The following is a 44,163-nucleotide window of genomic DNA, read 5'->3' on the forward strand; positions in this document are numbered from 1 at the left end:
GGGGATGAATCCCGACGACTATGGAGCCCACAGCCTGCGCCATGGCTTTGCGACGTCAGCGGCCCAGCATCACGTCGAAGAACGGCAGATCATGCGTCAGACCCGCCATAAGTCACAGGCCATCGTGCGCCGCTACATCGACGAAGCTGACCGCCTCATCGACAGCCCGGTCCTAAAGATTACCGAAGATTCTCACTGATCCACGATTTGCCCGGATAAGGCTGTCCGTACCTGGTCGGCATGGCCCGGCGCCACGGGCAAGCGCAGAACTTGGCCGGGATGGATGTCGCTGGTCCCGGACAGGTCATTGTCTTCCAGAATTTCGTCGACGACCTGGCGTACGTCGGTATCTTCATCAGCTACGGCAGAAGCCAGCTGCCAGACTGTCTGCCCCGGTTCGACAGCAACGGAAACATATTCTTGGGAAGGCTGATAACTCCAGCCAATCTGAGTACACATAAAGAGGGCCAGTATGGCCAGTGCGAAGTATTTCATGGCAATCACTCCTGACTTGAAAACGAACGTTCTTAGAACGAACTTTCTCAGAACAATCGTTCGTTGATGGTTTTATTATATCGTCGAACGGTTGTTCTTGTCAAGCTGTTTTGAACAAACGTTTGATTTTTTTTATAAATTCCGGTATAATGAGAGTAGCTTATACTGGCATTGCTATAACTATCCAAGACTGGAGTGACTATATATGATTAACAATGAAAAAATGCTGACGACCCGTCAGAAACAAATCCTGGAATATATCCGCACGTGTGTCCATAAATTCGGCTATCCCCCATCAGTACGGGAAATCTGCAAAGAAGTCGGCCTGAGCTCGACGTCGACGGTCCACGGCTATCTCCACCGCCTGGAAGATTTAGGCTATATCCGCCGCGACCCGGCCAAGAACCGGACCATCGAGCTCCTCGATGAAGGCTCGTGGCGATCCAAGAAAATCGTTCCCCTTCCCCTAGTCGGCCAGGTCCGGGCCGGTGCCCCCATCTTTGCCGAAGAATGTGTCGAAGATGTCTATCCCTTTCCGGCTGACTTCATCGGCAATGACGACTGCTTCATGCTCGTCGTCCAGGGGGACAGCATGAAGAACGCCGGCATTCTCGAAGGCGACCAACTCATCGTCCGCCGCCAGGAAACGGCAGAAAACGGGGAAATCGTCGTCGCCCTCATCGGCGATGAAGCGACGGTCAAGCGCTATTTTCACGAAGCAGACACGATCCGCCTGCAGCCGGAAAATGACGAATACGAACCGATTTATACCCGCGATTGCCAAATTCTCGGTAAAGTCATCGGCTTATATCGCCGTTATTAATTAGACAGGAGGTTCTTCTCATGGCTGATTTTCTATCGACGCTCCCTGATGACCTGCCCTTATTCGCCGGCATCAGTCCGGAAAAGCGGACAGCCATGCTCACTTGTCTGGGAGCGCGTGTCCGCATCGTCCGCAAAGGAGAATTCCTCGTCCTGGCCCAGGATGAGGTGCGCTATATCGGCATCGTCCTCAACGGAGAAGTCCATATGCTTCACGAAGACCGCTGGGGCGACAAGGCCGTCCTGGCCGTCATCCGCAATGGCGGTCTTTTTGGCGAGACCTTTGTCTGCGGCACGGTCCTGCAATCCATCGTGACCTTCCAGGCCGTAAAGAACACGAAGTTCCTGGTCCTCCCCTTCCATAAAGTCCTGCATATCTGTACCAATGCCTGTCCGTTCCATCACCGGCTCATTGAGAATATGCTGCACCTCATGGCGGACAAGAACGCCCAGCTCCTGGAAAAATTAGAAGTCATCGCCAAGAAGACACTGCGCAAAAAATTATTGACCTATTTTTCCTTCCAGTCCGAACAGGCCGGCAGCCCAACCTTCACCATTCCCATGACCCGGACCCAGCTGGCTGACTACCTCTGTGCCGACCGGACGGCCGTTGCCCGGGAAATCGCCCGCATGAAGGAAGACGGGCTCATCGAGATAGACCAGCAGCGGGTGACGCTGTATTGAAAAAAGAGGCTGTCGCATTAAGACAGCCTCTTTTTACGTTGATCGTAGGTCGTTCATCGTTTGTCGTATGGGATTAAAAATATCAATCCATCGCGATGAACGATGAACTACGAACGAAAAACTTTTAAGTTGAAGGGGCCTAGCATGAAAGCAAAAGCCTTCGTACGACAGCGCCTTTTTGAGTGGTTAGCAGTTAGTGGCTAGGGGTTAGCAGATGGCTTTAAATTTAAAGGTTTTCTCTGCAAACTACAAACTATGAAGAAAGAGCAACCTCTCAGTCAGCTTCGCTGACAGCTCTCCTATAAGGAGAGCCACGAGCACGAGCCACTAGCCACGAACCACTAATCACTAGCTACGAACCACGAGCCACGAGCCACTAGCCACTAATCACCAGCCACTAGCCACTAGCCACTAGCCACTAGCCACGAACCACTAGCCACGAACCACTAGCCACTAATCAGCCACTAATCACCAATCTTCTTCGCAGCGATGCCGTAGGGAATGGACAAGAAGAGGACGGCACCGACGATGTTGCCTAAGGTGACCATGAACAGGTTGTAGAGATAACCGCCGACGCTGACGGCCGTACCGGCGGGATTCAGCAGGCCCAGCGTCAGGACAGTCATGTTCGCTACGCTGTGTTCAAAGCCACAGGTAAAGAAAGCATAGAGGCACCAGAAGACCATAATCAGCTTTCCGCTGTCCGATTTGCAGCGAAAGCCGCACCAGACAGCCAGGCAGACCAGGACGTTACAAAGGATGCCTTTCAGGAAGAGAACCAACGGCGGCAGGCTCATCTTCATGGCAGCGGCATTGGCCAGCGCCTGACCGACACCGCCGGCCGTGCCGGCAGCGCCGTAAAAAATCAGGGACAAGACGATGGCGCCAAACCAGTTGCCCAGATAGCAGACGACCCACAGGCGGACGACGTCGGTGAGGGTGACCGTTTTCGACCGCCAGCCGTTGTAGAGGACAAAGGCGTTGCCCGTGAACAGTTCTGCCCCGGCGATGATGACCAGGCTCAGGGCGATGCCAAAGGACAGGCCCATGGCAATCTTGTTCATGGGAATGGCCCCGAGGGTACCGCTGACCGTGAAGGACAGGAGGATGCCAAACCCGATATAAGCCCCGGCCAAGGCCGATAACAGGAAATAGCCTAGCGGATTCTTCTTCAGCAAGCTGACTTTCGCAGCCGCACCGGCAGCGGTCGCCGCGTATTCGTCGTTGTACATAAGCTCCTCCTTATTTCAGCGGCAACGGTTTCTGGAATACATCCAAGTCCGCCGGATTGACGTCTTTCCCGACATAGAACGGTTCCGATTTCAGGCCGACATAGCGGATACCGGACCAGTTGAGGGGACGATAGATTTCTGCCTTCTTCGGAAGATGTACGTCTTGGAGGATGAATTTGATGAATTCTTCCGGGCCCGTACGGTCTACCATGTAACCGATATGTTCCTTGCCGGCCGGCGCCGTCGGATCAATATATTTCTTGGCAAAGGCATAGACGTTGGTGATAATCTTTACGACGCTGTCTTCATCGGCCCACTTAATGAAATCGACGCCCATACGCGGGTTCTTTTTGCCTGTACGGCCCAAGAGGGTAATGCGGAAATACTGTTCCTTGCTGCGCGTCCAGGCGCGGTTCGGGCAGGCCCAGACACAGACACCGCAGCCGATGCATTTTTCGACGTTGCGGACAGGACGGAAATTCTTCATCTGCAAGGCTTCGACCGAAAGCTGTTTGCACTTGCGGACGCACATGCCGCAGCTGACGCAGCGGCTGGGGTCGAACTGCGGTTCTGTCATCCCCATGACACCGAAGTCATGCATGCGGACTTTGTCGCAGTCGTTGGGGCAGCCTGTAAGGGCTACTTTAACGTGCAGGTCATTCGGGAAAATGGCCTTTTCGATGCGTTTGGCCAAGGCCGTCGTATCGTAGTTGCCAAAAGGACAGACGCGGTTGCCGACACAGGCCATGACATTTCGGGTACCCGATGCTTCAAAACCAGCGCCTCTTTCGCTCTGATTGATATCGAGTTCATCGATAATCGGCTGCAGTGCCTGCTTTACTTCTTCTACTTTTTCAAAGGGAATCCCCATGATTTCAAAGCCCTGGCGGATGGTCAGATGGATTTCGCCATTGCCGTACGTTTCGGCAATATGCTGGACCTGGCCCAACACCTTGGCATTCAGGGAGCCACCGGGGACACGTACACGGGCGGAAGCCATATTACGATGTTTCGTTACCCGGAAAGCGTATTTCTTTAACTTGCCGCAATTCATATCCATAATGTATCAGCCTCCTAATCAATCAATGTACGAAGTTCGGTGTATTTGAATACCGGCCCATCCTGGCAGACGTAGACCTTGCCAATGCGGCAGTGACCACATTTGCCGAGACCGCAGCACATCTTGCGCGATTCAGAGAGCCAGATTTTTTCTTCATCGAAACCGATCTTGATCAATTCCTGGATGGAGAACTTGATCATCATCGGCGGACCGACGACGACAGCGATGGCATTGTCGAAGTCCTTGAGGGGCAGTTCGGGAATATACTGCGTAACCAAGCCGACATGGCCGTCATAATTTCCATCTTCCGGGGCTTTGTCGACGGTACAGATGAAGTTCATGCCGTCAGCAATCCAGCGTTTGAGGTCTGCCTTGAAGAGGATATCGGCCGGAGATTTGAAGCCGGAAATGACGGTCAGGCTCTTACATTCGTCCATGTGGTCAGCGAAGTAGTCGATGACGCCGTGGACCGGGGACAAGCCGGAACCGCCGGTGACCAGGACGATTTCCTTGCCTTTGAACATATTGACGTCGAAGCCGTTGCCATAGGGCCCACGCATGAAGAAGTGGCCGCCGACGTAGTTTTCAAAGATTTCATCGGTCAGGCTGCCGACTTTACGGATAGTGAAATCCAGGGAATGGTCGGTAATGCCGCTGACGGAAATGGGCGCTTCGCCGTATTTGGGAATGGAGATTTCAAAGAACTGGCCCGGTTTGACCGGATGTTCTTTACCGCGGTCATAAGACATCCGGAAGGTATATTCCACGTCAGCATGTTTAATGACTTCTAAGATTTCCGAACGGAACGGTAAGTATTCGTTATTCATTCTCAGTGACCTCCTTCATGCCTTCCGGCAGTTTGACATTGATGCAATGGCTGAGCGAAATGTATTCCGGGCAGATGGCATCACAGCGGCCGCAGCCTACGCACATCTGGAAACCGGAGCGCTGCTTGAATTCCAGCGTCTTGTGGAGCACTTTGAAGCGCATCCGTTCGCCAGCCTTCTTGCGGAAGCAAAGGCCACCGGCTACCAGGGTATAGTCGTCGAACATACAGGATGTCTGTACGCGGCGGCGTTCACCGGCTTTATGGTCTTCCGTAAAGAACACATCCTGCATGGACCAGCAGGTGCAGGTCGGACAGGCCAGGGTGCAGCGGCCGCATTTGATGCAACGCTTATCATATTCATCCCATACGTGGGATTTGGCGATGGCCGAAGAGAGGTTTTCCGGAATGTGTACCTGGAGCTTGTTTTCGGTCACGTGGTCCGGTACGACGTCGGCTTCCGGAGCTTTGGCTTCGGTGACCGCTTTCCCCAGGACGTCATCTTTGACATCGAGGAAATACTGGCCGTCTTGGTAATTCAAGGCGACATCGTAGTTATCGCTGGTATTCGTGCCCATGGAAACGCAGAAGCAGTTTTCAAATTCCTGGCTGCAGCCCATGAGGACGAACTTGACGCGGTCCCGGACGCGTTTGTAATAGTAATCTTCCGGACCATTCTGGAGATACATGTAGTCAAAGCGTTTGATGGCATGTAAATCGCAGCTGCGCAGTAAAATAATGGCACCCTTTTCCGGAGCTTCAGCTTCGGTGACGGTATTTTCATTAAAATAGAACAACGTCTGACAAACGGGCAATAAAACATCTTTTGCCGAATAGTCCGACCGTTTGTCCCACACGATTTCTTCCGGCTTGGTGATTTTGCCATAGCGTACGATATCCTGCATCGAAGACCGGCCGGTACCGGCAAATAGTTTCGGAGCGTAAATATCATACGTATCCGACCATTTGGCAAAGACCGTGCCCAATGCATCTGCATTTAATTGATAGCCCATGCTGTTACCCTCTTTCCAAAAATATAAATGAGAAATATGATTGATAAACAAATACTTTTTTTCACATAGACTGTGGCGACTCATTAAGCCGCCCCGTTAGCTTTATGATAACAAGCGGGAAAGAAAAAAACCGTTGCCGTGGCAACAGTTTTTTCTAAACTTTTCTAAATATTATGCTTTTTACTCATTAAAAATTATGGTAGTATCTCATTTTGCGATACGTTTCATAGATACTATAGGGCAGTTTGTTTTTCAAAGAAAACGACCATGCCGGCTTAATCGGCCTGGACCACGCCTTTATTTTGCATACAGAAAAAGGGCCTGCGCAAGATGACGTGGCACAAGCCCTTTGTAACTGGTATGTGTTACTTATTCAAAGTCGTTATGGAATTTAATGCGGCGATACGTTTCAAAAGTCAGCCACTTGTCGAAGAGTTCCGCATCCGGGTTATCTCCGGCCTTGGCGTAGTCTGCCTTGAAGGCGGCAAATTCCTGCGGCGAATGGACGTTGATGGCAAAGCCGCGGCCATTGACCAGTGGCTGTTCCGTATAGGCATAGCCATCGAGAGCCAGGATGTTGGCAACTTTGGAATCGCGAATTTCGACGGCTATCTGATCGCGGAGGATGAGGATGTCGAAGTTTTCCGGATAGGCGTACGTTTCACCCTGCGTCGGGATGGTATCGCCGATGTGGTACTGGTGGAACGCCGGTTTGGCCTTGGTAATATTGAGGCTCTGCATGCCGTAGAAGAAATCTTCAAAGATATCGCCACGGCCTTTTAAAGAACCGTTGACAAAGGTATGGTCGGCATTGGTATCGTTGACGTCGATGACGACACCGCAGGCCGATGTCATATTGGTGACACGGTCGATGAGGATCAATTCGCCCAGGCTCTTGTGATGGCTGAAGGTATCAACGACGATTGGTTCCTGCAGGAAGAGGGTGCAGACGGCGATTTCATTTTTGGTGAGGCTCGAAGCCCGCCGTTTTTCACCGGTATTGACGTCGATGGTGTAGTCGATATCGGTGAGGACGCCGACGATTTCTTTCGTCCCCAGTTTGACGACATATTCTTTGCCGACGGCCAGGTCCTGGTCATCCATCCAGAGCATGGTCGCCGTAATGCGCTGGCTCAAAGCGACATCCGTTCCCTTGGTGAAGACACAGCCGCGGGATACGTCGACTTCACGGTCGAGCTGGACGTTGACCGGCTGCCCTTTGACGGCAGAATCGACGGTATCGAAGCCGACGAGGATGGATTTGACCTTGGCTTCTTCCTTGCTCGGCAATGTCGTAATGGTATCGCCGACGGCTAAAGCACCGCTTTCGATCTGGCCCTGGAAGCCGCGGAACGTATGGTTCGGGCGGCAGACGCGCTGGATGGGCAGGTAGAAGCCTTCTTCTTCGTCTTCTTCGACGTTGACCGTTTCCAGGTAATCCAGGATGGTCGGGCCCTGGTACCAGGGCATGTTATCCGACGCCTTGGTGACGTTGTCCCCTTCCGTTGCCGAGACGGGGATGAGGACGACGTTGGCCAGTTCTAATTCGTCGCGGAGCTTGGCAATCTGCCCTTTGATTTCTTCAAACCGTTCCTGGCTGTAGCCGGCCAGGTCCATCTTGTTGATGGCGAAGATGAAGTAGCGGATCCCCATGAGGGCACAGATGCGGGCATGACGGCGGGTCTGGACCAGGACGCCCTTGGTAGCATCGATGAGGATGATGGCCAAATCGGCAAAGGAAGCGCCGACAGCCATATTGCGCGTATATTCTTCATGGCCCGGTGTATCGGCTACAATGAAGCTGCGGTTATCCGTACTGAAATAGCGGTAGGCGACGTCGATGGTAATCCCCTGTTCCCGTTCTGCCATGAGGCCGTCCAGGAGCAGCGAGTAATCGATGGCCCCGCCGCGGCTGCCGACTTTACTTTCCAGTTCCAAAGCCTTCTTCTGGTCGGCATAGAGCAATTTAGCGTCATACAGCAAGTGGCCGATCAAAGTCGACTTGCCGTCGTCGACGCTGCCACAGGTAATAAATTTTAACAAGCCGTTTCCGTTTCTATCCATTTTAGAAATACCCCTCTCTCTTTCTGCGTTCCATGCTGCCAGCTGCTTCATTATCGATGACGCGGCTCGTCCGTTCCGACGATACGGCGCTCAGTGTTTCGTCAATGATGGCATCCAGCGTATCGGCATCCGATTCGATGCCCCCTGTCAGCGGATAGCAGCCCAAAGTACGGAAGCGGATCTTCTTGTGCATGATTTCTTCTCCCGGCTTGAGGCGCATGCGGTCATCGTCAACCATGATGATGTTGCCGTCACGATAGACGCAGGGCCGTTCCTTGGCGAAATACAAGGATACGATGTCGATGTTTTCCCGTTTGATGTACTGCCAGATATCTTTTTCTGTCCAGTTGGAAATCGGGAATACGCGCATACTTTCCCCTTTATGGATGTGCGTATTGTAGAGCTTCCACATTTCCGGGCGCTGGTTCTTCGGATCCCAGGCCTGGGCTTCGTTGCGGAAGGAAAAGATACGTTCCTTGGCACGGGATTTTTCTTCATCCCGGCGGCCGCCGCCAAAGGCAGCCGTAAAGCCGTATTTGTGCAGGGCCTGCTTAAGGGCCTGAGTCTTCATGATGTCCGTATAGGCTGCACCGTAATCGAAGGGATTGACCCCTTGTTTGACCCCTTCCTGATTGATGTATTCAATGAGCTGCAAGCCGTACTTCTTCATGGTTTCATCGCGGAACCGGATCATTTCCTTGAACTTCCACGTCGTATTGACATGAAGGAACGGGAACGGCGGCTTTTCCGGATAAAAGGCCTTTAAAGCCAGGTGAAGCATGACAGAACTGTCCTTGCCGATGGAATAGAGCATGACCGGCTTTTCACATTCCGCAGCCACTTCGCGGATAATGTAAATCGCTTCGGCCTCTAACTTGTCGAGATGCGATAATGCACACATAATATGAAATCCCCCTATTGATAAAATACAGTTTTCAGTTTACAGCAACGGGTGTGTGTTTACTACAAACGCTATGCTACAAACTGCCAACTAATTAATATGAATTGGCTTGTTTGCGGTCGACGGTGATGGTCTTTTCCTGCCCGTCGGCCATATGGATATGCCAATGCAGGTAATGACCTTCGGTCGTGACATTCATCGTACTGCCGCGGCCGCCCATGTCGGCGCCGAGGTAGAAGTCGATAGCCTGGACGGGACATGCCTTGACGCAGGATACACAGCCCCAGCAGTCCTTGGGATAATGCATCCAGGCCTTGCCCTGGTCATTGCGGTCGATGAGGCTGCCTGGGCAGACGTCGATGCACTGGCCGCAGCCGATACAGCGTTCCTGATTAATGCGTATGCTCATAGGTTTCCCCTCCTGATACTAAATTGCGGTAAATCATGTGAATCTGGCCATCGCTACCCAAGCGGGAATTGACGTATTTCAGCCAATCATCGCTCTGATCCGGATAATCCAGGTTTTCGGCAAAGGAATGCCACCGCGTTTCCTTGCGGGCCCGCAGATGGGCGATGAGCACCTTGCAGACCGTCAGCCGTTCGCGCAGTTCGTAGACGAAGAGCAGTTCATGATAGTCGCTGGCACCTACGTGGGCCGCCAGTTCGATGAGCTGGTCGATTTTTTCATCGGCCAGGGCGAGCTGCTTTTCGTTGTACTGGTAATGGCTGCCGATGCCGCCGGCATAGGTATCCATGACTTTCTGCATGGCTTCTTCCAGCTGTTCTACCGTGAAGAAGCTGTCCGTTTCGCCGAGGGCCGCGTTGTATTCGGCGACTTTTTCCGCAAGGATAGCCTTTTCTTCGGCGGCATCGAGGCCGGTCGTATCGGTCAGGCCCTGGCGGACCATATCCTTGGCAGCGATTTCCCCTTCGACCAGCGCCCCGGTGACGTATTTCTGCGGGCAGCCGCCGGCGACGTCGCCAGCCGCGTAGAGATGATGGATGGTCGTCTGACGGTTCGTGTCGACCCAGTAGCCGCTGGCCGTATGACCGCCGACGACGTACGGTTCCGTCCCCTCGATTTCGACGTTCTGCTGGCTCGGCAGCTTCCCGGATTCAATCCATTTCAACGTCTGGCTCGGCGCCATGTTGAGGTACGCCTTGAGGAGCGATTCATCCTGGGCTGGCGTAATCCCTTCTGTGCCGAGATAACAGGGCCCGTTGCCATCCAGCGTTTCCCGGACTGTACCGTACAGGCGCTGGGAGGTGGTCAGGCCGTATTTCTGCTCGTACACTTCGCCGCGGGCATTAATCTGCTTGGCTCCGACACCCTGGGCGATGGTCCCGGTCGGCGCGATGGTATCCTTGCAGCGCAGGGCAATGAAACGCATTTCGAACGTCGTCATCTCGGCCCCGGCCCGGATGCCCATGGCGTAGCCGGCACCGGTATTGAAGGGACAGTACCACATCTTGTGCCGGGAAAAGCCCGGATTGTTGGGCCGGTAGAGGCCGGCCGCGCCGCCCGTGGCACAGAGGACGGCTTTGGCCCGGATTTCATAAGCCGTACCCGTGCGCATATCGAAGCCCAGGGCCCCGGCAATGGTGTTATCGCGGACGATGTAGTCGGTGATGTTCAAATGGTTGATGACCTGTACATCTTCGAGCTTCTTGACGGCATCGGCCAGGATGGTCTTGATGTTCTCGCCGTTGATCTTGATGTTGCGCGTGCCGCGGGCGACGTATTCGCCCTTTTCGTCCTTCAAGATGACCAGTCCCAGGTCTTCCAGCTTCTTCGTGACTTTGTTGAGGCCTTCAGACATCGTAAGGAGCAGGTCTTCCCGGACGATGCCGGCAGCATCCTTCTTGGCGTAATCGACGTAAAACTGCGGCGTATGGCCTTTGGTGATGTACGCATTCAGGGCATTGACGCCGGCTGCCAGACAGCCGCTGCGGCGGATATCGGCCTTTTCGGCGATGACGATGGACGCATCAGACAGGCTGCGGAGCGTCAGGGCGGCATAACAGCCTGCGGTCCCGCCGCCGATGATGAGGACATCCGTATGGATGATCTTCTCGCTGGTAATCTGCATAGCATAACTCCTTCGTTAAATGTAGAAAACGTCGGCCGACGTCATGGCACTGTTTTCTTTCAAATAGGTCTTGTCGCCGTCGAGGACGTACAAGCGGTAAATGAGGACCTGGACGGTCTCGCCGACAGACAGGGGCGGATCGTCGAAGGAATATTCCCCGTGGATCAAAAGGCCCTTGATGCGGACCGTCACATCGAGGTGGCTGCCGCGGAAGACGACGGCTTCGACCGTCCCCTGTTCGGCGGCACTGATGTACTGTTTCAAAGTCCCTTGTTTATAAATCTTGAGGAACTCAGGCCGGACGATGGCTTGTTTTCCGGCTCCGATCTGCAGGAATCCCGTGAGGACGTTGCAGTTGTCGATGACAACCGGAGTTCCGATAAATTGAGCCACAAAGGGCGTCCGGGGCTGGCGGTAAATATCCAGCGGCGTCCCGACCTGTTCGATATGGCCGTGGTTGGTGATGATGATTTCATCGGCCACTTCGACGGCTTCATCCTGGTCATGAGTGACAAAGATGCTGGTAATGCCGACGCGGTGGATCGTATCCTTGAGCCAGTTGCGCAGTTCCTGCCGGACCTTGGCGTCAATGGCGGCAAACGGTTCATCCAGGAGCAGGACCTGGGGATTCGGCGCCAGGGCCCGGGCAAAGGCGACACGCTGACGCTGGCCGCCGGAAAGCTGGTTAGGATAACGCTTTTCCATTCCCGACAAGCCGACGAGGTCGATCATCTCCAGGACGCGCTGCCGGATTTCCGCTTTCGGCCGCTTCTGGATTTCCAGCCCGAAAGCGACGTTATCGTAAACCGTCATATAGCGGAACAAGGCGTAGTTCTGAAAGACGAAGCCGATGCCCCGCTTGGCTGCGGGAATATCATTGACCCGGCGGCCGTCGATGAAGATGTCGCCGCTGTTGGGGTTCTCCAGCCCTGCCAGCATACGCAGGATCGTCGTCTTGCCGCTGCCGCTGGGCCCGAGGAGGGCGACGAGCTTGCCCTTGTCGATGCCAAAGGAGACATCGCGCGATGCGTGGAAGGAGCCGTAATTCTTTTCGATGTGTTTCATTTCGACATACATGCGCTTCACCTCCTTTATGACGTCTTATCGGCCTTGGCTTCGAGGAAAGTCCGGAGCAGCAGGACGATGATGGCTAACAGGACTAACAGCGACGATACGGCAAAGGCCGCCGTGATGGAATCGGCCGACCCGGACTGATAGAGGGCGTCGATTTCCAGGGGCAGCGTAAAGGTTTCGCCGCGCAGCTTGGACAGGGCACTGACCGCCCCGAATTCTCCGAGGGCCCGCGCCGTACAGAGGACGATGCCATAGAGCAGGGCCCATTTGATCTGCGGCAGGGTGATGCGGAAGAAAATCGTCCAGCCGCTGGCCCCCATGAGGGCTGCCGCTTCCTCTTCATCGCGGCCGTTGGTACTGAGGACGGGGATGATTTCCCGGAAGACAAAGGGAAAGGTGACGAAAATCGTCGCCAAGATGACGCCAGGAACGGCAAAGACAATCTGGATATCCGTTCCCCAATAATCGTTGAGGACTTCGATCCACTGGCCGATCCAGCCCATGCGGCCGAAGGTCATGATGAAGGCCAGGCCGGCGATGACCGGTGAGATGGAAAAGGGGATATCAATGAGCGTCGTCAGGAAATGCTTGCCGCGGAAATCGAATTTCGAAATAGCCCAGGCCGCGCCGAGGCCGAAAATCGTATTGACGAAGACGGCGATGACCGTCGCGATCAAAGTCAGGCGCAAAGCCGACAGGACGTAGGGCGTCGTCAGGGCCCGGATGTAGAAATCCCAGCCTTCGGCCAGCGAATTGGTGATGACCGAAATGAGGGGCACAATGAGCATGATGACGACGAAGAGGACGCTGATAGTCAGCAGCACGACTTCGGTCTTACTGTGTTTCATAACGTCTCCCCTCCTCTACTGGACGCGCCGGGCCTGATGGACCTGGATCATATTAATCGAAAACAAAGTAACAAAAGCGATGACCAGCATAGCCAGGGCAATGGCCGTCGCGCTGGCGTAATCGACGTAATTGAGCTTCTGCATGATGACGTACGATACGACCTGCGTATGATGCTTGGCGCTGTTGCCGGAAATATAAATGACACTGCCGTATTCGCCGAGGCCTCTGGCAAAAGCCAGTCCAAAGCCGGTCAGGAGGGCCGGCCGCAGTTCCGGGAAAATGATGCGCCGGAAAATGGTGAACGTCGACGCGCCGAGCATACTGCCCGCTTCTTCATACGTCGGGTCGAGCTTTTCCAGGACCGGCTGGATCGAGCGGACGACGAAGGGAATGCCGACGAAGATCATGGCGATGGTCAGGCCGATTTTGGTATAGGCGATCTGGATGCCATAGCTGGCAAAGAAGCTGCCAAAGAAGCCCGTATCGGAATAGAGCTTGGATAAGGTAATGCCGGCGACGGCCGTCGGCAGGGCAAAGGGCAGTTCGATGACGCCGTTCAGGAGCCGTTTGCCCGTGAACTCATAGCGGACCAGGACCCAGGCCAGGATGAAACCGAAAACGCAGTTCACCAGCGCTGCCAGGATGGAACAGGAAATACTGGTGATGAACGCATTGCGGATGCCGCTGTTGGTGATAAGCTTGGCGTAGTCATTCGCCGTCAGCTGCAGGGAATGGGCCAGGACCGAAGCCAGCGGGATGAGAATGAGCAGGGACAACATGGTAATCGTCATGCCCATGGACAGGCCAAAGCCGGGAATAATCTGATTGCGCCCGCCGGAACGGGCAAAAAAATGTTTCATCCGGCTCCCCTCCTATTCGTTACCGTTGACGTCGGCCATGATCTTATCGAACAAGGCATCGTCATTGAAAAATTTGACATAAGCTGCATCCCAGCCGCCGAAGTCGCTGATCTTGGTCAGCTTGACCTTGAGATCGAAACGGTCGGCATAACGCTGAAGGATGTCCGGATTCGACGGCCGGAAACCGTTCTTGGCAGCCAGCTCCTGGGCTTCATCGGAATAAAGGTAGGCCAGGTATTCATGGGCGGCTGCTTCATGGCCCTTGCGCCGTGCCAGGCGGTCGACGACGGCCACGCTGGGCTGGGCCTGGATACTGATACTGGGAACGACGAGGTCGAACTTATCGGGATATTCCTGCATCGAATAAAGCGCTTCGTTTTCCCAGGCGATAAGGACGTCACCTTGTCCGTTTTCGACGAAGGTCGTCGTCGAGCCGCGGGCCCCGGAATCCATGACGGTGACGTTGCGGTACAAGTCGGTCAGGAAAGCACGGGTCTTGATTTCATTTCCCCCGAAATGGTCAAGCCCCCAGCTCCAGGCCGCCAGGAAGTTCCAGCAGGCACCGCCGCTGCTCTTGGGATCCGGCGTAATGACGCTCACGCCGGGTTTCACCAAATCATCCCAGTCGCGTATCCCTTTCGGGTTCCCCTTGCGGACCAGGAAGACGATGGTCGACGTGTACGGTGCCGAATCATTGGCAAAATCGCTCTGCCAGCCTTCATGGATGAGGCCGGCCTTTTCGATGAGCGAAATATCATGGGCCAGGGCCAGAGTCACGACATCGGCCTGGCTGCCCTCAATGACCGACCGGGCCTGACTGCCCGATCCGCCATGGGACTGGATGATGCGGATATCCTTGCCTGTCGTTTCTTTATAATGTTTCTGGAATAATTCATTATATTCTTTATATAACTCACGGGTTGGATCATACGAGACATTGGTCAGCGTCACCGTGCCGCCGCTCTCAGCGGTATCGCTGCGTCCGCAGCCCGCCAAGGCCCCCGCGACGGCCAGTACTGTCGAAAAAGCCAGTATAGCTATGATGCGCTTCTTGTTCATTTTCTTTCCCCCTCTATACCGGCTTAGATGCCTTACCCCTCAAATAAAGCCGTCGATAAATAGCGTTCGCCGCCATCCGGCAGGAGGACGACGATGGTCTTGCCTTCGTTTTCCGGCCGGATGGCCAGCTCCAGGGCCGCCTGCAACGACGCGCCTGATGAAATGCCGACCAGCAGGCCGTCGGTCTTGGCCACTTCCCTCGCCCGGCCGTAGGCGTCCTCATTGGATACGTCGATCACATCATCTACGAGAGACATATCCAGGACTTTCGGAATGAACCCGGCGCCAATCCCCTGAATGGCGTGCGGGCCCGGCCGGCCGCCGTGAAGGACGGCAGAATCTTTCGGTTCGACGGCAACGATCTGGACCGTTTCTTTATGGGCTTTCAAGCCCTGGGCCGTCCCCGTAATGGTTCCCCCCGTGCCGACAGATGAAATGAAGATATCGACCTGGCCATCCGTGTCGCGCCAGATTTCTTCAGCCGTCGTCTGGCGATGGATAGCCGGATTGGCCGGATTGTCGAACTGCTGGGGAATGAAGGCGTTGCCGTAAGAATCCCTCAATTCTTCGGCTTTGCCGATGCTGCCGCGCATCCCCTCGATGCCCGGTGTCAGCACGATTTCCGCCCCCAGGGCCGACACGATCTTACGCCGTTCCAGGCTCATCGTGTCGGGCATGGTCAAAATCAGGTGCAGGCCCTTCACGGCGGCCACCAGGGCCAGGCCGATGCCCGTATTGCCACTCGTCGGCTCGATGATGACTGTATCCTGATTGATTTTCCCCTGACGGATTCCCTCTTCGATCATCGCCGCAGCCACGCGGTCTTTGACGCTGCCCAAAGGATTCATGTACTCCAGCTTGCCCAGGATGCGGGCCTTGAGGCCGTGGACCTCCTGCCAGTGGGTCAGTTCCAAAAGCGGCGTATTGCCAATTAACTCTGTCAAATACTTTGCCACATGCTCCATGTCATCAGCTCCTTTTCGGCAAAAGAAAAGCGCCACCTGATAAATGCAGATGGCGCTATAAATAGACGTATGCCCATGACTTCATCTGCCAGGTTGATTCCTGCTGGAATTGGCACCTTACGTACGTAGGTTGCCGCAGCGTCATTGGGCCAGTCCCTCGGCTGCTCTGGATGAATAGGTTTCGTATTGTATTGTCCTTATGAATGGTTGTACAATACGATCATATCGTACAACACATGATGGTCAAATTTTTTAAGTACCCCATGATTACATACCTCTTAATGATTGAAAATGAAGTGTTCCCTATCGGAAACGTTACTGAGATTGTACACTTTACTTAGTATATTGTCAAGGGATTTTAAGCAAAAACTTTCATATTTTACAATGTAAACGTTATACCTCGTATTACAAACAGAGATTTAACTTTATAAATTACATTTTTTATAAGTAAAAGGAGCTTGTCGTATAACGACAAGCTCCTTTTTAAGGGGTTAGCCGTTAGGGGTTAGCCGTTAGTGTCTAACAGCTACCGGTAACGGCTAGCTGCTAACTGCTAACTGCTAACACACCCTCAATGCGTGGCTGTGGGCTGAGCGTCGTGGTGCGCCGTTTTATTGTCGGCGTGGACGAGTTCTTTGCCGCAGTGGTAGACGATGGAAACAGCCAGGACCATCAGGGCGATGGCCAGGACGAACTGCAGGCCTTCGATGAGGAGCGACCAGTTGCCCGAGGCAATCTTGATGATCAGGGCATAGGCCGATTCGACCAGTGCTGTCATGGTAACGCAGAACATGACGACCATCGGGACGTACAGCATGAAGCTCTTGCGGCCCGTCGTCTTGAGGAAGACGGTCAGGCAGATGAGGACCATAGCCGACAACAGCTGGTTAGCCGACCCGAAGAGCGGCCAGATGTTCATATAGCCGCCCAGGCAGAGCAGGAAGCCGAAGAACAAAGTGATGACCGTAGCAAAGTATTTATTGACGCAGATTTTCTGGATAGCATTCATTTCCTGTCCTTCATCGACACTGAACAATTCCTGGAAGGACATACGGCCGATACGGCCGACCGCATCGAGGGTCGTCAGGGCCAGGGCCGAAACGCACATGGTCATGATGCAGGCAGCGGCCGTCTGGGACAGGCCGAACATGGTGAAGAAACCAGCGACAGCGCCGGAGAAAATCTGGAACGGAGTCCCCGAAGCGACATGGCCGTTAGAAGCGGCTGCGCAGGCAATGACCAGGGAAACGACACCTAAAACGGATTCAACGCACATAGAACCATAGCCGACGAAGACGGAATCCTGTTCTTTATCCAGGGTCTTTGACGACGTACCGGAGGAAACGAGGCTGTGGAAGCCAGAAACGGCACCGCAGGCGATGGTGATGAACAGAATCGGGAACAAATCCTTGCCACCGACCGAGAAGGACGTGAAGGCCGGCATATTCAGCGTCGGCTGTGCAACGAAGATGCCGATGACGCCGCCGGCGATCATCATGAGCAGCAGGAAGGCGCTGATATAGTCACGCGGCTGTTTCAAGAGCCACATGGGCATGATGGAAGCAAAGAAAATATAAGCGAAGATGATATACAACCAGGTCATGCGGTCCAGGTAAATCGGCAGGTCGATGCCGACATAGAGCATGGCAATCAAGAGGACAATGGCAATGACAAAGCGTACCTTTTCACTGGGATTGAACTTCTTGATGAACAGGCCAAAGGCGATGGCGACGAAGATAAAGAGCATGGAAATGGAAGCCGCTGCGGCATTAGGCAGGACCATGGACCCATCTTTGGCAAAGCCGTTGAAGGTCGTAGCGACGATATCGCCGAAAGCGGCGATGACCAGCAGGCTGAAGACCCAGCAGAAGAGCAGGAACAGGCGGCGGCCCGTCGTGCCGATATACTTTTCGATGAGGACGCCCATGGATTTGCCGTCATTCTTCATCGATGCATAGAGAGCTGCAAAGTCCTGGACGGCCCCGAAGAAGACGCCGCCGATCATGAGCCATAAGAAGGCCGGCAGCCAGCCATAAGCGGCTGCGATGATTGGGCCCGTGACAGGGCCGGCACCGGTAATAGACGAGAACTGATTGGCAAAAACCGTGAATTTAGAAGACGGCGTATAATCCTGACCATCTTCCAGGCGATGAGCCGGCGTCAGGGCGTTGGGATCGATTCCCCACGTCTTAGCCAGCCACTTGCCATAGAACCGATAGGCTACCGCCAGGATGACGATAGCACAGGTGACTAAAACAACACCATTCATACAAATTCCTCCTATACTTACAAAAAACAAATAGTTTGGTGCGGAGGAGCTGAAGATGTTAAGACAAATAAAGAATAAAGGCTATAAAATACATCTTCGCTTCTGCGCATATGTACGGTATATCACGATTAAAAAGGCCTGTCAAATATACCATTAAGTCATTGTCGGCGTTTCGCTTATAATTTTTAAGAATAAAAAAGAGATTAAACGTTATGTTTTCGTTTAATCTCTTTAACATATTACATGCCAATGTGGCAATTATTTATATTTTATGGATTTCAATTTTTTCACTCTTAATGTCCCGTCAAGCTGGCCTGGCCGGCCTGGCTCGTCTGACTGCGCTGCGCCGTACGCGAACGACGGACTCTTTTCTTGCGGGCAGCCGCTTTCTTGGCATTGGCCTGGAAGTTCGCGACGATAGTCCGGGCCAGCCAGCCCATCAAACAGCCTGTCAGCAGAATCTTGACAGCCAGCAAATCCCACGTCGTCGATAATAATAAGGCCAATACGACAAAAATAGACGTAACGATCGTTTTATTCATGAACAAACACATCTCCCCTGTCGATATACAAAAAATTCATCAAACTATCTTTAATTATATACTTTTTTCATGAATTCAACAAGGGCTTGCCGCACGACAGCTACGCAAAAGTCAGCCGCATCTGATACCAGGTGACGCCGCCATGGACAGAGGCGCTGACGCCTTCGTTCTGGAAGCCGAATTTTGCATAATACGGGAGCAGCTTGTCTTTACAGGTCAGGACCAGGCCTTTGCGTCCCTGCCGCCTGGCATCGGCAATGGCCGCTTCCAGGAGCTGTCCGGCATAGCCATGGCGGCGGTACGAAGGCAGGGTATTGACGCCGAATATCATCTGCCAGTCCCCTTCTTCGTCATGCATGGCGGCCTGGGCGTACATTTCATCGGTCAAATCCCGTTCATCCGTCACCATGCCGTCGACGAAGGACACGAGGGTTCCCTTTTCATCGAAGAGCAGCCAGAAATGCGCCCCATAATGGGCCAGGCGGTCCTGAAATTCCGCTGCCGTCGCCGCTTCTGCCGGCGGGAAGCAGGCTTTTTCTACAGCCGTCACAGCGGCTAAATCGGCCATCGTAGCCGTTCTGATTTTCATGATAAGTAATCTCCTCTTTCCTGTATCGTTTCTCTTCATGATACAGGCTATTTTGTTTCAGTCATTATTTGATTTTATTCAGCTGCGCTGCCAGTTCTTCCGCTGACGGGTCGCCGTTGACCGGCGTCATGATGTTCTGCTGCCCTAAGTAGAGCGTACCGCCAGAGGCCGTGGCCTGCTGCTGATTATGACCGTTCTTATAAGCTGCGGCCAGGTTGCCCAGGACGAAGTACGACCGTTCGGCACTACTCATGCTGGACGTGGCAGCGGGCTTGATGAATTTCTTGCCGTTGACGTAGACCGTGCCGTCTTTGACGCTGGCATGTTTGCCGCTCATTTCGTAGAGCTTGTTGGCGTAGTTATCGCGCCGTTCCTGGTTGGACGGGTGGTCGGACGGCGAGAAGATTTCACCGACGAAGTTGCTGGAATTATTGCCCTGTTTTTCCATGACCCGCTGCCAGATGGCGGCTGTCGCTCCCGGATTATAGCCAGCCCGGGTAATATAATCGAAGGACAGGTTGTCCGCTTCCCATTCAGCAGCCCTGTCGATATGGACCGTTTCGATCTGATTGCTGACCGTATTGAGGATGAGGTTGTTCAGGCCGGATCCGCCAATCGTATCGGCCAGGACCATCTTGCCGATTTCGACATTGACCTTCTTCTGCGTCGAGTTGGCGACGTGGTGCTTCTGGCCATGGCCCATTTCATGTCCTAAGACGACGGCGATTTCATCATCGTTGCTGACCAGGTCGAACATGCCCTTGTTGACGACCATGACGTGGCCCATGGTGCAGGCCGCATTAAAGGTCGTATCCGGACTGACATACCAGCGGTACGGCAGACTGGTAATACTGGAATCGGTCTGGGCGATGCTGGCGCTGAGACGGTTCATGATGGTCGACAAGCGTTCATTATAATATTCATTGTTGAGGACGCCGGTCTGCTTGGTGACGGACTGGTAAATCGCAGCCTGTCCTTCTTTCGTCGTATCATACTGCTTGATCTGCTTGCTCAGGGCCGACTTCACCTGGAGACCGCCGATGACGTCGGTAATGAGGTCCGCCTGGACCGGCTGGACCGGAACGATGCCCATAGGCAGTGAAAACGCGGCCATGACGGCGACGCAGGCTGCAGCTGCTTTTTTCTTCATATTCATAAAAAATCACCCTTCCCCTGTAACGGAAATCTATACTTCCATTATACAAGGAAAGGGTGGACTTGCAAGGCTTAATGAGCCGTAATTTCTTCGTAATCGACTTCTTCGCCCTGTTTTTCGCGGACGACGACTTTTTCCTGGAATTCGAAACATTCCTTGGCAATATCCTTATTCAGCCAGATGAGGCAGATGAGGTTCGGAATGATCATCAGTCCGTTCATGGTATCGGAGAAATTCCAGACCATGTCCAGTGTCGTCGTAGCGCCGACAAAGGTGATGAGACTGAAAATGACACGGTAGCCGACGATGACGGCCCGGGCCTTGATGAGGTATTCCAAAGCTTTTTCGCCGTAATATTCCCAGCCCAGGATGGTCGAGAAGGCGAACAGCGCCAGGGCGACGGACACGATGAACTTGCCGTATTCGCCAAAGACGGAACTAAAGGCCAGGATGGTCAGCTGAGCCCCGGTGACGAGTTTGCCCGTCGACGGGTCGATGGTCCCCAGCGTCCCCGACGAGGCGATGACCAGGCCGGTCAGCATACAGATGATCATGGTATCGAAGAAAGTCCCGGTCATATTGATGTAGCCCTGGCGGGACGGATGGTCTGTACGGGCTGCCGCAGCGGCAATCGGAGCCGAACCGAGGCCGGCTTCATTGGAGAAGACACCGCGGGCGACGCCCCAGCGCATGGCCTGGAGAGTCGAAGCGACGACGGTACCGCCGACGCCGCCGGCGACGGAATCGAAGGAAAAGGCCATGCGGAACATTTCAGCGACGCCAGCCGGGACGGCCGACCAGTTGACGACGATAACGATGATAGAAGCGACGAAATAGAAAGCCGCCATGAAGGGGACGACGACACTCGATACGCGGCCGATGCCCTTGATACCCCGCAGGAAAATAGCCAGGGACAAGACGGTGATGACGGCGCCGACGAGATACGTCGGGATGGCATAACTCGTAAAGAGGGCGGCCGAAATGGAATTGGCTTGGGTCATATTGCCGATGCCAAAGGATGCACAGACGGCAAAGAAAGCGAAGAGCCAGGCCAGGGTGTGGCCGCAGACCTTGTTCTTGATGCCGTTCTTCATGGCATACATCGGGCCGCCGCACATTTCACCGACGCTGTTCGTTTCGCGGTATTTGACGGCCAGGACCGATTCACCGTATTTCGTCGAAAGACCGAAGCAGGCACTGATCCACATCCAGACCAGGGCACCCGGTCCGCCCAGGACCATGGCCGTGGCGACGCCGACAATGTTGCCCGTACCGACCGTGGCAGCCAGGGCCGTCATGAGCGACTGGAACGGCGAAATATCGCCGGCATGCTTACCGTTGCGGAAAATCATCATGATGGAATAGTGCAGGTTCCGCCAAGGGAGGAATTTCAGACGGATGGTCAGGAAAATGCCCGTCCCGACCAGAAAGGCCAGCATAATAGGTCCCCAGACAAAATTGTTGACATCCTTCAAAATCATACCGACATCCATACAAACTCCCCCTTTACGAAGACAGCGCCCAAAGTATTAATAAAAACAAGTAATTCTATGCTGTCCATTTAATATACTAGGAAATTATACCATTTTATATTAAATATGTAAAGTGTCAAACGTTTAATCAGTAAAAAAATGGGGCTGTCGCACGAAGTTTTTTGCCATCATGCGAGACCCCTTCAACTTAAAAGTTTTTCGTTCGTAGTTCATCGTTCATCGCGATGGATTGATATTTTTAATCCCATACGACAAACGATGAACGACCTACGATCAACGTAAAAAGAGGCTGTCTTAATGCGACAGCCTCTTTTTAATGGGGCTAGTGGCTAGTGGTTAGCCGATAATTTTAAATTTAAAGCGGGAGCACTCATACAGACGGCGTTCCGGGATTCCCATAAGCGGGCCGCCTTTCAGGATGGCCCCTACGAGCCACGAACCACGAACTACGAGCCACGAGCTACTAAAACTAAATCTGTGCAAAGAGTTTCTTTCGGGTCCGTTCGGCTTCGGCTTTAATCTTTTCAATGTCCAGTTTGGTGAATTCTTTATGACGCAGGAGGACTTCACCGTTGACCAGGACCGTATCGACATCCATGCTGTTGGCACTGTAAGCCATGAGGCTCAGGGTGTCGTTCTTGGGATACCAGTGCAGGCCTTCGCGGTCGACGAGGGTGATGTCGGCTTTATAGCCCGTTTCCAGCTTGCCGATGTCCGTATAGCCCAGGCACTTGGCGCCGCCTTCGGTCAGCATGTTGATAGCCGTTTCGGCCGGGATGACCAAGGGGTCCAGGGTGTTGGCCTTGTGGATGAGCGTAGTCAGGCGCATTTCTTCGACGATGTCGAGGTTGTTGTTGCTCGACGCCCCATCCGTCCCCAGACCGACGGTGATGCCTTTGGCCAGCATCTTGGGTACCGGTGCGATACCGCTGGCCAGCTTCAGGTTACTGCCCGGATTATGGGCGACGCGGACGTGCTTTTTCGCCATGATATCCATATCGTCGTCATCGACCCAGACGCAGTGAGCAGCCAGGCAGCCGCAGTCCAATACGCCGATTTCATCCATCAGGGCAATCGGCGACTTGCCGTACTGCTGCTTGATGTTTTCGACTTCCCCTTTGGTTTCGCTGAGGTGAATATGGATTTCTGCCCCTAATTCCCGTGCCAAGTCGACAAATTTATGAAGATATTCCGGCGGGCACGTATAGGGAGCATGAGGCCCCATCATGACGGTGATGCGGCCATCGGCCTTGCCATGCCAGTCGTTAAAGAGCTGGCGGCTTTCATCGAGGCCCGTCTGGGCATTCGGTCCGACACCGATGCTGCCACGGCATAAGCAGGCCCGGATCCCCGATTCTTCGACGGCGCGGGCTTCCTGATCCATGTGGTCGTACATATCGGCATAGGCCGTCGTACCGCAGCGGATCATTTCGGCAATGCCCAGCATGGACTGGGCATAAATGACGTCGTCCGTCAATTTGGCTTCAGCCGGCCAGATTTTCTTTTCCAGCCAGTCCATGAGCTGCATGTCGTCGGCATAGCTGCGGAAGACTGTCATGGCCACATGGTTATGGGTATTGACGAAGCCCGGCAGGGCCAGCATCCCCTTTCCGTCGATGACTTCGTCGTAATCGGCCGTATCCGGCGCTTCAGGAAAACCGGTAATGCGTGAGCCGTCGATGGCGATGTTCTGGCCTTCTAAGACATGGTGGTCCTGGTAGAGGGCTACGTGCTGAATCAATTTTTTCATCGTTTTCCCTCCTGGTCCTTAGTCGAGATTCAAATATTTACGCTGTTCTTCGCTGAGCGTGTCGATGGCATAACCCATGGAAGCCAGTTTGATCTTGGCGATTTCCGTATCGATTTCATGGGGCAGGACATAGACATGGTTGCCCAATTCGGCATGGTGTTCCAAGATGTATTTGGCAGCCAGGGCCTGAACGGCAAAGGAGAGGTCCATGATTTCAGCCGGATGACCGTCACCGGCAGCCAAGTTGACCAGGCGGCCTTCAGCCAGGAGGTTGATGACATGGCCGTTCGGGAGTTCATAGCCTTCGATGTTGTGGCGGGCTTCAAAATGGCGGACTGCCAGGGCTTCCAGTTCGGGCTTGTTGATTTCTACATCAAAATGACCGGCATTGGCCAGGACGACGCCGTCTTTCATGTTCTTCATGTGTTCGCCGCGGATGACGTCTTTGTCGCCGGTCAAGGTGACGAAGATATCGCCGACTTTAGCCGCTTCGGCCATGGGCATGACTTCAAAGCCGTCGAAAACGGCTTCGATGGCTTTGATCGGGTCGACTTCAGTGACGATGACATGGGCACCCAAGCCTTTGGCACGCATAGCGCAGCCCTTGCCGCACCAGCCGTAGCCGGCGACGACGACTTTCTTACCGACGACAGTCAGGTTCGTCGTGCGCATGATGCCGTCCCACGTGGACTGGCCTGTGCCATAGCGGTTATCAAAGAGGTATTTGCAGTACGAATCATTAGCTGCCACCATGGGGAACTTCAATTCGCCGGCTTTGTCGAGCCCGTGGAGACGGTTGACCCCAGTCGTCGTTTCTTCCGTGCCGCCGAGGAGATTTTCCATGGCATCGGCCCGCGTCGTGTGCAGAAGATGGACCTGGTCGCCGCCGTCATCAATGATGATGTCCGGATGATGGTCCAGGGATTTATTGAGGAAATCGAAGTATTCTTCATCGGTAGCGCCATACCAGGCATAGACCGTCAGGCCGTCTTCTACGAGAGCGGCTGCGACATCGTCCTGCGTGGACAAGGGGTTGCTGCCGGTAACGATGACGTTAGCGCCGGCGCGATGAAGGACTTCAGCCAGATAGGCCGTCTTGGCTTCGAGATGGACGCTGACGCAAATCGTTTTGCCTTTAAAGGTCTGGTCGGCTTTCAGTTTGTCGCCAATGGCATTGAGGGCCGGCATGTGACGATCGACCCAGCTGATTTTTTCATGACCGCTTTTAGCTAACTTGATATCGCGAATAATAGATTCCATACGAGTAAGACCTCTTTCTTTAATGAATGATTATGATTGGAAAAACGCCGGTACGGATACAGCATCCGGCCGGTGGATAATGCCCTTTTCCGTTACGATGGCGCGGATATTTTCATGAGGCGTCACATCGAAAGCGGGATTGAAGACGGGCGTTTCGGGGAGGGCTGCCGCCACACCCCGGAAGGAACGGACTTCATCGTGATTCCGTTCTTCAATGGGAATCTGGCTGCCATCGGAGAGGGACAAATCGAAGGTCGAAGCCGGCGCCGCGATGTACAGGGGAATCGCAAGTTCCCGCGCCATCAGGGACAGTCCATAGGTCCCGATTTTATTGGCCGTATCGCCATTGGCAGCGATGCGGTCGGCACCGACGATGATGGCATCGACGCCCTTGGTCTTGAGCGTCCAGGCAGCCATATTGTCCGTAATGAGTGTAACCGGAATCTGGTCGGCCATGAGCTCGAAGGCCGTCAGGCGGGCCCCCTGCAGGAGCGGCCGCGTTTCATCGGCATAGACCATGGACACCAGGCCCCGGCGGTGGAGCTCGCGGATGACACCCAATGCCGTGCCGACGCCAGCCGTAGCCAGGGCTCCGGCATTGCAGTGCGTGAGCAGCGTCAAGGGATGGCCGATTTTTGCCAGCTCATCTGCCCCATACCGGGCCATAGCCGTATTGATGGCCACATCGGCTTCATGGATGGCAATGGCTTTCCGTTCCAGCACAGCCGTCACCGCCTGTGCCCCCTCTGCCTCATGCTGGCGGACACAAGATAGCATCTGAGTCAGGGCCCAGTGCAGGTTGACCGCCGTCGGACGGGCTGCGTCGAGTTCCCGGCAGATGGCTTCCAAGGATGCCAAAAAGGGCGCATCTCCCCCTTGCTGGCATAACTCCCGTGCCGCCAGGACGACGGCATAGGCGGCGGCCACACCGATAGCCGGTGCCCCGCGCACGGCCAGGACCGCAATAGCCTGGCGCACGTCCTGCCAGGAATGGCAGGGCAGATAGATTTCTTCAAAGGGCAGCTTCGTCTGGTCCAGGAGGAATAGCGTGCCCGTTTGCCAGCGCAGTGTATCCATTATACCGTAAACCCTCCATAAGCCTGCAAGGTATGACGGCAGGCGCAGTCGCTGTCATCGTATAACTCGATGCTCTTCAAGATGAGCTGCTGCAGGCGCTGTGAATTTTCCGCCATGGCTTCGACGACTTCTTCATGGGTAAGCGGCGTCGGCGAAATACCTGCGGCAAAATTGGTGACCATGGAAATCGTAGCATAACAGATTTCCGCTTCTCTGGCCAGGCAGACTTCCGGGACATTGGTCATGCCGACCAGATCGCCGCCGAGCTTTTCATACATCCGGATTTCCGCCGGCGTTTCGAAACGCGGCCCTTCCGTGCAGACATACGTTCCCTTATCGTGGAGATCATAACCGCCAAGGGCTTTGGCGGCAGCCGCCACGGTCCGGCGCAAGATCGGGCAATACGGTTCCGTCATATCGACGTGGACGACGCCGTTTTCACCGCCGTCAAAGAACGACGTATGACGGCATTTAGTAAAGTCCAGGAACTGGTCGGGCAGGACAAAGTCGCCGGGCTTGTCGTCGCGGTTCAGGGAGCCGACTGCCGTCGTCGATAAAATAGCCGTGACGCCCAGGCGCTTCAGGCCCAGGATGTTGGCCCGGTAATTGATAAGATGCGGCGGAATCGAATGATTCCGGCCATGGCGGGGCAAAAAGACGAGTCCCTTATCTTTATACGTCCCCTGCCAATAATGGATGGTCCCGTAAAAGGTATCCATATAGTCTTCATGGACGTTGGACAATATCTTCGGGTCGCAGACACCGGTACCGCCGATGATGGCAATGAGTCCCATCGTAAAACCTCCTCCGTAAAATTAATTCTTCTTATGGCGCTGGGCAGCCGTTTCGTACAGGGCTGTCAGTTCATCGTGAGACAATACGTATTGGGCCCCGCAATACTGACAGGTCATTTCTACCTGAGGGTCCTTCAAGAGGGCTTCCTTGTCTTCCTGACGCAGGGACAACAGGGCATTTTCAAAACGCTGGCGCGAACACGTGCAGCGCCAGTACAGGTTCTGCCGATAGAGTTCCTTGAAATGCATGCCGCTGAGGATGATGTCGATGAGGCCTTCGCCATTGGGATGGTCCTGCAAATACGTCGTCAAGGCCCCGACCTGGGTAATATTGGCTTCCACGCGGGCCAGGTCTTCATCCTTCGCCCCCGGCAAAGCCTGGACGAGAAAACCGCCGGCAGCGGCAATGGTGTAATCCTGCTTGACCAGGACGCCCAGGCTGATCGTCGATGGTATCTGTTCCGACGTGAACAGATAATAGGCAATGTCTTCGGCCACTTCCCCAGAAACCAAGTCAGCCTGGCTGGTATAAGTCGTCTTTTCCGGCGTAAAGCGCGTCACCGTCAACTGGCCGTGCTGGCCGACAGCGGCCGACACATCGAGCTTGCCGTTGGCCTTCAAAGGCAGGTCGACCTGAGGATTATCCACATAGCCGCGGAGCTTGTTGGTATCGAAGCAGTCTGCATGGACAGCCCCTAAAGGACCGTCACCGGCGATTTTCAGCGAAACCCCTTCGTGATTCTTATAATCACCGGCTAACAGCGCCGCCCCGGTCATCGTCCGGCCCAGTGCCGCACAAGCCACGGGCGACAAATTATGACGCTGCCGGGCCTTTTCGACAATCCCCGTCGTCAAGGCAATGGACACCCGGATGAGCTCATCCGATGTATAATGAATGATCTGGTTATGTGTAATCATGTATGTTCTATCCTTTCTTTACAAATCCAGTCTCTATTATACAACATCGGTGCAGACCTAGCCAGTGCCTTTTGCATGTGTTTGGGAGCCTATCGGCCCCGCAGGCCGCCGTTCGCAGGCCGCCTCGGATTCAGATGCCGCTTCGCGGCAACAGACTCAAAAGAACAACATCGCCTCGAGCGACCCTCGTCTCGTAAAAAATGCCCCAGTCGGGGGCCGTTTTTTTTTGCGAACTGCGACCGGCCACCTGCGAACTGCGTTCATTTCATGAGTCTGTCGCGGCGGGACGCCGCATCTGAGTCCGAGAAAAAGTCATGGTTCGTAACTCGTAAAAGTCTGCCATTATATTCGAATGGGCTCTGGGCAACTCTCTCTAGCGGGCTCGCCACGTGCGAGCCCCTACAGACACTCGAATGGGAGGTGATGAAATCTCGCAACGGGTCGGCGGCCTGTGAACTGCGGCCTGCGGCTGAAAAAGGCCCGTCTTATGGCGACGGGCCTTTTTCAGTATCTATGAGTTACATTTAGGTTGGAGCCTAGCGGATGGAGACGTCTTCGCCGGCGAGGATGCGTTTCATCGTACGGGCCGGGCACATCTTGCCACACATGGTGCAGGTACCTTCACATTCTGGTTTGCTCGATTCGTAGTAACGGCGGGCTTTTTCCGGGTCGATGGACAAGGAAATCATCTTGTCGAAGTCGACGTCGACGCGGGCTTTGCTCATAGCGTCATCCCATTCCTGGGCACCCGGGATGCCTTTGACCAGGTCGGCAGCGTGGGCTGCGATGCGGGCAGCGATGATGCCTTCTTTGACGTCGTCGACGGTCGGCAGGCGCAGGTGTTCGGCCGGTGTGACGTAGCAGAGGAAGTCGGCACCGCAGGAAGCGGCGATGGCACCGCCGATGGCGCTGGTGATGTGGTCATAGCCCGGTGCGATGTCCGTGACCAAAGGCCCGAGGACGTAGAACGGAGCGCCGTGGCACAGGCGTTTTTCGATTTTCATGTTGGCTGCGATTTCGTTGAGGACCATGTGGCCCGGGCCTTCGATCATGACCTGGACGTTATGGGCCCAGGCGCGCTTGGTCAATTCGCCGAGCGTAATGAGTTCTTCGATCTGGGCAGCGTCGGTGGCGTCATGAGTACAGCCCGGACGGCAGGCGTCGCCGAGGCTCAGGGTGACGTCGTATTTTTCACAGATGTCGAGGAGACGGTCATAGTATTCGTAGAACGGGTTTTCCTGGTTGTTCATTTCCATCCAGGCAAAGAGCAGCGAGCCGCCGCGGGAGACGACGTTGGTCAGGCGCGGGTTGTCTTTGATGCGCTGAGCCGTCTTGCGGTTCATGCCGCAGTGGATGGTCATGAAGTCGACGCCGTCTTCTGCGTGCTGTTCGACGACGGAGAAGAATTCATCGACCGTAATATCTTTCAAATCTTTTTCCAGCATGCCGACAGCATCGTACATGGGGACCGTGCCGATCATGGCCGTAGACATCTTGACCAGCTTGCGGCGGAAGTCACGAGTCTTGCCGAAGTTGGACAAGTCCATGATAGCTTCGGCTTTCATGTCGATGGCGTTCTGGACTTTCTGCAGTTCTTCTTCGTGGTTGTTGTGTTCCGGAGAAACGCCGAGGTTGACGTTGATTTTCGTGCGGCAGTCCTGGCCGACAGCTTCCGGCGACAGGCTGGTGTGAACTTTGTTGGCTGGAATAGCGACTTTCCCGCTGGCGACGAGGGCCATGAGTTTTTCGACGGGCATGTGTTCTTTTTCAGCGACAATTTTCATCTGCGGCGTGACGATGCCTTTGCGGGCAGCGTCCATCTGTGTTGTGTAATCCATTACAAACATCCTTCCTATAAAAAAATGATCCAATGCCATAAAAAAAGCTCGCCCAGCGGTCCTCCGCAGGTGAGCTTTATAATCCCGTAAAGCTTCCCTACGGCGGTATTACCCGCATCAGGTAAAGGGTCAAGTGTAATCCGTCACTTTTCTCAGCCCGAAGGCTCCCCTAGCTTTTTCTATGTATCTGTGGCTATTATAGTACGCCACGGAAAAAAATGCAACACGTTTGTAACATTTAGCATAGACAATTTTGCCAGTTTGTCCCACATAGACGCACATCTCCCCTCATGATATAATAAATGATATGAAAAGGAGGTTTTACTTATGAACTATAAATCCTTAAAGGGCCTTGTCGCCGCCGCTATGCTGGCATCGTCGCTGGTCCTGGCTGCCCCGCAGGCCCTGGCAGCCGGCCCGGAACCGTCTGTCGTCACCGTCACCGGGTATGCCCAGCAGGAAGTCGCACCGGATACGGCTTATGTCACCATCGGTACGACCAGCACCGATGCCGATGCCCAACAGGCCCGGACCCAGAACAACCTGGCCATGAACCAGGTCACGAATGCCCTGAAGGCCATGGGCATCCCTGCTGAAAACATGAAGACGACGGGCTTCTATATGTCGCCGAACTACGACATGAAGGGCCAGAAAGTCACGTCGTATACGGTGACCAACAGCCTGGAAGTCAAGTTGACCGACCTCTCCATGGTATCGCAGGTCATCAACAAGGCCGGCAGCCTCGGCGCCAACCAGATCAACAACGTCCGCTTCACCAATGAACATGCCGACCAAATCAAGGAAAATCTCATCAAGGAAGCCGTCCACAACGGTCAGCGCGCTGCCCAGGCCGCAGCCGAAGCCGCCGGCAGCCAGCTCGGTGCCGTCAAGGAAATCAACATTTCCGGCACCAGTCCGTCGTACAGCCGCGTCTACGGCGCTGCCATGAGCCTGCGGGCCGTCAACAAGATGGAAGCCGACTCGACACCGGTCGAAGCCGGTACCAACACCCTCAGCCAGAGCGTCAGCCTGACTTATTACCTGCAGTAAGCCGGACCGCGACCGCATCGTAGAGACCCGTCCCAACGAACCTATTTTAAGGGGCTAGGGATTAGGGGTTAGGGGTTAGGGGCTAGGGGTTAGTGGTTAGTGGCTAGTGGCTCGTGGCTAGGGGTTAGTAGATGACTTTAAATTTAAAGGATTTCGCTGAAAACCACACACTCTGTACTGAAAACCATAAACTCAAAATGGCTTTCCTAACGAACCACGAGCCACGAGCCACGAGCCACGAAAAAAGGTTTTGTCCTTTGACGACAAAACCTTTTTTATTTCCCCAAAATATGCTATGATAGTACTGTTCTACCATAATAAAATAAGTTCTGAATCATGGAGGCCAGACAAGATGAAAGAATACACCCCTTTTAAATCCGGTAAAGTACGCGAAGTCTATGACGCAGGTGACAGCATTATCATGGTCGCAACGGACCGCATTTCCGCTTTTGACCATATCCTCAAGAACAAGATCACCAAAAAGGGCGCCATCCTCACGCAGATGTCCAAGTTTTGGTTCGATATGACGTCGGATATCATCCCGAACCACATGATTTCCGTCGACAACGCTGACATGCCGGAATTCTTCCAGCAGGAACAGTTCATCGGCAACAGCATGAAATGCCAGAAACTGACCATGATCCCTATGGAATGCATCGTCCGCGGCTACATCACCGGCAGCGGCTGGGAAAGCTATCAGAAGAACGGCACCGTTTGCGGCATCAAATTGCCGGCAGGCCTCAAAGAATCAGAAAAACTCCCGGAACCGATTTTCACACCGAGCACCAAAGCGGAACTCGGCGACCACGATGAAAACGTCTCCCTCGAAGAAGGCGCCGCTTACATCGACAAGACCTTCCCGGGAAAAGGCAAGGAATACGCTGAAAAGATCCGCGATTACACCATTGCCCTTTATAAAAAATGTGCCGAATACGCCCTTTCCAAAGGCATCATCATTGCCGATACGAAATTCGAATTCGGTCTCGACGACAAAGGCAATATCGTCTTGGGCGATGAAATGCTCACGCCGGACAGCTCCCGCTTCTGGCCCCTCAAAGGCTACAAAGCCGGCCAGAGCCAACCGTCGTATGACAAACAGTTCGTCCGTGACTGGCTCAAAGCCAACCCGGACAGCGATTATCTCCTGCCCCAGGACGTCATCGACAAGACCATTGCCAAATACAAAGAAGCTTATGAAATGCTCACGGGAAAAGCATTTGAATAGTGGTTCGTGGTTCGTCACGAACCTCGTGAACTCTCTTTTTGCACTGTAGGGGTTGCCACGTGGGCAACCCGTTGGGACTTTGAATGATTCTCCTAGCAAATAATCAGAGAATCACAAATATCACCTAGCGGGCTCGCCACGTGCGAGCCCCTACAATGAAAAAATTTACAACAATCTAAAACATAAACACAAGAAACCGTGCATAATGGCAGAAACCATTATGCACGGTCTTTTTTTATGCCCCAAAGCTTTGCTCCGTGCGGTTGATGATTTCGTCCTGCAGGGCTTTGTCCAGGTTGTTGAAGTAGTCGCTGTATCCGGCGACGCGGACGATGAGGTTTTCGTATTGTTCCGGATGGCGCTGGGCATCGAGGAGGGTTTCCCTGTCGACGACGTTGAACTGGATGTGGTGGCCGTCCATGGTGAAGTAAGAACGGACCAGGGCAGCCAGGCAGGCCAGGCCTTTCGGGCCGGCGACGACGGACGGTGTGAATTTCTGATTGAGCAGGGCCCCGCCCGTCTTGAGCTGTTCCAACTTGGCACAGGATTTGATGACGGCTGTCGGCCCATGCGTATCGGCCCCTTTTTCCGGCGAAATGCCGTCGGGCAGCGGGATATGAGCCCGGCGGCCGTTGGGGCTGGCCCCCATGACCTGGCCGAAGTAGACGTGGCAGGTCGTCGGCAAAAATTCGACAACGGTCCGCGAGCCTTTCGGCGTCGGCCTGCCGGCAATGGTTTCCTGCAGGGCCCGGTCGACGTCGTGGAGGATGGCATCGGCATAGTCGTCATCGTTGCCATATTTCGGCGTGTGATGGAGGAGTATGTCGAGCAGAGCGTCATCCCCGTCGAAGTCCCGGTCGCAGGCGGCGATGATGTCTCCCAGGGTGAACCGCCGCTGTTCAAAGACCTGCTGTTTCAAGGCGGCCAGGGAATCCGTAATGGTCGCAATGCCGACGCACTGGATATAGCTCGTGTTATAGCGGGCACCGCCGGCATTGTAATCTTTCCCCTTGGCGATGCAGTCGTCGGTGATGACTGACAGCAGCGGCACGGGCATGTACTGCATATAGAGCCGTTCGATGAGGTTGTTGCCGGCAATCTTGACATCGACGACGTATTTCAGTTCTTTCAAAAAAGCCTGCCACAAGTCTTCATAAGAAGAAAACTGCAACGGGTCACCGACGTCGATGCCGGCGATTTGTCCCGTATAGGCATCATAGCCGCGGTGCAGGGCCAGTTCCAGGACTTTGGGGATATTCAGGTACCCCGTCAGGACATAGGCTTCTTTCCCGGCCGTCCCGGCTTCGACGCAGCCGCTGGCAATGCCGCAGGCCCGGGCATCGTCGAGGGATTTCCCCAGATACATCAGTTCCTGGACGATGGCTTCGCTGTTATAGAATGCCGGCTGGCCCCAGCCCTTGCGGGAGATTTCCAAGGCCTTTTTCAGGAACCGTTCCGGTGTCTTCTGGGAAATCTGGACGTTGGAGTTCGGCTGGAGCAGGCGCATGTCGTCCATGACTTCCAGGATGAGGTAGCTCACATCACTGACGCCGCAGGTCCCGTCAGGCCGCAGGGCGCCGGTATTGATGTTGCAGAAATCCGTATAGGTCGCGCTTTCTTTGAGGGTAATGCCGACTTTCGGCGGCGCCGGCTGGTTATTGAACTGGATCCACAGGGCTTCCAATAGCTCTTTGGCCTGGTCCCGGGTCAGGCGTCCTTCAGCCAGGTCCCGATGATAGAAAGGCTCTAAGTACTGGTCGAACTTGCCAGGCGAATAGGCATCCCAGTTATTCATTTCCGTCGTCACGCCGATATGGGTGAACCAGTACATCTGGATGGCCTGGCGGAACGTCTGGGGTCGGTGTTCCGGGACGACGTCACAGACGGCGGCGATGTCCAGCAGTTCCCGGCGCCAGACCGGATCGGATTCCTGGGCAGCCCGTTCGCGGGCCAGGGCGGCATAGCGTTTCCCTAGGAGAATCATGCCCCGGCAGACCCAGGCCATGCCTTCCCATTCATCCCGCTTGGTCAAGGCATCCATGTCGTTGTTAAAATCGAGGCTGGCCAGGCGGTCCTGGATGTCCCGCAAAAAATCGCCATAGCCCTTCTGATATATCTTGCCATCGGCCACCGTATGGCCCGGGCCGCGCTGCTGCAGGAATTCCGTGAACATGCCGGCGGCAAACAATTTCTGCCACGCCTTAGGCAGCAGTCCGTTCATCTTGGTCAGCATGGCCCGGTCTTTCCAGTACGGGATGATGACGTCCCGCTGGATTCGTTTGTCCTCCTCGGTCACTCTGAAGAAGACCCGTTCGCGGCTGTTCAGGGTGTCGAAGTCTTCCAGCGTATGGCAGCACAGTTCCGGAAAAGTCGGCGCCGCCCAAGGTTTCGGCCCCTTTTCGCCGACGATGAGCGACCCCCGGCCCAGATAGAGCGTCCGGTGAGCCATGAGATAGTAAAAGGCCTTGCCCCGCAGAACGGGAATGGAACAAGTCCCTTCATACTGCTGGTACGCTTCGGTCAGCAGCACGGCCCGTTCCATGGAAATCGACGGAACCGCACCGTGGACGCTTGCTTCCCGCAGCCGGCGGATGCGGTCCGTACAACCCCGGATGCCTTCCTTGAATTTCTGTTCTTTTAAAGCTATTGCCATGTAAATCCCCTCCTCACTAACCACCGATGACGGTATCATAACCTAGTACAACAAAGGACTGCCGAATGGCTTCCAAGGCCTGCGCGGGTGGGGCGCGGAACGGCTGGAACGGACGCTGCAGGGCCTCATATTTATGGCGTCCCAGCTCATGGTACGGCAGGAGGTGGATTCTTTCCACGCGTATCTGCCGTGCCTGGAGCCAGTCCTGGAAGGGCCGGATATCCCGGTCCCTGTCAGCATTGACGCCATCGACCATAATGAGCCGCAGATAAAGGACGGCGCCGACGTCGCTGAGGCGCTTCAGGTTCTCCAATATCCGCTCATTGCCACAGCCCATATATTGCCGGTGGCGCTGGTCGTCAAAGAGCTTCATATCGTAAAGGAAGAAATCCGTATAGGGCAGGACCTCTTCAAAAGCTTCAAAGGGCACGGCGCCGCTGGTGTCGATGCCGACAGAAATCCCTTGCTCCTGTAAAGCACGGACCAAGGCTCCCACATAGGCCATGGGCTGGGCCATGACTTCCCCGCCGGACAGCGTCACGCCGCCGCCGGAACGTTCGTAAAAAATCTGGTCCTGGGCGGCCTGGCGGACGAGTTCGCTTACGGGATAATAGGTCCCGACGTCATCTTGTCCCCCATCGCTGTGCGCCATCGTCTCGGCTTCAAAGTGCTGGCTCTCCGGATTATGGCACCACGGACAGGCCAACGGGCAGCCTTTGAAGAAAATCGTCGTCCGTATCCCAGGCCCATCATGGACAGAAAATTTCTGCACATTGAAAACCAACGGTCTGCTCTCAGCCATAGCCCTGCCTCCCATTCTCATACAGCAACCTTCAAATAAAAAAGGCCCGTCCCATGACGGGACAGGCCTTCATTGGCTCTATTCTGAACTTGTACTCATTATACTACACATTTGTATGTCTGAAAAGCATTTTTAGAGAAAATCACCAGACCTTGACCTGGATCCATTCGTCGTTGTAGCGCTTATCCCCTTCTTCGCCCAGGTACTGATACGTTTCCTGACCGGCATAGGCTTCTTCCGGCGGGAAGACGACAGGATTATCTTTATAGTCTTCGTCTTCTTCCATGGCCGGGACGGCTGTATTCGGTGTCGAATAGGTCAGGTACTCGAAGTTCTTCAAGGCGATGTCGGGACGGCTCATGAAGTCGATGAATTTATGGGCATTCTCGACGTGTTCGGCATTCTTGGGGATGACCCATGAGTCGATCCAGAGGTTGGTCCCTTCTTTAGGGATGACATAGTCCAAATCGCGGTTCTCCAGGATCATGCGCAGGGCTTCGCCAGAAAAGACGACGCCCATGGCCGCTTCGCCGGAGACGAGCTTGTCCTTGACGTCATCGATGCCGTAAGCCTGGACCAGGGGTTTCTGGGCAATGAGCAAGTCTCTGGCTTCTTTGATCTGCTGGGGATCCGTCGTGTTCAGGGAATAGCCCAGGCGCTTCAAGGCGACCATGAAGGAATCGCGCGGCGAGTCCTGCATGATGATTTCATTCTTATATTTCTCGTTCCAAAGGATGGACCAGCTGTCGACGGGTTCATCGACCATGGTCCGGTTATAGACGATGCCGACCGTGCCCCAGCAATAGGGTACGGCATAGCGGTTGCCCGGATCAAAGGTCTCCGACTGGGTCCAGAACTGCTTGCCGACGTACTGACGGGCGTTGGGCAGCTGAGAATAGTCGAGAGGCTGCAGGAGGTCGTTGTGGATCATCTTCTGGATCATGTAGTCCGACGGGCAGATGACGTCATAGCGTTCGGCGCCGGCAGCGACCAGGGGATACATGCTCTCGTTGGTATCGAATTCGTCCATGACGACGCGGATGCCCGTTTCTTCTTCAAACTGCTTGAGTGTATCCGGGTCGACGTAGTCCCCCCAGTTATAGACATAGACAACGTTGTCCTCGTCTTCTTCGCTTTCAAAGAAGCTGCAGCCGCTCAGGGCCAGGATACAGCAGAGGCCGAGGAGGATCATGCGGATATATTTCATAATGGGTCCCCTTTCCTACCAGTTCCGTCCCAGGGCCAGGCGCCGGCGGTTGACGATGAGCAGGACGGCAAAGACCAGGACGAAGACGAATACGAGTGTCGAAAGGGCGTACATTTCCGGATGGATGCCCAATTTCAATTCGGCATAGATTTCCGTCGGCAGCGTATCGATGCCGGCCCCTTTGGTGAAGTGCGTAATGATGAAGTCATCAGCGGACATGGTAAAGGCCAGCATGAAACCTGCCAGGAGGCTGGGCCGCAATTCCGGCAGGACGACGCGGCGGAAAGCGACGAACGGCGTTGCGCCCAGGTCGCGGGCGGCATCGTAGCAGCTGCGGTCCAGCGACAGGAATTGGGGCATGATGCACAAGATGACGTAAGGCAGGTTGAAGACGACGTGAGCCATGAGGATGGACCCATAGCCCAGGCGCAGGCCCATGCCCAAAAAGAGGAGCATCAGGGAAATCCCGGTGACGATGTCCGCATTGAGCATGGGGATACTGGCCACGCCGAGGAAGACCGACCGCTGCTTGCGGCCCATGCTGCGCAGGGCCATGCAGGTGAGAAGCCCCAGGACGGTGGCGATGGCCGCCGACAAGATGCCGATGGTAATGGTGTTCTGCAAGGCGTCGAGGATGCCTTCATTCTGGAAGAGCTCGCCGTACCATTGCAGGGTAAAGCCCGTCCAGTGGCCGCGGTAACGGCTGGCGTTGAAGGACTGGGCCACGAGGACGCCGATGGGCGCATAGAGGAAGAGGACGACCAGTGCGACGTAGAGTTTCTTTACTTTTTCCATTACTTCTTCACCTGCCCTTCACTGCGGTCGAAATAGGCCGTCACGACCATGTTGACGATGATGAAGACCATGAGCACCAGGGACAGGCCGCTTCCCAGGTGCCAGTCATAGGCCATGGTAAATTCCTGTTCGACAATGTTGCCGATGAGCAGGATCTTATTGCCCCCTAAGAGACCGCTGATGAAGAACGTCGTCAGCGACGGGATGAAGACCATGGTGATGCCACTGATGGCGCCGGGCAGGGACAGGGGCAGGATGACCTTGGTGAAGGTCTGCCAGGAATTGGCCCCCAGGTCGCGGGCTGCGGCGATGACGTTGCCGTTGATTTTGCTCAGGGCCACATAGAGGGGCAGGATCATGTAGGGCAGGAAGTTGTAAATCATGCCGATGACGATAGCCGCCGGCGTGTTGATGAGGTTCACGTCAGGCAGGGACAAAAGGCGCAGGAATTGGTTGAGGACGCCGTTCTTTTCCAGGATGGTCTGCCAGGCCATGGTCGTCAGCAGGGAATTCATCCACATGGGCAGGACGAAGAGCAGGAACAAGAGCGAACCTTTCCCCCGCTTCTTTTCCGTCAGGATGAGACAGAGCGGATAGGCGGCGACCAGACAGATGACGGTACTGATGAGAGCCAGGACGATGGACAATTCCAAGGCTTTCAGGTACTCCCAGTGCGCGATGAGACTGATATTGGCCAGGGTAAAGGCGCCCTGGGCATCGGTCAGGCCATACCAGGCGATGGCCACGACGGGACAGAAGATAAATAAGATGGCCCAGACGAGGAAGGGCGTGGCAAAGAGATTGCGGATCGCTGCTGAATTAATCATTTTCCATCGCCCTTTCGTCTTCCGATTCCGGTTTATTCATGATCTGGATATTGAAAGGGTCCACCCAGAGGCTGACTTCGTCGCCAGGCTGGTAGTGCTTCGTCGATTTGACCAGCCATTCGATGCCCCGCGCCTGGATGGTAATGTTATAGGTCATGCCTTCGAAAATCGTCTTGGTGACGACGCCGTTGAACCCGCCGTCCTGAGGGGGCCGCAGTTCCATGTCTTCCGGCCGGATCTGGACGTCGACGGGGCGGTTGGTCCCGAAGCCGACATCGACGCAGTCGAAATCGTAGTCGGCGATGCGCACGAGCTTGTCGTGGACCATGAGGCCGTCGACGATGTTGCTGTCCCCGATGAAGTCGGCGACGAAGGCATTTTCCGGTTCATTGTAAATGCTTTCCGGCGTGCCGATCTGCTGGATATAGCCCTGGTTCATGACGACGACCGTGTCGGACATGCTCAGGGCTTCTTCCTGGTCGTGCGTGACAAAGACGAAGGTAATGCCCAGTTCTTCTTTGATCTTGATGAGCTCCAGCTGCATGCTGCGGCGCAGTTTCCGGTCCAGGGCGCTCAAGGGTTCGTCCAGGAGCAGGACCCGCGGTTCATTGACGACGGCCCGGGCGATGGCCACACGCTGCTGCTGGCCGCCGGACAAGTCGACGATGTTGGCGTGTTCGTACCCGTCCAGGTTGACCAGTTTCAAGGCATAGCGTATCTTATCGCGGATATAATCGCGGGACTTGCCGTGTATCTTCGGCCCGAAGGCGATATTTTCGGCGACGTCCATATGAGAAAAAAGAGAATAATTCTGGAACACCGTATTGACCTGGCGCCGGTTCGGCGGCAGCTGGGTGATATCGGCCCCATCGAAGAGGATACGCCCTTCATCAGGCGTTTCAAAACCGGCAATGAGGCGGAGCGTCGTCGTCTTGCCGCAGCCGCTGGGGCCGAGGAGAGTCACGAATTCATTTTCAGAAATCGTCAGATCAAGGCCATCTAATACCTTGTGCCCATCGTAGGTCTTGGATACGTGCTCCAAGTGAATTAATTCTTTTTTCATTTCACAACTCCTTTTTTCATCCCTTACGGCCTGGAGGCCGTAAAAAAAGGGAGATCGCATAATCGCTGATGCGAGGTCCCTTCCTCGATATTATTTTTTACTGCTTCGCGTGTCCCAGGGCCGCGACGTCGTCCAATACGACACGGGCTGGGGGCTGCGGGTCGAAGATTTCACGCGGACCACCTTCGGCTGGACAGCCGTCGTTCTGGTCTGCACGGCAGCCGTTTTCTGACTGTGCTGTTCATGCCATTCTTTCAAGCTCGGGAAAATAGGCGCTTCCTTTTCCGTCACCGTCATGGCCGCCCGCTTGTACGGCTTCAGGGCCATGGCTTCGTGGCCGGCGAGGCGCCAGATTTCCCGCCGCGTCTGTTCGACGGTCTGGACGTAATTCATGGTCTCCGTATAATGCGGCACGCCACGGGCCCGGTCGACGGCACCGGGGCCGGCATTATACGCCGCTTCGGCATAGACAAAGGGCCGGTCCCACGTGCGGTAGCGTTCGACCATCTGGCCGAGGTATTTGACGCCGCCAAAGATGTTCTCCCTGCGGTTGTAGGGATTGACCTTGAGCGAGGCTGCCGTGGACGGCATGAGCTGGGCAATGCCGACGGCACCGACGCCGGAAACGGCAGTATTATCGAAATGGCTTTCGGTCGTAAAGACGGCGGCGACGAGAATCGGATCGACGTCATACGTATAGGACGCATCACAGATATCCTTGGCGATGGCTGCCGCTTCACTGCCGCGGATATATTTGCTGACCTGGTCATAGACCATTTCTTCCTGTGTAATGGCCTGCACCGGCATCAAGGCCATGAGGCCGATGAAAAGGGCCGCCATCTTTGTCTTACAGGCTTTACTGAGTATCAACTTTCACATTCCTCCCCACTCACGACTATCATTCCACTTTTCATTATATCACGGTCGTCAAGCCATTTGCCAATACCTTCTCGTTCTGCCCTATTAAGGTTCTGCATCATTGTTCCACGACGCGGAAGACGACGCCTTCATCGCAGTCAGGACACTGGATATCCGACGGCCAGAGCGACCCCTGGCGGCCGGCGAAGACATAAGGATAAAGGGCCTGGAGGGCGGTCATGCAGAGGGCGCCGCTCTTTGCTTTATCGATGACGGGCCCGTCGAAGACGATTTCATCGCCTTCTTTATAAAGATCACAATGGGACTTGATGACGACTAACTTAACTTTCTTGGCATCCATAATCATACCTCCTTAAAGTTCAATGGGAACGAAATCGAAGGCTTCGACGTCGAAGAGGCCCGTGTCCAGCAATTTCAGCTTGGGGATGACGGGCAGGCTCATGAAGCACAAGGTCATGATGACGTCGACATCATCACTGACGCCCAGGATATGGTGAGCCTTGTCATAGAGGTCGTCCATGGCCGCATCGACAGCGGCGGCCGGCTGGTCGCTCATGAGGCCGGCAATGGGCAGCGGGATGGCGGCCAGGACCTTTCCGTCCAGGACGATGGCCATGCCGCCCTTCTGGGCTTCCAGGGCCGTAACGGCTGCGGCCATGTCGCCATTGTTCGTGCCGGCGACGATGATGTTATGCGAGTCATGGGCCACGGACACGGCGACGGCGCCCTGCTTGAGGCCGTAGCCGCGCAACAGGCCCAGGCCGACGCAGCCCGTGCCGTGATGGCGTTCGACGACAGCGGCCTTGACGATATCCGCCTGCGGATCGTAGACGAAATCGCCGCGATCATCGCGATGGATGCGGGCCTGGCCCTTTTCCGTAACGACGCCGCCTGGCAGGATATCAATGGTCCGGACCCGGTCCGACGTCAGGTGCATGACCAATTTTTCTTCCGAAAAGCCGGCGATGCAGACGGAGCTGCCGACGGCGCTGTAATCAGCCCGCGTAAAGGGCAGGAGATACTGGCCCTTTTCCGCGGCTTTCCGGCCGCCGATGAAGGTCGCCAGGACGTGGAAGTCCTTCAGATCTTCAAAGAGGACGATGTCCGCCCGCTTGCCCGGTGCCAGGGCACCGCGGTCGTCGAAGTGGTAGCAGTCGGCAGCGTTGAGGGTCGCCATGGTGATGGCCGCCTGCGGCGACAAGCCGGCAGCGACGCAGAGGCGCAGGTGTTCGTTGAGATGGCCCTTCTCGAAAATCGTCTTGGGATGGAGGTCATCGGAGCAGAGCAGGAAGCGGCGCAGATTGGCCGGCGTCACAGCCTGGACCAGGTTGGGCAGGTCATGGCAGGCCGAGCCGTTACGCAGCATGACGTACATGCCGGCCTGGAGACGCGCTTCGACATCGTCCAGGGTGAAACATTCATGGTCCGTCCGTATCTGGGCCGACGCATAGGCCTGCAGGTCCTTGCCGGAGACGCCGGGGCTGTGGCCGTCGATGGGCTTTTTCGCCTCATAAGCGGCGACGAGCTTATCCAGGACGGCGTCGTCACCGTTCAGGATGCCCGGGCAGTTCATGAATTCGCCGACGCCGAGAATGCGGTCATCAGCCAGGGGCGCTTTCATATCGGCGGCTTCCAGGACGGCCCCGCTGTGGTCGAAAGGCGTCGCCGGGACGCACGACGGCACCATGAAGCGGATGTCCAGGGCCGTCTTTTCGGCGGCTTCCATCATATAGCGGAGACCGGCCAGGCCGCAGACGTTGACGATTTCATGCGGGTCGGCGACGACCGTCGTCGTCCCCAGGGGTACGACGAGGCGGCCGAATTCTTCCGGGCTGACATAAGACGATTCGATATGGATATGGCTTTCAATGAGGCCCGGTGCAGCATAGGCGCCATGAGCCTCGATGACTTCCTTTCCTTCATAAGGGCCGCCGACGCCGGCGATGATGCCGTCGGCGATGACGATATCCCCGGGCCGGATAGTCTGTGTATAGACGTCGACGATCTGGCAGTTTTTAAGGACGACGTCCCCCGGTTCCAAGCCCCGGGCTACGGCAATGCGCCGTTTCAAAAGATTCCGTGTCATAGTCATAATGTACTCCTTCCTGTCGGTAAAGGCGTAAGATTTTTATCTTTCGGACTCATTGTACCATAAATTTCCTTTTTTTGACAAAATAGTTGCCCAAAAAGGCAGAACCCCCTATAATAGTTATATTCAGTTGATGTCCGTCGCTTTCCCTTGTTTCCTGTTTTTATGCAGATGGCGTCAACTTGTTTTATTACTAAAGGAGTGTGAATGTATTATGGAAAACCAACCGTCCTTTCTCGACCGTTTCTTCCACTTGAGTGAAAATGGCACGACGGTCCGCACGGAAATCCTGGCTGGTATCACGACTTTCATGACCATGGCCTACATCCTGGCCGTCAACCCGACCATCATGAGTGCTGCCGGCATGGACAAAGGCGCCGTCCTCACGGCAACGGCCCTGGCTTCCCTCATCGGGACACTGTGCATGGCCTTTTTTGCCAACTATCCCTTCGCCCTGGCACCCGGCATGGGCCTGAACGCCTTCTTTGCCTTTACGGTCGTCCTGCAGATGGGCTACACCTGGGAAATGGCCCTGGCCGCCGTCTTCTTTGAAGGCGTTATTTTCATCATCTTGTCGCTGACCAATGTCCGCGAAGCCATCTTCAACGCCATCCCCATGACTTTGAAGAAAGCCGTCTCCGCCGGTATCGGCCTCTTCATCGCCCTCATCGGCTTGTTGAACGCCCAGATCATCGTCGCCAACCCGGCCACCAAGATTGCCTTGTTCTCGTTCAAGCAGTCGGCCGCTACGGGCACGTTCCACACCGTCGGCATCACGGTCCTCCTGGCCATGATCGGCATCGTCTTCACGGCCGTCCTGATGGTCAAGAAAGTCCGCGGCAACATCCTCTGGGGCATCCTCTTCACCTGGATCCTGGCTATCCTCTGTGAAGTAACGGGCCTTTACGTGCCCAATCCAGAAATGAAGATGTTCAGCGTCATCCCCGACCTGTCCGGCGGTGCCGCTGCCTTTGCTCCGGCCAGCCTGAGCCCCATCTTCGGCCAGCTCGACTTCAGCCGCGTCTTCAGCCTGGACTTCCTGGTCGTCATGTTCGCCTTCCTCTTCGTCGACATCTTCGACACCCTGGGCACGCTCATCGGCGTCTCGTCCAAAGCCAACATGCTCGATGAACGGGGCCGCCTGCCGCACATCAAAGGCGCCCTCCTGGCCGACGCCGTCGCCACGACGGTCGGCGCTGTCCTCGGGACCAGTACGACGACGACCTTCGTCGAAAGCGCTACCGGCGTCAGCGAAGGCGGCCGCACGGGCCTGACGGCTGTCTGCGTCGCCGTTCTCTTCGCCTTGTCGCTCTTCCTGTCGCCGTTCTTCATGGCCATCCCGGCCTTTGCTACGGCACCGGCCCTGGTCATCGTCGGCTTCCTCATGCTGACATCCGTCGCCGGCATCGACTTCGACGATTTCAGCGAATCCATCCCGGCATACATCACCATCATCGCTATGCCCTTCTGCTACAGCATCTCCGAAGGCATCTCCTTCGGCATCATTTCCTATGTCGTCATCAACCTGCTCACAGGCAAACGGGAAAAGATTTCCCTCCTCATGTACTGCCTGGCCGTCATCTTCGTCATGAAGTATATTTTCCTGTAAGAGATGGGGGTTCGTGGCTAGTGGCTAGTGGTTCGTGGCTAGTGGTTAGTGGCTAGTGGTTAGTGGCTAGTGGCTAGTGGCTAGCCTAAAATGCGTAGGGGCGCCACGTGGGGCGCCCGCTCCTGAAAAATGGTTCCAACGCTTTATCATGTCGGGAAAATCGAACATATCCTGAAACGGGCTCGCCACGTGCGAGCCCCTACAGACGAAAAAAGAGGCTGTCGCATTAAGACAGCCTCTTTTTACGTTGATCGTAGGTCGTTCATCGTTTGTCGTATGGGATT

40 protein-coding genes and 2 riboswitches (1 of these 42 cut by a window edge) are annotated in these 44,163 nt (G+C 55.0%); of the genes, 6 read left to right on the forward strand and 34 right to left on the reverse strand.

Annotated features, from left to right (window positions below):
- Positions 1 to 199 carry the final stretch of a site-specific integrase gene (locus ACE418_RS04670; RefSeq protein ID WP_416449525.1) on the forward strand. It extends 797 nt beyond the left edge of the window, so only the last 199 of its 996 coding nucleotides appear in the window; its start codon lies off the left edge, out of view; the stop codon is at positions 197 to 199.
- Here ACE418_RS04670 and ACE418_RS04675 read toward each other — a convergent pair.
- Positions 193 to 495, reverse strand: a complete 303-nt coding sequence (locus tag ACE418_RS04675; RefSeq protein ID WP_416449526.1) for a LysM peptidoglycan-binding domain-containing protein — start codon at positions 493 to 495, stop codon at positions 193 to 195. The genes ACE418_RS04670 and ACE418_RS04675 overlap by 7 nt on opposite strands.
- A 205-nt stretch (positions 496 to 700) precedes the next feature.
- On the opposite strand from ACE418_RS04675, the gene lexA reads away from it, so the two are divergent.
- Both lexA and ACE418_RS04685 read left to right on the forward strand, forming a co-directional pair.
- On the forward strand, positions 701 to 1,318 hold the full coding sequence (lexA, locus tag ACE418_RS04680) for a transcriptional repressor LexA (protein WP_416449527.1): 618 nt from the start codon (positions 701 to 703) through the stop codon (positions 1,316 to 1,318).
- A 20-nt stretch (positions 1,319 to 1,338) separates the two neighbouring features.
- Positions 1,339 to 2,001: a Crp/Fnr family transcriptional regulator gene (locus tag ACE418_RS04685; RefSeq protein WP_416449528.1), complete on the forward strand. Its 663-nt coding sequence runs from the start codon at positions 1,339 to 1,341 to the stop codon at positions 1,999 to 2,001.
- A gap of 464 nt (positions 2,002 to 2,465) precedes the next feature.
- Here the strand turns inward: ACE418_RS04685 and ACE418_RS04690 are convergent, their stop codons facing one another.
- The 24 genes from ACE418_RS04690 to thiC all read right to left on the reverse strand — a co-directional run bounded on the left by ACE418_RS04690 (position 2,466) and on the right by thiC (position 29,680).
- Entirely contained in the window at positions 2,466 to 3,233 is a 768-nt protein-coding gene (locus ACE418_RS04690; protein ID WP_416449529.1) for a formate/nitrite transporter family protein, read from the reverse strand.
- Between the two features lie 10 nt (positions 3,234 to 3,243).
- Positions 3,244 to 4,293 (reverse strand): sulfite reductase subunit C, encoded by a 1,050-nt coding sequence (gene asrC / locus ACE418_RS04695; protein WP_416449530.1) that lies wholly within the window; start codon positions 4,291 to 4,293, stop codon positions 3,244 to 3,246.
- Between the two features lie 14 nt (positions 4,294 to 4,307).
- Positions 4,308 to 5,120, reverse strand: a complete 813-nt coding sequence (gene asrB / locus ACE418_RS04700) for an anaerobic sulfite reductase subunit AsrB (protein WP_416449531.1) — start codon at positions 5,118 to 5,120, stop codon at positions 4,308 to 4,310.
- On the reverse strand, positions 5,113 to 6,132 hold the full coding sequence (gene asrA / locus ACE418_RS04705; protein WP_416449532.1) for an anaerobic sulfite reductase subunit AsrA: 1,020 nt from the start codon (positions 6,130 to 6,132) through the stop codon (positions 5,113 to 5,115). Before asrA ends, asrB begins: the two co-directional genes overlap by 8 nt.
- Positions 6,133 to 6,501: 369 nt before the next feature.
- On the reverse strand, positions 6,502 to 8,196 hold the full coding sequence (locus tag ACE418_RS04710; protein WP_416449533.1) for a sulfate adenylyltransferase subunit 1: 1,695 nt from the start codon (positions 8,194 to 8,196) through the stop codon (positions 6,502 to 6,504).
- A 1-nt stretch (position 8,197) separates the two neighbouring features.
- Positions 8,198 to 9,097, reverse strand: a complete 900-nt coding sequence (gene cysD / locus ACE418_RS04715; RefSeq protein ID WP_074786326.1) for a sulfate adenylyltransferase subunit CysD — start codon at positions 9,095 to 9,097, stop codon at positions 8,198 to 8,200.
- 94 nt (positions 9,098 to 9,191) lie between these two features.
- On the reverse strand, positions 9,192 to 9,506 hold the full coding sequence (locus tag ACE418_RS04720; protein ID WP_416449534.1) for a 4Fe-4S dicluster domain-containing protein: 315 nt from the start codon (positions 9,504 to 9,506) through the stop codon (positions 9,192 to 9,194).
- A complete protein-coding gene (locus ACE418_RS04725; protein WP_416449535.1) occupies positions 9,490 to 11,187 on the reverse strand; it encodes an adenylyl-sulfate reductase subunit alpha in 1,698 nt (565 codons plus the stop codon). The genes ACE418_RS04720 and ACE418_RS04725 overlap by 17 nt, the downstream gene beginning before the upstream one ends.
- Positions 11,188 to 11,202: 15 nt before the next feature.
- Positions 11,203 to 12,252: a sulfate/molybdate ABC transporter ATP-binding protein gene (locus tag ACE418_RS04730; protein WP_416449536.1), complete on the reverse strand. Its 1,050-nt coding sequence runs from the start codon at positions 12,250 to 12,252 to the stop codon at positions 11,203 to 11,205.
- Positions 12,253 to 12,278: 26 nt separating this feature from the next.
- Positions 12,279 to 13,109 (reverse strand): sulfate ABC transporter permease, encoded by an 831-nt coding sequence (locus tag ACE418_RS04735; RefSeq protein ID WP_416449537.1) that lies wholly within the window; start codon positions 13,107 to 13,109, stop codon positions 12,279 to 12,281.
- A gap of 15 nt (positions 13,110 to 13,124) precedes the next feature.
- Complete coding sequence (gene cysT / locus ACE418_RS04740) at positions 13,125 to 13,970, reverse strand: sulfate ABC transporter permease subunit CysT (RefSeq protein WP_416449538.1); 846 nt, start codon at positions 13,968 to 13,970, stop codon at positions 13,125 to 13,127.
- 12 nt (positions 13,971 to 13,982) lie between these two features.
- Entirely contained in the window at positions 13,983 to 15,029 is a 1,047-nt protein-coding gene (locus ACE418_RS04745; RefSeq protein ID WP_416449539.1) for a sulfate ABC transporter substrate-binding protein, read from the reverse strand.
- 32 nt (positions 15,030 to 15,061) lie between these two features.
- Entirely contained in the window at positions 15,062 to 15,994 is a 933-nt protein-coding gene (cysK, locus tag ACE418_RS04750; RefSeq protein WP_416449540.1) for a cysteine synthase A, read from the reverse strand.
- Positions 15,995 to 16,072: 78 nt separating this feature from the next.
- Positions 16,073 to 16,171, reverse strand: a riboswitch (SAM riboswitch).
- A 394-nt stretch (positions 16,172 to 16,565) separates the two neighbouring features.
- Positions 16,566 to 18,263 (reverse strand): carbon starvation CstA family protein, encoded by a 1,698-nt coding sequence (locus ACE418_RS04755; protein ID WP_416449541.1) that lies wholly within the window; start codon positions 18,261 to 18,263, stop codon positions 16,566 to 16,568.
- Between the two features lie 293 nt (positions 18,264 to 18,556).
- A complete protein-coding gene (locus ACE418_RS04760) occupies positions 18,557 to 18,805 on the reverse strand; it encodes a hypothetical protein (protein WP_416449542.1) in 249 nt (82 codons plus the stop codon).
- A 100-nt stretch (positions 18,806 to 18,905) separates the two neighbouring features.
- Complete coding sequence (locus ACE418_RS04765; protein WP_416449543.1) at positions 18,906 to 19,394, reverse strand: GNAT family N-acetyltransferase; 489 nt, start codon at positions 19,392 to 19,394, stop codon at positions 18,906 to 18,908.
- Between the two features lie 64 nt (positions 19,395 to 19,458).
- Positions 19,459 to 20,550, reverse strand: a complete 1,092-nt coding sequence (locus ACE418_RS04770; RefSeq protein WP_416449544.1) for a M48 family metallopeptidase — start codon at positions 20,548 to 20,550, stop codon at positions 19,459 to 19,461.
- A gap of 71 nt (positions 20,551 to 20,621) precedes the next feature.
- Positions 20,622 to 22,043, reverse strand: a complete 1,422-nt coding sequence (locus ACE418_RS04775; RefSeq protein WP_416449545.1) for an alanine/glycine:cation symporter family protein — start codon at positions 22,041 to 22,043, stop codon at positions 20,622 to 20,624.
- A 469-nt stretch (positions 22,044 to 22,512) separates the two neighbouring features.
- A complete protein-coding gene (locus tag ACE418_RS04780) occupies positions 22,513 to 23,793 on the reverse strand; it encodes an amidohydrolase (protein WP_416449546.1) in 1,281 nt (426 codons plus the stop codon).
- Between the two features lie 18 nt (positions 23,794 to 23,811).
- Complete coding sequence (locus ACE418_RS04785; protein WP_014016682.1) at positions 23,812 to 25,053, reverse strand: adenosylhomocysteinase; 1,242 nt, start codon at positions 25,051 to 25,053, stop codon at positions 23,812 to 23,814.
- Positions 25,054 to 25,083: 30 nt separating this feature from the next.
- Positions 25,084 to 26,130, reverse strand: coding sequence for an S-methyl-5-thioribose-1-phosphate isomerase (mtnA, locus tag ACE418_RS04790; RefSeq protein ID WP_416449547.1), 1,047 nt, complete (start codon positions 26,128 to 26,130; stop codon positions 25,084 to 25,086).
- A complete protein-coding gene (gene mtnP, locus ACE418_RS04795; protein WP_416449548.1) occupies positions 26,130 to 26,924 on the reverse strand; it encodes an S-methyl-5'-thioadenosine phosphorylase in 795 nt (264 codons plus the stop codon). Before mtnP ends, mtnA begins: the two co-directional genes overlap by 1 nt.
- A 21-nt stretch (positions 26,925 to 26,945) precedes the next feature.
- Positions 26,946 to 27,842 carry an Hsp33 family molecular chaperone HslO gene (gene hslO, locus ACE418_RS04800; RefSeq protein WP_416449549.1) on the reverse strand — a complete coding sequence of 299 codons (897 nt, stop codon included), beginning with the start codon at positions 27,840 to 27,842 and terminating at the stop codon, positions 26,946 to 26,948.
- A 536-nt stretch (positions 27,843 to 28,378) separates the two neighbouring features.
- Positions 28,379 to 29,680 (reverse strand): phosphomethylpyrimidine synthase ThiC, encoded by a 1,302-nt coding sequence (gene thiC / locus ACE418_RS04805; protein WP_298588580.1) that lies wholly within the window; start codon positions 29,678 to 29,680, stop codon positions 28,379 to 28,381.
- A gap of 77 nt (positions 29,681 to 29,757) precedes the next feature.
- Positions 29,758 to 29,861, reverse strand: a riboswitch (TPP riboswitch).
- Positions 29,862 to 30,007: 146 nt separating this feature from the next.
- On the opposite strand from thiC, the gene ACE418_RS04810 reads away from it, so the two are divergent.
- Together ACE418_RS04810 and ACE418_RS04815 are read left to right on the forward strand one after the other, a co-directional pair.
- The gene (locus ACE418_RS04810; protein ID WP_416449550.1) at positions 30,008 to 30,730 is read left to right on the forward strand and encodes an SIMPL domain-containing protein; all 723 of its coding nucleotides are present in this window, start codon (positions 30,008 to 30,010) and stop codon (positions 30,728 to 30,730) included.
- A 352-nt stretch (positions 30,731 to 31,082) separates the two neighbouring features.
- On the forward strand, positions 31,083 to 31,955 hold the full coding sequence (locus ACE418_RS04815) for a phosphoribosylaminoimidazolesuccinocarboxamide synthase (protein ID WP_416449551.1): 873 nt from the start codon (positions 31,083 to 31,085) through the stop codon (positions 31,953 to 31,955).
- 235 nt (positions 31,956 to 32,190) lie between these two features.
- Here ACE418_RS04815 and hypD read toward each other — a convergent pair whose 3' ends face one another.
- The 9 genes from hypD to ade form a co-directional block, all read right to left on the reverse strand.
- Entirely contained in the window at positions 32,191 to 34,608 is a 2,418-nt protein-coding gene (gene hypD, locus ACE418_RS04820) for a trans-4-hydroxy-L-proline dehydratase (protein ID WP_416449552.1), read from the reverse strand.
- Between the two features lie 16 nt (positions 34,609 to 34,624).
- Positions 34,625 to 35,410 (reverse strand): radical SAM protein, encoded by a 786-nt coding sequence (locus ACE418_RS04825; RefSeq protein WP_416449553.1) that lies wholly within the window; start codon positions 35,408 to 35,410, stop codon positions 34,625 to 34,627.
- A 142-nt stretch (positions 35,411 to 35,552) separates the two neighbouring features.
- Positions 35,553 to 36,617, reverse strand: a complete 1,065-nt coding sequence (locus ACE418_RS04830; RefSeq protein WP_416449554.1) for an ABC transporter substrate-binding protein — start codon at positions 36,615 to 36,617, stop codon at positions 35,553 to 35,555.
- Positions 36,618 to 36,632: 15 nt separating this feature from the next.
- A complete protein-coding gene (locus tag ACE418_RS04835; protein WP_416449555.1) occupies positions 36,633 to 37,412 on the reverse strand; it encodes an ABC transporter permease in 780 nt (259 codons plus the stop codon).
- Positions 37,412 to 38,239: an ABC transporter permease gene (locus ACE418_RS04840; protein ID WP_416449556.1), complete on the reverse strand. Its 828-nt coding sequence runs from the start codon at positions 38,237 to 38,239 to the stop codon at positions 37,412 to 37,414. Before ACE418_RS04840 ends, ACE418_RS04835 begins: the two co-directional genes overlap by 1 nt.
- Positions 38,232 to 39,302: an ABC transporter ATP-binding protein gene (locus ACE418_RS04845; protein WP_416449557.1), complete on the reverse strand. Its 1,071-nt coding sequence runs from the start codon at positions 39,300 to 39,302 to the stop codon at positions 38,232 to 38,234. Before ACE418_RS04845 ends, ACE418_RS04840 begins: the two co-directional genes overlap by 8 nt.
- 90 nt (positions 39,303 to 39,392) lie before the next feature.
- A complete protein-coding gene (locus tag ACE418_RS04850) occupies positions 39,393 to 40,172 on the reverse strand; it encodes a lytic transglycosylase domain-containing protein (protein ID WP_416449558.1) in 780 nt (259 codons plus the stop codon).
- A 106-nt stretch (positions 40,173 to 40,278) separates the two neighbouring features.
- On the reverse strand, positions 40,279 to 40,521 hold the full coding sequence (locus ACE418_RS04855) for a TIGR04076 family protein (RefSeq protein ID WP_298588559.1): 243 nt from the start codon (positions 40,519 to 40,521) through the stop codon (positions 40,279 to 40,281).
- Positions 40,522 to 40,533: 12 nt separating this feature from the next.
- A complete protein-coding gene (ade, locus tag ACE418_RS04860; protein WP_416449559.1) occupies positions 40,534 to 42,267 on the reverse strand; it encodes an adenine deaminase in 1,734 nt (577 codons plus the stop codon).
- Positions 42,268 to 42,484: 217 nt separating this feature from the next.
- Here ade and ACE418_RS04865 point away from each other — a divergent pair, with 217 nt between their 5' ends.
- Positions 42,485 to 43,879, forward strand: a complete 1,395-nt coding sequence (locus ACE418_RS04865; RefSeq protein WP_298588554.1) for an NCS2 family permease — start codon at positions 42,485 to 42,487, stop codon at positions 43,877 to 43,879.
- Positions 43,880 to 44,163 lie beyond the last annotated feature (284 nt).

The organism is Megasphaera jansseni (genome assembly GCF_047974155.1).
In the GTDB taxonomy this organism is placed as follows: Bacteria; Bacillota; Negativicutes; order Veillonellales; family Megasphaeraceae; genus Megasphaera.

Excerpts from the sequence above, each read along its gene's own strand:
- ACE418_RS04785 (WP_014016682.1), bottom strand. The coding sequence starts at position 25,053 with ATGGAATCTATTATTCGCGATATCAAGTTAGCTAAAAGCGGTCATGAA.
- hslO (WP_416449549.1), bottom strand. The coding sequence starts at position 27,842 with ATGATTACACATAACCAGATCATTCATTATACATCGGATGAGCTCATC.
- ade (WP_416449559.1), bottom strand. The coding sequence starts at position 42,267 with ATGACACGGAATCTTTTGAAACGGCGCATTGCCGTAGCCCGGGGCTTG.
- cysK (WP_416449540.1), bottom strand. The coding sequence starts at position 15,994 with ATGGAGCATGTGGCAAAGTATTTGACAGAGTTAATTGGCAATACGCCG.
- lexA (WP_416449527.1), top strand. The coding sequence starts at position 701 with ATGATTAACAATGAAAAAATGCTGACGACCCGTCAGAAACAAATCCTG.
- ACE418_RS04815 (WP_416449551.1), top strand. The coding sequence starts at position 31,083 with ATGAAAGAATACACCCCTTTTAAATCCGGTAAAGTACGCGAAGTCTAT.
- ACE418_RS04780 (WP_416449546.1), bottom strand. The coding sequence starts at position 23,793 with ATGAAAAAATTGATTCAGCACGTAGCCCTCTACCAGGACCACCATGTC.
- ACE418_RS04835 (WP_416449555.1), bottom strand. The coding sequence starts at position 37,412 with ATGGAAAAAGTAAAGAAACTCTACGTCGCACTGGTCGTCCTCTTCCTC.
- ACE418_RS04830 (WP_416449554.1), bottom strand. The coding sequence starts at position 36,617 with ATGAAATATATCCGCATGATCCTCCTCGGCCTCTGCTGTATCCTGGCC.
- ACE418_RS04775 (WP_416449545.1), bottom strand. The coding sequence starts at position 22,043 with ATGGATGTCGGTATGATTTTGAAGGATGTCAACAATTTTGTCTGGGGA.
- ACE418_RS04675 (WP_416449526.1), bottom strand. The coding sequence starts at position 495 with ATGAAATACTTCGCACTGGCCATACTGGCCCTCTTTATGTGTACTCAG.
- asrC (WP_416449530.1), bottom strand. The coding sequence starts at position 4,293 with ATGGATATGAATTGCGGCAAGTTAAAGAAATACGCTTTCCGGGTAACG.
- ACE418_RS04845 (WP_416449557.1), bottom strand. The coding sequence starts at position 39,302 with ATGAAAAAAGAATTAATTCACTTGGAGCACGTATCCAAGACCTACGAT.
- ACE418_RS04690 (WP_416449529.1), bottom strand. The coding sequence starts at position 3,233 with ATGTACAACGACGAATACGCGGCGACCGCTGCCGGTGCGGCTGCGAAA.
- asrB (WP_416449531.1), bottom strand. The coding sequence starts at position 5,120 with ATGAATAACGAATACTTACCGTTCCGTTCGGAAATCTTAGAAGTCATT.
- ACE418_RS04720 (WP_416449534.1), bottom strand. The coding sequence starts at position 9,506 with ATGAGCATACGCATTAATCAGGAACGCTGTATCGGCTGCGGCCAGTGC.
- ACE418_RS04730 (WP_416449536.1), bottom strand. The coding sequence starts at position 12,252 with ATGAAACACATCGAAAAGAATTACGGCTCCTTCCACGCATCGCGCGAT.
- ACE418_RS04755 (WP_416449541.1), bottom strand. The coding sequence starts at position 18,263 with ATGAATGGTGTTGTTTTAGTCACCTGTGCTATCGTCATCCTGGCGGTA.
- asrA (WP_416449532.1), bottom strand. The coding sequence starts at position 6,132 with ATGGGCTATCAATTAAATGCAGATGCATTGGGCACGGTCTTTGCCAAA.
- ACE418_RS04745 (WP_416449539.1), bottom strand. The coding sequence starts at position 15,029 with ATGAACAAGAAGCGCATCATAGCTATACTGGCTTTTTCGACAGTACTG.
- cysD (WP_074786326.1), bottom strand. The coding sequence starts at position 9,097 with ATGTGTGCATTATCGCATCTCGACAAGTTAGAGGCCGAAGCGATTTAC.
- ACE418_RS04865 (WP_298588554.1), top strand. The coding sequence starts at position 42,485 with ATGGAAAACCAACCGTCCTTTCTCGACCGTTTCTTCCACTTGAGTGAA.
- thiC (WP_298588580.1), bottom strand. The coding sequence starts at position 29,680 with ATGGATTACACAACACAGATGGACGCTGCCCGCAAAGGCATCGTCACG.
- ACE418_RS04765 (WP_416449543.1), bottom strand. The coding sequence starts at position 19,394 with ATGAAAATCAGAACGGCTACGATGGCCGATTTAGCCGCTGTGACGGCT.
- mtnA (WP_416449547.1), bottom strand. The coding sequence starts at position 26,130 with ATGGATACACTGCGCTGGCAAACGGGCACGCTATTCCTCCTGGACCAG.
- ACE418_RS04760 (WP_416449542.1), bottom strand. The coding sequence starts at position 18,805 with ATGAATAAAACGATCGTTACGTCTATTTTTGTCGTATTGGCCTTATTA.
- ACE418_RS04710 (WP_416449533.1), bottom strand. The coding sequence starts at position 8,196 with ATGGATAGAAACGGAAACGGCTTGTTAAAATTTATTACCTGTGGCAGC.
- mtnP (WP_416449548.1), bottom strand. The coding sequence starts at position 26,924 with ATGGGACTCATTGCCATCATCGGCGGTACCGGTGTCTGCGACCCGAAG.
- ACE418_RS04770 (WP_416449544.1), bottom strand. The coding sequence starts at position 20,550 with ATGAATATGAAGAAAAAAGCAGCTGCAGCCTGCGTCGCCGTCATGGCC.
- ACE418_RS04735 (WP_416449537.1), bottom strand. The coding sequence starts at position 13,109 with ATGAAACACAGTAAGACCGAAGTCGTGCTGCTGACTATCAGCGTCCTC.
- ACE418_RS04855 (WP_298588559.1), bottom strand. The coding sequence starts at position 40,521 with ATGGATGCCAAGAAAGTTAAGTTAGTCGTCATCAAGTCCCATTGTGAT.
- hypD (WP_416449552.1), bottom strand. The coding sequence starts at position 34,608 with ATGGCAATAGCTTTAAAAGAACAGAAATTCAAGGAAGGCATCCGGGGT.
- ACE418_RS04825 (WP_416449553.1), bottom strand. The coding sequence starts at position 35,410 with ATGGCTGAGAGCAGACCGTTGGTTTTCAATGTGCAGAAATTTTCTGTC.
- ACE418_RS04725 (WP_416449535.1), bottom strand. The coding sequence starts at position 11,187 with ATGCAGATTACCAGCGAGAAGATCATCCATACGGATGTCCTCATCATC.
- ACE418_RS04840 (WP_416449556.1), bottom strand. The coding sequence starts at position 38,239 with ATGATTAATTCAGCAGCGATCCGCAATCTCTTTGCCACGCCCTTCCTC.
- ACE418_RS04685 (WP_416449528.1), top strand. The coding sequence starts at position 1,339 with ATGGCTGATTTTCTATCGACGCTCCCTGATGACCTGCCCTTATTCGCC.
- cysT (WP_416449538.1), bottom strand. The coding sequence starts at position 13,970 with ATGAAACATTTTTTTGCCCGTTCCGGCGGGCGCAATCAGATTATTCCC.
- ACE418_RS04810 (WP_416449550.1), top strand. The coding sequence starts at position 30,008 with ATGAACTATAAATCCTTAAAGGGCCTTGTCGCCGCCGCTATGCTGGCA.